Raw genomic sequence first — 56046 nt, 5'->3', positions numbered from 1 at the left:
CGAACCGGTCTCGACCGTGAGCGTCATGGCTTCCTGCTCGAGGTCGACCCGGACCCGCGATCCGCGCACCGTCAGACGGTAGGACAGACGGTCCCAGTGCTTCGGCAGCCGCGGGTTGAAGCTCATCCGCCCGCCGTGGTCGCGCATGCCACCGAAGCCGTTGACGAGCGCACCCCAGATGCCACCGGTCGACGCGATGTGCACGCCGTCCGAGGTGTTGCCGTGCAGGTCCGCCAGGTCGACGTAGAGCGCGGTCTGGAAGTACTGGTCGGCGAGGTCGTGGTACCCGACCTCGGCCGCCATGATCGACTGCACGACCGCGGAGAGCGTCGAGTCGCCGGTGGTGAGTGCGTCGTAGTAGTCGAAGTCGCGACGCTTCTCGGCCGCCGTGAACTCGTGTCCCTGCAGGAACAACGCGAGCACGACGTCGGCCTGCTTCAGCACCTGGAACCGGTAGATGACCAGCGGGTGGTAGTGGAGCAGCAGCGGGCGCTTGGACTCGGGGGTGTTCTCGAGGTCCCAGAGTTCCTTGTCGAGGAACTGGGCGTCCTGCGGGTGGATGCCGCGGTGCGGGTCGAACGGGATCTCCATCGACTCCGCGGCGTGCTCCCACTCGACGAGCTCGTCCGGCTGCAGACCGGTCCGGCGCACCATGCGGTCGTACTCTTCGGCGTCGTCGGCGGCGAGCTCGCGGCAGGCGTTGACGGCGAACCACAGGTTCGCCCGCGCCATGACGTTCGTGTAGAGGTTGTCGTCGACGACGGTCGTGTACTCGTCCGGTCCGGTGACGCCGTCGATGTGGAACTTCTTGTCACCGTTCGACCGCCAGAACCCGAGGTCGGCCCAGAGCCGCGCGGTCTCGACGAGCACGTCGATGGCGCCGCGCTTCAGGAACTCGCGGTCGCCCGAGGCCCGCACGTACTGCATGAGCGCATGTGAGATGTCGGCGTCGATGTGGTACTGCGCGGTGCCGGCGGCGTAGTACGCGCTGGACTCTTCACCGTTGATCGTCCGCCACGGGAACAGTGCACCGCGCTGGTTCAGCTCGCGGGCCCGCGCCCGTGCCGCGTCGAGCATGTTGTAGCGGAAGCGCAGGGCGTTCCGCGCGACGATCGGCGCCGTGTACGACAGGAACGGCAGGACGTAGATCTCCATGTCCCAGAAGTAGTGGCCGCCGTAGCCGGAGCCGGTGACGCCCTTCGCGGCGATGCCGTGGCCGTCGGTGCGGGCGGTGGCCTGCGCCAGCTGGAAGAGGTTCCAGCGGACGGCCTGCTGGATCGCGGGCTGACCGGCGATCTCGACGTCGCTGCGGGCCCAGTAGTCGTCGAGCCAGTCGCGCTGCTTCGCGAAGGTCTCGTCGACGTTCTCGGCGTGCGCGCGGTCGAGCGTGCGGTCGCACCGGTCCGCGAGCTCGCGCACGGGCACCCCGCGGGAGGTGTGGTAGACCACGTGCTTCACGAGCCGGATGGGCTGCCCCGCGCGGGCCTGCACCCGGTAGACGTGCTTCGCCAGGTCGTCCTCGATCGAGGAGGACTCGTCCCAGCTGTTCTCGGTCTCGATGTGGTGCTCGACGCCGACGCAGATCGTCATGCCGGAGCTGGACGCCTGGTACCCGAGGACCGAACGGCCGCCGGTGCTGCGCTTGAGCTTCGGCACGAGCACCCGCTCGGTGAACGACTCGGCCTTGCGCGGGTCGAAGGCGTTCGCCGCGGCCCGCATGCCGGCGTGGTACTCGTCCTGCACGTCCTGGCGGTTGAGGATCTGGCTGGACAGCAGGATCGAGGCGTCCGCGTCGAGCACGGTGACCTCGTAGTCGATGACGGCGAGGTGCCGATCGGTGAACGACACGAGTCGACGTGCCCGGATGAGCACCCGCTTGCCGGACGGCGTCGACCACTCGGTCTCGCGGAACAGGTAGCCGCCGCGGAACTCCAGCCGACGCGTGTGCCGGAGGATGTCGGCCTCGGCCAGCACGAGCGGCTCGTCGTCGACGTACAGGCGGATGACCTTGGCGTCGGGCGCGTTGATGATCGTCTGCCCGGTCTTCGCGAAGCCGAAGGCGTCTTCCGCGTGCCGGATCGGCCAGGTCTCGTGGAACCCGTTGATGTACGTGCCGTACTGCACGCCGCCACGGCCTTCGTCGAGGTTGCCGCGCAGGCCGAGGTACCCGTTGCCGACGGCGAAGTTCGTCTCGGCGACGCCCTGCTCGTCGGGGGTGTACTCGGTCTCGACGAGGGCCCACTCGTCGATCGGGTAGCGGACGCGGTCGAGGGGGTCCGAGGTGATGGGGTTCATGCTGCTCCGTGGGAAGGGAGGGAGATGGGTACGTCGGTGCGGCCGGCAGCCAGGGAGCGTCCGGCAGGGTGGCCTACGTCGTGCTGGTGGCCGGTGCGGGCAGCTGGTCGATGAGTTCGTCGAGGTCGGCCACGACGACGTCGGCACCGTGCTCGCGCAGGGCGTCCGCCCCGGCACCGCGGTCGACACCGACGACGAGACCGAACGAACCGTTGCGGCCGGCTTCGACCCCGCTGGTGGCGTCCTCGACCACGACGCACTCGGCGGCGGTGAGCCCGAACCGGGTCGCTGCGTCGAGGTAGGTGTCGGGCGCCGGCTTGCCGGTCAGGCCGTCCTGGCGCGCGACGAGCCCGTCGACGACGACGGGGAACCGGTCGAGGATGCCCGCCGTCCGGAGCACCGACGTGGCGTTCGCCGAGCTGGAGACGACCGCGACGGACATGCCTGCGGCGATCGCGGCGGTCAGGAACCGGAGCGACCCCGGGTAGGGCTCGACGCCGTGCTCGTCGAGCTCGGCGGTGAACTCCGCGTTCTTCCGGTTGCCGAGCCCGCAGACGGTGTCGGTGTCGGGCGCGTCGTCCGGGGTGCCCTGCGGCAGGTCGATGCCGCGCGACTCGAGCAGCGAGCGCACGCCGTCGTAGCGGGGCTTGCCGTCGATGGAGGTGAAGTAGTCCTGCTCGGTGTACGGCGCGACCCCGTGTGCTTCGAGGTACGGCGTGAACAGTCGGCTCCACGCACGCATGTGGACGTCGGCGGTCGGGGTGAGCACGCCGTCGAGGTCGAACAGGAGCGCTCGCTGGTCACTGAGTCGCGCGGGCGTGCGCTGGTCCTGCGTCGTCATCTGCGGTCCTCCGGGGACTGGTGGTGGACGAATGGCTCGCGACGAGTCTAGGACCGCTCCAGTCCGGACGTCCGGACGCGCCGCACCCTGTGGAGAGAGTTCACCGGGCGCTCCGCTGTGCAGGGAGGACCCCCGTCACGGTGCACCTGTGAGGCCTCTGAGACATGCCCCGACACGCTGACCCGGACGAAAGGCACCACCATGACCAGCGACACCACGGCCGCACCCCACGACGGCACGCAGTCGAAGCTCCGCCAGGCGATCACCGGCCCGCTGCTGTTCCTCTTCATCCTCGGCGACGTCCTCGGCGCCGGCATCTACGCCCTGATGGGGACGCTGGCCAAGGACGTCGGCGGTGCACTCTGGGCGCCGCTGGTGCTCGCGCTCCTGCTGGCCCTGCTCACCGCGGGCTCCTACGCCGAACTCGTGACGAAGTACCCGAAGGCCGGCGGTGCCGCGGTCTTCGCCGAACGGGCCTACAAGGCGCCGATCGTCTCGTTCCTGGTCGGGTTCAGCATGCTCGCCGCCGGCGTCACGAGCGCCGCCGGCCTGTCGCTCGCCTTCGCCGGCGACTACCTCGGCACGTTCGTCGACCTGCCGCCCGTGCCCACCGCGATCGTCTTCCTCGCCCTGATCGCCTGCCTGAACGCCCGCGGCATCTCCGACTCGCTCAAGAGCAACGTCGTGATGACGATCATCGAGGTCTCCGGCCTCGTCATCGTGATCGTCGTCGTGGCCGTGATGCTCGGCGGTGGCGGCGGTGACGTCTCCCGGATCGGCGCGTTCCCGTCCGAGGCGAACCCGGCCCTGGCGACCCTGAGCGCCGCGATCGTCGCCTACTACTCGTTCGTCGGTTTCGAGACGTCCGCCAACATCGCGGAGGAGGTCCGCGACCCCCGCCGCGTCTACCCGAAGGCCCTGTTCGGCGCCCTCGCCACGGCCGGCGTCGTCTACGTCCTCGTCGCCGTCGCCAGTGCGATCGCCCTGCCCGCGTCGGAGCTGTCCGAGTCCAGCGGCCCGCTCCTCGCGGTCGTCTCCGCCACCGGCGTCCCGATTCCCGACTGGGTCTTCAGCCTCATCGCCCTGGTCGCCGTCGCGAACGGCGCGCTGCTCACGATGATCATGTCGAGCCGCGTGACCTACGGCATGGCCGAGCAGCGGCTCCTGCCCGCCCTGCTCGCGAAGGTCCTGCCGAACCGGAAGACCCCGTGGACCGCCATCGTCGCCACCACGGTCGTCGCGATGCTCCTGACCCTGGTGGGTGACGTCGGCGTGCTGGCCGAGACCGTCGTGCTCCTGCTGCTCTTCGTGTTCATCAGCACGAACGTCGCCGTCCTGGTGCTCCGCCGCGACCACGTCGAGCACGACCATTTCCGGGTCTGGACGTTCGTCCCGGTGCTCGGGGTGCTGTCGTGCATCCTGCTGCTGACGCAGCAGAGCGGTCAGGTCTGGCTCTACGCCGCGATCCTGCTCGCCGTCGGCGTGGTCCTGTACTTCGTCGCCCGGTTCACCGGGCACCGTTCCGGACGCGACCACGAGGCGGGCGTGATCCACTGACGTCACGCACCACGGGCCTCCACGCAGACCGTCTGGAGGCCCGTGGTGCGTCCGCCGGTCCGCCCGCGTGATCAGCGCAGGTCGCGCACCCAGGCCTCGATCGCGTCCGAGATCTGCTGGCGGGCATCAGCACGGCTGATGGTCGCCGTGCGGTCGCCCGGCTGGTCGCCGTAGGCACCGAAGTCAGCGTGGTTCGAGCCCTGGATCTCGGTCATGGTGGCGGTCGACGGCAGCTTGTCCCGCGCGGCGTCGACCTTGGCCGGGGTCGACAGGCCGTCACGCGAACCGGAGACGCTCAGCACGTCGATGTAGGAGCGGCTGATGTCGTTCGCGCAGTAGCTGCCGAGCAGCAGCAGGCCGTCGGCGTCCTGGGCGAGCTGGCACGCGCGGACCCCACCCAGGGAGTGCCCGCCGACCCCCCAGCGGGTGACCGAGGGGGCGTGGGCCTCGAACGTGGCGAGCGGCCGGGTGTCGAAGAACGCGAGGTTCAGCGTCGGCTTCGTGATGACCACCGTCGTGCCGTTGGCGACCACCTGCCGGAACGTGGCCATGTAGGCGTACGGATCGACCTTCGCGCCGGGGATGAAGACGATCCCGACCCCGTCGGCCTGGCCGGTCGGGGTCATCACCACCGAGTCACCGGCGTCCCGGACCGCGATTCGGTCGTCGCGCCAGACCTGCAGGGCGGCGCTGCGGGTGCCCTGCATGACGATGTGCGCCCAGACGAGGAACACCACCGCGATCAGCACGACGACGGCGACGATCCAGGTGGTCCAGCGCAGCGCTCGGTTCATGTGGCCACCGTACGGCGCATCCGGACGGCGGCGTTCGTTTCGTGAGCAGGAATGGTCGGGTGCGACGTGCACACCCGACCATTCCTGCTCACGATGTCGCCCGCAACGGGCGACCGAGACGCGCTACTTGATGGCGGCGCGGATCTCGGCGGCTGCTGCGCCGACGTCCGAGGCGCTGTAGATCGCGCTGCCGGCGACGGCGATGCGGGCGCCGGCCTCCTGCACCGAGGCGACCGAGGACGCGTTCACGCCGCCCGCGATCGAGAACGGGACGCCCGAGTCCTTACCGGCGTCGAGCAGGGTCGAGAACGTGAAGCCCTCTTCCGCCTGCTCGTCGAGCCCGGCGTGGACCTCGACGAACTCGGCGCCGAGCGCGACGACCTCACGGGCACGGGCGGCCTTGTCGGAGACGCCGATCAGGTCGACGACGATGCCCTTGCCGTGCTTCTTGGCGGCTTTGACGGCGCCGACGATCGTCGAGTCGCCGGCGACACCGAGGACGGTGACCAGGTCGGCACCGGCCGAGAAGGCGATGTCGGCCTCGAGCTCACCGGCGTCCATGGTCTTGAGGTCGGCGAACACGATCTTGTCGGGGTGTGCTTCCTTGATCGCGGTGACGGCGGACAGGCCGGCGCTCTTGATCAGGGGCGTGCCGAGCTCGAGGACGTCGACGTGCGGCGCGGCCGCGGCGGCGAGCTCGAGGGCGGCTTCGGTGGTCAGGGTGTCCATGGCGAACTGGAGCTGCATGGGTGTGCCTTTCATTCGAGGTTGGCGTGACGGGGCCAGAGGTCGTCGGCGGACTGCCCGCCTCGGGTCCACAGGGCGTGGAACACGGCGTCGCCCACCAGGGCGACCGCCTGTTCGAAGAGGCCACCGGCGTACTGGGCCGAGGCGGTGCCGGAGCGGTCGGTCTTCGTCGCGGCGGGCAGCACGATCGTGACGTCCGCCAGCTCGGAGAGCGGGGAGTCGTCGGTGGTCGAGAGCGCCACGACGGATGCGCCGACCTCGTGCGCGGTGCGCGCGGCCTGCACGATGCCGGTGGTCGTACCGGAGCCGCTCGCGACGAGGAGCAGGTCACCCGGACGGATGGCCGGGGTGGTGACCTCGCCGACGACGTGGGCGTCGAGCCCCAGGTGCATGAGGCGCATCGCGGTCATGCGGAGGGCGAGGCCGGAGCGACCGGCGCCGTGGACGAACACCCGGTCGGCGCCCTCGATCAGGTCGAGTGCGCGCTGGGCCGGGGCGTCGTCGAGGCGGGCTGCCAGGTCGCCGACCTCGCGGACGACCAGGTCGAGCGCTGCGGAGACGGTGGTTGCTGCCATGCCCTCGATCCTTCCGTCGCGCGTCCCGGTCCGCCGCTACCCGCCCCGGCAGGGGTCCCATCCCATCGGGTGGGCCCGTTCGCTCGGGTGGGACGGGTACGGTCGCGTCCATGGACGCATCGGTCGACACCCTGGAGGCCCGGGGCGGCTCCGCCATCCGGCTCGCGGCCGCCGAGCACGCCCGCACGGTCGCCGAGCAGGCGGACCGGCACGCGCTGACCCTCGAGTCCGTCCTCGCCGTGCTCCGGTCCTCGCGGGTCACCGACGCGGCTGCCCGGGCGGAGGCCGTCGAGATCGCCTCGGCCGCCCTCGTCGACCTGCGCACCGTGACCGATCAGCAGCGGAGCACCCTGCTCGAACCCGTCACCGGCGCGTTCTCGCGGTTGCGCGCCGACCTGCGACCGCTCGTGCGCTTCGGGGACCTCGACGTGCAGTTCGTCGAGCCGCCGGCCACCGGCCGCGCGCTCCCGGGTGACGTCGCCCACGCGGCCCGGGCGATCGTGCGGACCGCGGTGCTCGCCCTGGTCGACGACGGTGCGGCGAAGCGGGTGCGAATCCAGTGGGACTGCGACGGCCGGAACCTGCTCATGCAGCTCCGGGACGACGGCTCCGGCACGCTCGACGTGCAGGACGACGCCATGCGGCCGATCGCGGAGCGGGTCGTCACGCTCGACGGGCGGGTGCAGGTCGCGAGCACCCCGGGGTGGGGATCGGTGCTCGACATCTCGCTCCCGCTCGACCCGCGGCCGACCGAGGTGGACGCGGTCGACGACGGCGACCTGACCCCGCGGGAGCGCGACGTCCTGCGGCTCGTGGCGACCGGTGTCGGCAACCGGGAGATCGCCGAGGGACTCGGCATCAGCGTCAACACGGTGAAGTACCACGTGGCGAACCTGCTCCGGAAGCACGGCGCCCGCACCCGGGCCGAGCTCGCGGCGTTCAGCTCCCGGGCGTGAACCGACGGGACCGCGACGAAGCGTCCCGACGAGACCGCGACAACGGGTACCGACGGTCGAGCGCGGGCTCGACGACGGTCGCCATCAGGAACTGCGAGAGCAGCCGCCCACCCGCCCAGTAGATGGGGATGACGAAGATCGCGGCCCCCGGCCAGATACGCGAACCGATCAGTGCCAGGGTGCCGAGCGTCACGACGATGCCGACACCGGAGTACAGGTACTGCCAGCCGCGCGAAGCAGCGTCGCGCTGCGCCTGCTCCCGCTCGGCGCGCTCGTCGAGACCGCGCACCCCGGGGTCGAGCGACGCCGGCTCCTCGGTGGCGAACAGGTCGCGCACGGGGACCTCGAGGGCCGTGGCCACCGCGGACAGCGACTCGAGGCTCGCGTCGTTGCCGCTCTCCATCCGTTGCACCGTCCGCACGGCGATGCCGCTCGTCTCGGCCAGTCGTTCCTGGGTCCAGCCCCGCAGTCGTCGGAGTTCACCGATCCGCATCTCGTTCATGTCCTGAACAGTAGGGAACCGCGGAACGGCGCACCACGACAGGGACCCGCCACCGACACGACAGCTTCCCGCCGGTCCCCCGACAGCGGCGCTCGCCTACGCTCCGGGGGCGAAGCGGTAGCCCATTCCGGACTCCGTCACCAGGTACCGCGGGTGCGCGGGGTCGGGCTCGAGCTTCCGCCGCAGCTGGGCCATGTAGAGGCGCAGGTACCCGGAGTCGTTGCCGTGCGTCGGCCCCCAGACCTCGGTCAACAGCATCTCGCGGGTCATCAGCCGGTCGGGGTTCGTGACCAGGACCTCGAGCAGGCGCCACTCGGTGGGCGTCAGGCGGATCGCCGGACCCTCGGCCGGAGTGACCTGCTTCGCGACGAGGTCCACGAGCAGCGGTCCGATCGCGATCGTCGGGGTCTCCTCCGACGCCACCACCCGCCGCCGTCCGAGTGCCCGCAGCCGGGCGAGGAGCTCGTCCATCTGGAACGGCTTCGTCACGTAGTCGTCGGCACCGGCGTCGAGCGCGTCGACCTTGTCGGACGAGTCGGTCCTACCGGAGAGCACGAGGACCGGCACCTGCGACCAAGCCCGGACGCCCTCGAGCACCCCGATGCCGTCGAGCCGGGGCATGCCGAGGTCGAGCAGCACCAGGTCGGGGCGCTCGGTGATGACGGCGTCGATCGCCTCGCGCCCGTCCCGAGCCGTGACGACGTCGTACCCGCGCGCCGAGAGCGTCACCGACAGCGCGCGGACGAGCTGCGCGTCGTCGTCAGCGATCAGGACCTTCATCGGATCTCCACTCCCACGTGCCCGGCGATCGGCAGCCGCACCACGACGGTGAGCCCACCGCCCGGGGTGTCGTCGACCTCGATCGTGCCGCCCATGCCCTCGGTGAACCCGCGCGCCAGGGCCAGCCCGAGCCCGAGGCCGGTCTCGTTGTCGGTGTCACCGAGCCGCTGGAACGGCTGGAACACCTCGTCGCGGCGGTCCTCGGGGATGCCGGGGCCGTGGTCGGCGACGCGGAGCTCGACACCGCCGGCGAACGCGCTCGCGGCGACCCGGACGTGGGTGCCGTCCGGGGCGTACCGGGCGGCGTTGGCGAGCAGGTTCACGACGACGCGCTGCAGCAGGACCGGGTCGGCGAGCACCGGCGGCAGGTCCGCGGGCAGGTCGAGGTCGACGTCGTCCGGGCCGAGCTCCAGCTCGTCGAGGGCGGGCGCGACCACCGTCTCGAGCGCGATCGCCGCCGGGGTGACCGCGAGGACACCGGCCTGGACACGACTGACGTCCAACAGGTCTGCCAACAGCACCGCCAGCTGACCGAGGCTCTCGTCGGCGGTCGCGAGCAGCGCCTCCCGGTCGGCCCGTGACAGGTCGATGTCGGGCGCACGCAGCGTCTGCACGGCGGCGGAGGCCGCGGCGATGGGTCGGCGCACGTCGTGGCCGACGGCCGCGAGCAGTGCGCTGCGGACCCGGTCGGCGGCGGCGATGCGCTCGGCGCCGACGGCGGTGCGTGTCAGCTCGCGGTGCTCGACGGCGGCGTCGAGCTGCTGCTCGACGACCCGCAGCAGTCGGCGCTGGGTCGGGTCGTCGGGCGCACCGGCGAACTCGAGCACGGCACCGGACGCCAGCGTCGTCGACGCGTCCGGCGTCGCACCGAACTCGCCGGAGGTCGCCGGCACCTCGTCACCCTGGCGGATCCGGACGCCGGCGAAGCCGAACGCCTCTCGTGTGCGGTCGAGCAGTGCCTGCAGGGCGTCGTCGCCGCGGAGCACGCTGCCGGCGATGCCCATCAGGAGCCCGGACTCGGCCGAGGCCCGACGGGCAGCGCGCGACCGCCGCGCGGACCGGTCGACCACGAAGCTGACCAGCACCGCACTGATCACGTACATGACCAGGGCGAACAGGTGCCACGGCTGCTGGACGGTGACCATGTAGAGGGGTTGCACGAAGAAGTAGTCGAGGCTCAGTCCGGACAGCACGGCCGTGAACACCGCCGGCCACATCCCGCCCACGAGCGCCACGACGAGGACGAGCAGCTGGTACGCCAGCACGTCCACCGTGATGGCGTCCGGATCGCTGCCGATCGACAGCACCCACGTGAGCAGCGGCCCGACCAGGACCGACAGCACGAAGGCGGCGACCACCCGGCCACGCGACAGGCTGCCGCCGAGCTTCGGCAGGGTGATCCCGCCGCCGGCGCGCTCGTGCGTGACGACGTGCACGTCGATGTCGCCGGACTCGCGGATCACGGTGTTGCCGATCCCCGGACCGGTCATGGCGGCCGCGAGCCGGCTGCGGCGACTGACCCCGATCACGATCTGGGTGGCGTCGATCGACCGCGCGAACCGCACCAGTGTGCTCGGCACGTCGTCGCCGACGACCTGGTGGTACGTGCCACCGAGCTGCTCGAGCAGGGTCCGCTGCTTGCCGAGCGCACCGGGGTGCCGGACGCGCAGGCCGTCGTTCGTCGTCACGTGGACGGCGGCGAGCTCGCCGCCGGCACTGCGGGCGGCGATGCGGGCGCCGCGGCGCAGCAGGGTCTCGCCCTCGGGCCCGCCGGTCAGGGCGACGAGCACGCGCTCCCGGGTCTCCCACCGGTGCTCGATGCCGTGCTCGGCGCGGTAGGCCTTGAGCGCGTCGTCGACCTCGTCGGCGAGCCAGAGCAGGGCGATCTCGCGCAGTGCGGTGAGGTTGCCGAGGCGGAAGTAGTTCGACAGCGCGGCGTCGATCCGGGCCGCTGGGTAGACGAGCCCGTCGGAGAGCCGCTCGCGCAGCGCTGCCGGGGCCAGGTCGACGACCTCGATCTGGTCGGCCGCGCGCACCACGGCGTCGGGGACGGTCTCGCGCTGCACGGTGCCGGTGATCTCGCGGACCACGTCACCGAGGGACTGCATGTGCTGCACGTTGACGGTCGAGATGACGTCGATGCCGGCGTCCCGCAGCGCTTCGACGTCCTGCCAGCGCTTCTCGTTCGGGCTCCCCGGGGCGTTCGTGTGCGCGAGTTCGTCGACCAGCGCGACCTCGGGCGCCCGGGCGATGACGGCGTCGAGGTCGAGGTCGTCGAGGTCGACACCCCGGTGCGAGACGGTGCGCCGTGGCACGACCTCGAGCCCGTCCACCAGTGCCGCGGTGGCGGCGCGCTCGTGCGTCTCGACGACGGCGACGACCACGTCGCGACCCTCGTCGAGCAGCCGACGCCCCTCTTCGAGCATCGTGTAGGTCTTGCCGACACCGGGCGCCGCACCGAGCAGGACCCGCAGCTTCCCGCGCTTCACGTGCTCATCCTCTCGCGTGCGGGGGTCGGCGCGGGGGCTGCGCACAACCAAAGTGACCTCGCGCCGCGCGATTCCGCGGTTCCGCGCGACTTCGGTTGTGCGCAGCGCACTCGCGCCGGGTCACCCACGCTCAGGACGCCTTCGCCAGCGCCAGGTTCAGCGCGAGCACGTTCACCACGGGCTCACCGAGGAACCCGAGCTGCCGCGACTCGGTGTGCGACGCCACCAGCTGCCGCACGGTGTCCGCTGACAGGCCTCGCGCTGAGGCCACCCGCGCGACCTGCTGCGACGCGTACGCCGGGCTGATGTCCGGGTCGAGCCCCGAACCGGACGCGGTCACGGCGTCGGCGGGCACCTGCGCGGCGGAGACCCCGTCGGCCTTCGCCAGCGCCGCACGACGCTCATCGACGGCCTTGAGCAGGTCGGCGTTGTTCGGCCCGAGGTTCGAGCCGGAGGACGCCCCCGCGTCGTAGCCGTCCCCGGCGGCGGACGGCCGCGACTGGAACCAGCGGTCGGCCTGCTTGCCGGTGAACGACTGCCCGATCAACGAGGAACCGACGACCGTGCCGGACGAGTCCGTGACCATCGAACCGTTGGCCTGGTCGTGGAACGCTGCCTGGCCGACGCCCCAGACGGCGAGCGGGTAGCCGACGCCCAGGACGACGGTGGCGACGAGGGTGAGGCGGATGGCCACACCGGCGGAACGGAAGGTGGAACGTGCAGATGCCATGACTAGAACCCCGGGATGAGACCGACGACGAGGTCGATCAGTTTGATGCCGATGAAGGGGACGACCACGCCGCCCAGCCCGTAGACGAGCAGGTTGCGGCCGAGGATCGACGACGCTGCGGCCGCGCGGTACTTGACGCCACGCAGGGACAGCGGGATGAGCGCCACGATGACGAGCGCGTTGAAGACGACAGCCGACAGGATCGCGGACGACGGGCTGTGCAGCCCCATGACGTTGAGCGCCGCGAGCCCGGGGAACGCCGCCTGGAACATCGCCGGGATGATCGCGAAGTACTTCGCGACGTCGTTGGCGATGGAGAAGGTGGTCAGCGCACCGCGGGTGATGAGCAGCTGCTTGCCGATGCGGACGACGTCGATGAGCTTGGTCGGGTCGGAGTCGAGGTCGACCATGTTGCCCGCCTCCTTCGCCGCCGTCGTGCCGGTGTTCATCGCGACGCCGACGTCCGCCTGGGCCAGGGCCGGGGCGTCGTTGGTGCCGTCACCGGTCATGGCGACGAGGTTGCCGCCCTCCTGCTCGCGCTTGATGTACGCGAGCTTGTCCTCCGGGGTGGCCTCGGCGAGGAAGTCGTCGACGCCGGCCTCGTGGGCGATGGCGGCCGCGGTGCGCGGGTTGTCCCCGGTGATCATCACCGTGCGGATGCCCATCGACCGGAGCTCGGCGAACCGCGACGCCATGCCGTCCTTCACGACGTCCTTCAGGTGCACGACGCCGAGCAGTGTGACCGCGCCGGCGGAGGAGCGACGGCCGACGACGAGCGGGGTGCCACCCTGGTCGGAGATCTCCGCGACGGTCGCGTCGATGGCCGACACGACGCCGGCTTCGGTGGTGTCCGCCCAGGCGAGCACTGCCGCAGCGGCACCCTTCCGGATCTGCGACCCGTCCGGCAGGTCGAGACCGGACATGCGCGTCTGCGCCGTGAACGGCACCTCGACAGCGCCGTCCGGCAGGCCGACGGCGGCGCCGTCCTCGCGCGCCAGGTCGACGATCGAGCGCCCCTCAGGGGTCGAGTCCGCAGCACTCGACAGGGCTGCCGCTTCCATCAGCGAAGCCTCGCTCACGCCCGGCACCGGCACCACCCGGGATGCCCGACGGTTGCCGTAGGTGATCGTGCCGGTCTTGTCGAGCAGCAGCGTCGTGATGTCACCGGCGGCCTCGACCGCGCGGCCCGACATCGCCAGCACGTTGTGCTGCACGAGCCGGTCCATGCCGGCGATGCCGATCGCGGAGAGCAGGGCTCCGATGGTGGTCGGGATGAGGCAGACGAGCAGGGCGATGAGCACCGGCACGCTGACCGTCGCACCGACGAGCCCCGCGATGGGCTGCATCGTCAGGCAGACGATCACGAAGACGATCGACAACGAGGCGAGCAGGATGTTCAGCGCGATCTCGTTCGGCGTCTTCTGCCGTGCCGCACCCTCGACCAGGCGGATCATCCGGTCGATGAAGGTCTCGCCCGGCGTCGAGGTGATGCGCACCACGATCCGGTCCGACAGCACCCGGGTGCCGCCGGTGACGGCACTGCGGTCACCACCGGACTCGCGGATGACCGGTGCGGACTCACCCGTGACGGCCGACTCGTCGACCGACGCGATGCCGTCGATGACGTCACCGTCGCCGGGGATGACCTCGCCGGCGACGACCACGACCACGTCGCCCTTGGCCAGGTCGACGGACGCGACCTCCTCGGTCTCGTTGCCGGTTGCTGCCGCGTCGGTCGTCGCGTACCCGAGCACCCGGCGGGCGCTCGTGGTCGATCGGGTCTTCCGCAGGGTGTCGGCCTGCGCCTTGCCACGGCCCTCGGCCACCGACTCCGCCAGGTTGGCGAAGACGACGGTGAGCCAGAGCCACACGGCGATCGCGATGGTGAACGCGGACGGCTCGACGACGGCAGCCGCCGTCGTCAGCGCTGCGCCGACCTCGACGATGAACATGACGGGGTTCCGCCACATGAGTCGCGGGTCGAGTTTCCGCAGGGCGCCCGGGAGGCCCGCCACCAGTTGGCGGGGTCCGAATGCGGACGAGCGGGTGGCCGGTTCCACGGCGGTGCGCGGTTCCGACTCCGTGGTCACGGGGGTGGTCATGACAGTCCTTCTGCGAGCGGACCCAGTGCGAGCACCGGGAAGTAGGTGAGTGCGGTGACGATGACGGCGACGCCGCCGAGCAGCCCGATGAACAGCGGGCGGTGGGTGGGCAGCGTGCCGGCGGTCTCCGGCACCCGGTCCTGCGCGGCGAGGGACCCAGCGAGCGCCAGGACGAACACCATCGGCACGAAGCGGCCGAGCAGCATCACGACGCCGAGCGAGGAGTTCATCCACGTGGTGTTCGCGGTGAGCCCGCCGAAGGCCGAGCCGTTGTTGTTCGCACCCGAGGTGAAGGCGTAGAGCAGCTCGGTCAGCCCGTGGTTGCCGGGGTTGAAGATCGACGTCCCGAGCACCTGCTCGCGGACCCCGGGGATCACGAGCGAGAGCCCGGTGGCCAGGAGCACGAGCGTCGGCGTGACGAGGATGTACAGCGCCGCGAAGGTCATCTCCTTGGCGCCGATCTTCTTGCCGAGGTACTCCGGGGTGCGACCGACGAGCAGGCCGCCGATGAACACCGTGATGACGGCGAGCACGAGCATGCCGTACAGGCCGGATCCGACGCCGCCGGGGGTGACCTCGCCGAGCATCATGTTGACGAGCGCCATCATCCCGCCGATCGGGGTGTAGCTGTCGTGCATCGCGTTGACGGCACCGGTGGACGTCGAGGTGGTCGCGGTCGAGAAGAGCGTCGAACCGAGGATGCCGAAGCGGCTCTCCTTGCCCTCCATCGCGGCCCCGGCAGCGTGTGTGGCGACACCGCCGCCGCCGAGCTCGGCGATCGACATGACCGACAGCGACACGAGGAAGATCGCGCCCATCACGGCGAGGATCGCGTACCCCTGGCGGTCGTCGCCGACCAGCCGCCCGAACGTGCGCGGGAGCGAGAACGGGATGACGAGCATCAGGAAGATCTCGACGAGGTTCGTCCACGCCTGCGGGTTCTCGAACGGGTGCGCCGAGTTGGCGTTGAAGTAGCCGCCACCGTTCGTGCCGAGCTCCTTGATCGCCTCCTGCGAGGCGACGAACCCGTCCGGGATGTGCTGCGTGCCGCCGATGAGCGTGGTGACGTCGGTGCCGCTCCCCCACGACTGGACGACCCCGCCGGCGACGAGGACGATCGCGAAGACGAACGCCCCGGGCAGCAGCAGTCGGCCGAGACCGCGGACGATGTCCACCCACACGTTGCCGAGCGTGCCCGACTTGCGACGGGCGAACCCGCGCACCAGGGCCACGGCGACCGAGAGACCGACGGCCGCGGACAGGAAGTTCTGCACCGCCAGGCCGGCCATCTGCACCGTGTAGCCGAGGGTGGCCTCGGGCGAGTAGGACTGCCAGTTCGTGTTCGCGACGAACGACGCCGCGGTGTTGAACGCGAGCGAGGGTCCGACGGCGGGCAGCCCGAGGTCGCCGGGCAGGACGACCTGGATGCGCTGCAGCAGGTAGACGAGCAGGAGCCCGGCGACGCTGAAGAGCAGCACGCCGCGCAGGTACACGGGCCACGACTGCTCGGCGTCCGGGTCGACCCCGATCAGCCGGTAGACCCCGCGCTCGACCCGGTTGTGGCGGACGGGCGTGAAGACCTTCGCCATCCAGTCACCGAGCGGGCGGTACGCGACGACGAGCAGCAGGACGAGCGTGGCGACCTGGGCGATGCCCGCCCAGACGTCCGCGGCGCCCACTAGAAACGCTCCGGACGCACGAGCGCCCAGACGAGGTACACGACAGCGGCGATGCCGAGGACGGCGGCCACGATGGTGATGCCGATCACAGCCGTTCCACCCCCTTGGCGATCAGTGCCACCACGCCGAACACGGCGAGGACACCGGCGACGACGAACACGTCGAACACGAGGGACTCCAGAAGATCTGCGGTGTCCGCGCCGGGTGACGCGGACCGGCACCACTTGTGGTGCCGAACCGATGCTGGATCCTGCGCCGCGCCTCCAGGCCGCTCCTAACGGATCCCTGACGCCGCCCTGGCGGACGCATGCACGCTCCTAACGCGCGTGACCGAGGTGGCTCAGTCGGCCGCGGTCGCGAGTCGGGTCGACAGGGCACGAACGGCTCGGCGCAGCGCGTCCGGCCCCTCGACCCGGATCGGCACGGCCAGCCCGGCGATGACTCCGGCGAGGCCGTCCCACGACCACGATCCGAGGGTGACGCGGGCCCGGTCGTCCTCGAGCTGCTCGACCACGGCGTCCTCGGGCAGGTACGGCGCGATCCGCCGCGCATCGTCCGCGGTCATCGACACCGACCCGGTGCACGGCCACACGTCGTCGACCGCCGACCCCTTGAACCGCGCGGACACGAACGCGGCCGCATCGCCACCGGGGATCGGTCGCGGCGTGAAGGGGACGCGGGTGCGCATCCGGGGCGCGATCCGGTCGATGCGGTGCGTGCGCCAGTCGTCGCGGGCGGCATCCCAGTCGAGCAGGTACCAGCGACCGTTCCGGGCGACGACGGCGTGCGGTTCCACCCGGTGCGGGGTCTCGTCGTCGCCGTACCCGAAGCGGAAGACCTCGTGCAGGTGGACGGCCTCGCTCACCGCCACCAGGACCTCCGGGTCGGTGGTGGTCCGGCTCGTCGCGGTCACGGCCTGCACCGCGTCGACCCGGGACCGCAGTCGCGCGGGCATCACCTGCCGGACGGTCGCCAGGGCGCGGGCCGCCGGCTCGGCGACGTCCGCCCCCGATGCCGGTGCCACGGCGAGCGCCAGGGCGATCGCCACCGCCTGGTCGTCGTCGAAGAGCAGCGGGGGCAGGTCGGAGCCGGCCTCGAGCCGGTAGCCGCCGGCCGGTCCGCGGAGCGCCTCGACCCGGTACCCGAGCCCACGGAGCCGATCGACGTCGCGGCGGACCGTACGGGGACTGACCTCGAGCCGCCCGGCCAGCTCGTCCCCCGGCCAATCGCGGTGCACCTGGAGCAGGGAGAGCAGCGCGAGCATCCGTGCGGAGGGTCCGGCCATGGCGTCCATCTTCGCCCGAGAAGCGGACATGATCTGACCGCATTGCCCGAGATCCTCGTCCCATGAGCATCGAGACGACAACCCACCTCAACTTCGACGGCGACGCCCGCGCGGCGCTCGACTTCTACGCATCGGTCTTCGGCGGCGAGGTCACCGCCGCCACCTACGGCCAGATGGGCGCCCTGGACGACCCGGCCTGGGCGGACCGCATCGTCTTCGGGCAGGTCTCCACGGCCGCCGGGTTCCGCGTCATGGCCTTCGACGTCTGGCCCGGGCAGCCCTACGACCAGGGCTCGAACGCCTTCTACGTGTTCGCGCACGGCGACGACACCGCCGAGATCGAGCGGTACTGGGCCGCCCTGTCCGACGGGGCCGAGGTCCGGCAGCCCCTGGAACCCTCGGCCTGGGCACCGTTGGCCGGGCAGCTGCGCGACCGCTTCGGCGTGGTCTGGCAGCTCGACGTCGCGGCCCCGACCGAGTGACGCGGCGGTGCGGCCCGGATGGTCCCGCCCCGCACCGACGCTCGGACGTTTGTGAACCACTTCCCCACGGAATCCGGCCGCCGATAGCGTGCTGGCATGCCCGAGTTCCGCCCGATGCCCGGTTACGAGCTCGGCCACGGATGGGTGGCCGCCCGCCGACGCCGCTCCCGGTTCGGCAGCGTGTGGCGCTGGATCGGGCCGCCGGTCGCACTCGTCGCCGTCGTCGCTGCCGCGCTGCTGTTCCACTGGTACGCGGGCGTGGCCGACCAGGTCGAGTGGGAGTGCGCGGTGTCCACCTGCGGCACGAGCGACCCGCGGTCCTTCGCGCCGGAGGGGTGCTGGGCGCTCCTCGTGCTCGCCGGTCTCGGCACCGTCCGGGTCCCCGGGCGGTGGTGGTGGACGGGCGCGCTCCTGCTCGGGTTCGCGCTCGTCGCCGCGTGGTCGATCGACTGGTGGCGGATGCCCGGCATCGACCTCGGGCTGTTCGTGACGCCGATCGGAGCCGGGAGCCTGGGCGTCGTCCTCCTGCTCGCCCGGATCGGGATGGCCGTCGACCGTGTGCGCGGGCGAGCCCACACCGCCCGTCGGCGGGCCGAACAGGACAGTCCGCGGGACGTGGGCGAGCGCTGACCCGGTCGGAGGATCAGCCCGAGCGGCTCCAGGTGCTGACCGTCACGGTCGCGGTCACGCTCGTCGGCGCGAACACCTGCTCCGCCGAGACGTGGTGGTGGCTCGGCCCCATGTGCACGACGTCGTGGACGTCCTCCGCCGACAGCTCCATGGACCACATCAGGTCCTCGGAGGACCGCAGCGCGAACGACGGCGTCAGGGAGTCGTGCAGTCGGCGCTCCTTCTCCGGGTCCACGCTGATCGTCGCCTCGGCGAGCTCCGCCAGGTGGCCGGTCCGCGGGGTCACCACCACGAGCACGCCGTCGGCGTGCAGGACGCGGGCGTACTCGGTCTGGTTGCGCGGTGCGAAGACGTCGAGCAGGACGGCGGCAGCGCCGTCGACGACCGGGAGGCGCTCGGTCACGTCCCCGACGACGGCCCCCGCGCGCTCGTGGGCGCGTGCCGCACGCCGGATCGCGACGGCCGACAAGTCCAACGCGACCCCGAGCCTCCCGTCCGCCGCGCGCAGCGCATGCGCCAGGTAGGTCCCTGGACCCGAACCGACGTCGAGCACGATGCCGGGCGCGGTGGCGTCCGCGACGATCGCGGCGAGCGCCCGCTCGACCGGCGCGTAGTGCCCGCGCCCCAGGAACCGCAGCCGCGCGTCCACCATCTCCGGAGTGTCCGCGGTGAGTGCGCGGCGCTTCGCGGGCAGGAGCGTCAGGTGGCCCTGCTTCGCCTCGTCGAACCGGTGACCGTTCGGGCAGCCGACCTGGCCGTCGTCGACGCGGCCGAGGGGCTCGGCGCACACGGGGCAGGCGAGCATCGGCAGCAGGTCGTCACGCACCGGCCCAGCGTACGGGCCTCGGTAGCCTGACCGGATGTCGCTGCAGCAGCTCTTCGGCCTCGACGGCCGCATCGCACTCGTGACGGGAGGCAGCTCCGGCATCGGCCGAGCGATCGCCACCGCACTCGCCGACGCGGGTGCCCATGTCCTCGTCGCCGCCCGGACGGCCGCGACCATCGACGCCACCGTCGCCGGCATCCGCCAGGCGGGCCGCTCGGCCGACGGCATCGTCGCGGACCTGTCCTCCCGCGCTGGCGCACACGCACTCGCGGACTCCGTCGGAGACGTCGACGTGCTGGTGAACTCCGCCGGGATCAACCTGCGGCCGCCGATGCCGGAACTCGACGAGGCCACCTGGGATGCCACGATGGCCGTCAACCTCGACGCGCCGTTCGTGCTCGGGCAGCGGCTCGCACCCGGCATGGCGGCCCGTGGGTACGGGCGGATCGTGTCGATCAGTTCGCAGCAGGCCCACCGCCCCTTCGCCGCCAGCGGCGCGTACGGGGTCTCCAAGGCCGGTCTGGAGGCGCTGGCCCGGTCCCAGGCAGAGGCCTGGTCCGCGCAGGGGGTCACCTCCAACGTCCTCGTCCCCGGTTTCGTGCGCACCCCGCTCAACGAGCGACTCGGGTCCGACCCGGCGACGGTCGCGGCCCTCGCCGCACGGACGCTGGTCGGGCGGAACGGGCTCGCGTCGGACTTCGCCGCGGCGGCGGTGTTCCTCGCCGGACCCGGGTCGGCCTACGTCACCGGGCAGTCCATCGCGGTGGACGGCGGGTTCTCCGTCCACTGACCTCGAGCGACGCCGACGGCACGGTGCTGCGCGGCAGTACGGTCAGGACATGGCAGTCATCGAGCAGGCAACGCTCCGCCCCTCCAAGGCCGAGGCGCTCGCCGCCTGGCTCCCCGACCAGGCGTGGAGCGGCGTCGTCGCGGGATCGCCGCTCCAGGTCGTCGGGCAGTTCCGGTTCGACGACCCCGCTGGCGAGGTCGGCGTCGAGGTGCTCCTCGTCCGCACCGACGACGGCCGGGTCCTGCAGGCACCACTGACCTACCGGGATGCACCACTGCCCGGTGCCGACGCGTTCCTGGTCACCGAGATGGACCACTCCGTCCTCGGGCGACGGTGGGTGTACGACGCCGTGGGCGATCCCGTCCACGCTGATGTCCTGCGCCGGGCGATCGTGACCGGCGGGCACGAAGCCTCGCTCGAGTTGGCCAACGGTGCCGGACAGCGGCCGAAGGACGCCTGGGCCAGCGGGAGCGGCTCCGCACCCGACTCCCCCAGTGTCACCTCGGTGCGAGCGACCACTGCGGACGCCCTGACGTCGATCGCGACCGACCACGGCACGATCGTCATCGCTCGGGTCGTCGGTACGGCCCTGCCCGAGGGCGAGACGCTGACCGGGACGTGGACGGACGGCTCCGAGGTGCTCGCCGTCCTGCTGCCCGAACGCGCCTGAGGTACTGGCAGGGCCTGCCTGTGCCGGGGACCGGCTGGCAGGATCGACGGCGTGAAGACACTGGAGTTGCCACAGACAGACCTCACCGCCTCCGACGTCGTCGTCGGACTGATGCGGATCAACGACATGAGCGACGAGGACATCCGTTCGCTCTACAGCGCCTCGCGCGATGCGGGCGTGAACATGTTCGACCACGCCGCGGTGTACGGCGAGTGGCACGGCTGCGAGGAGCGGTTCGGCGCCGCCGTCACGCTGACGCCCGCGGAACGCGCCGAGATCGTGCTGCAGACCAAGGTCGGCATCCGGCCGACGCCGAAGGGCGCGTACTTCGACTTCTCGTACGAGCACATCCTCGAGTCCGTGCACGAGTCGCTCGAGGCGCTGCAGACCGAGTACGTCGACGTCCTGCTGCTGCACCGCCCCGACGCCCTGGTCGAGCCGGAAGAGGTCGCGAAGGCCTTCGACGAGCTGCACGCCGCCGGCAAGGTGCACCACTTCGGCGTCTCGAACCACACCCCCGGCCAGGTCGACCTGCTCAAGAAGCACGTCCGCCAGCCGCTCGCGTTCAACCAGGTGCAGCTCAGCATCACGCACGCCAACGTGATCTCGCAGGGTCTGACCGCGAACATGGGTGGCCTCGAGCAGTCGGTCGACCGCGACAACGACATCCTCAACTACTCGCGCATCAACGACATCACGCTGCAGGCCTGGTCGCCGTTCCAGAAGGGCTTCTTCGACGGCGTCTTCCTGGGCGACCGTGAGCAGTACGCCGAGCTGAACGACGTGCTCGAGGAGGTCGCCGCCGCACACGGTGTCACCCCGACCGGCATCGCGGTCGCGTGGATCACCCGCCACCCCGCGCACTTCCAGGTCGTCCTCGGCACGACGAACCCGCAGCGCGTGCGGGACTCGGCCGCCGGCTCGGACGTCGAGCTGTCGCGCGAGGAGTGGTACCGGATCTTCACCGCGGCCGGACACACCGTTCCCTGAACCGGGACCGCCCCGCCGGGTCGGGCAGGGTGAGGTCGTGCTCCACGATCTCGCCCTGCCCGTCCGCCTGACCACACGCTCCGGCGCACTGACGCTGCGGAACGCGGTGGACGGGGACCTCGACGCGCTCATGGCACTGTTGTCCGACGACCCGATCAGCGCTGCACGTGGTGACGTCGCCGCGCCGGAGGACCGACCGCGGTACGCCGAGGCACTCCGGTCGATCGTGGACGACCCGGCGAACGCGCTGCTCGTCGCCGAGGACGCCGACGGGCGGCTCGTCGGGACGCTGCAACTCACCCGGATCCCCGGGATGGCTCGTCGTGGTGCCACCCGACTGCTCGTCGAGGCGGTGCGGGTCAGCAGTGCTCGGCGCTCCGCCGGCATCGGGAGTGCCCTGATGCGCTGGGTGACCGACGTCGCCGCGCCGGCGCTCGGGACCCCGCTCGTGCAGCTCACCTCGGACGCTGCACGGACCGATGCGCACCGGTTCTACGAGCGCCTCGGCTTCACCGGCTCGCACGTCGGGTTCAAGTACCGGGTCTCCGACCCTTCCGCCAGCCCGCCTGATATGTCACACTGAGACCAGTCGCCCCATCGAGGTGGGTGCGGAAGTGATCCCCGGGAGATCCTGCGGTATAGCGGGGCCCGGGGATTCGCGCGTTCACCGACGGTGTTCGTGCACGCTCAGCACATGGTCCAGCTGCTCGAGGTAGGCCGTTTCCCCTCGCCGAGCCAGCGCGACGACGCCGCAGACCGCATCCGCCGCCCAGAGAAGTGGCTCGCGGCCACCTGGCAGGTGCTCGAACACCAGCCCGTGAACCAACTTGCGTGACCGCAGGGCGTCGAGGTGCGCGCGATCGTTCCGGTCCGAGGGCCCGCGAGATTCGAGGACGACTCGGTCGACACCGCCCGCGCGGAGTTCGAGGATCAAGTGCTCAAGAGCAAGACGGCGACGGCGCTCGCTCCGGACGGATCGGTCAGTCACGCTCACGACCCCGATGGCTTCGAACGGATGGTCGCACAGCATCCCGACGATCCCGGTGCGGTGCCGGGCGTCGCTCTCGGACCAGTGCAGCTTCCGCGCCGATCGTGGCTTGATGGCGCAGAGCGAGTCCCGGAACCTCTCAGCATCGCGGTCGGCGACTGTCACCGCCCCGAGGATGTACGCGCCGGGGTCACGTTCGTCTCCGGGCTCGGACTCGTCCACGTAGGCCGTCGGTACCATTCCGGAATACTACCGGTCAGACAGTGACGCACGGCCGAACCGACCGAAGCCGCGCTAGTCGTCGGAGGCGGAACCAGCAGACCTCGGCGTCGGAACGTTCACGTCGACCGGGGACACCCCGGCGGGATCGGCGGAGGCGCCACCCACGACGTCGAACGAGATCCCCAGCATCGCCGGGTCCTCGTCGAGTTCGAGCCCGTCCTGGCGGACCTGGTCCTCCGGGATCGCACGGCCACCGGACGGGTCCCACGAGTTCGCGATCGACATGCGCACGAGCATGCCCGAGCCGCTTGGCAGTCGCCCAAGAAACCTCTGAGGACCCCCGGACCGCTCAGCCGGCGAGGTCGTCCGGGTGCAGCCGATCGCCGGCGTGCGGACGCCGGAACACCGGGCCGCCGCCGGCTTCGTCCTCGTCGTGATGGCTGACGGGCGAGACGCTCGGGTCGGCGGAGTCGTCGCCGACGTCGGCGCCGCGGTCCTCCTCCATCTCGAGTTCGGACTCGTCACTGCCGTCCACGGGGATGGACCGGCCCTGCTGTTCGGGATCGAACGGTGCGCTCATCGACATGCGGCGAGCATGCTCCCGCTCGGTGAACGCCGGATCAACGCTGTCCGTCGGCCGCGATGAGCTCGAGCTGCGTCAGCGTCAGGTCGGTGCCGGCGGTGAACGTGAACGACGACCCACCGCCGAGGATCCGGAACACCCGGGTCTGCCCGGCCCACGAGAACTCGGCGCCGTCGACCGCGGTGACAGCGTCGTCGAGGCCGACCCGCCACGAGTAGGACCCCGGCGATGCCACCGTCACCGTGTACAGCGAGGCGGCGGGGCACGACACGGCGAAGGACACGGACTCCCCCGCTGCGATCGCTGTGACGGTGCGGCCGGTGTCGTCGGTGAGCGCCGAGGCCCCGACGGGCAGGACGTCCACCGGGGCGTCCCGGTAGCCGTGCACGTCGGAGGCCGAGACGGGGCGGGTGTCCGACGCCCAGCCCTGCGGTTCGTCGGACAGGGTGAACTCGATCCGCGACGCGGCCACGACCACGCTGTGCGGGATGGTGACCGAGGTCCAGGGCGAGCCGTCGACCGTCACCGACGCGACGTACGCGCCTGCGGAGCCGGCGGCGATCTCGATGACGGTGGGCGATCCTCTCCCCACCGGCACGGCCTGCCCGCCGCTGGCGCGCCGGTCAGGAACCGGCGGCGTGGGCCCAGGCTGTCGCAGCACCGTCCTGCGGACCGACGGCGGCACGAGCACGTAGGTGCCGGTCGACGGCGCCAGCGGGTACAGGCCGATGGTCGCGAAGACGTACCAGGCGCTCATCTCGCCGTTGTCCTCGTCGCCGGGGTAGCCCTGGCCGAGGTCGGACCCGACGAACAGCCGCTCGAGCGACTCGCGGACGATGCGGTGCGCGTCATCGTGGCGCCCGGTGAACATCGGGAAGAAGGGGATGTGGTGCGCGGGCTGGTTCGACAGCCCGAGCATGCCCATCCGGACGTCGCGGGCCTCGGTCATCTCGTGGATCGGGAAGCCGTACGAGCCGGACCGCGCCAGCGCACCGGTCTCGGGGGTGGCGAAGAACGCGTCGAGAGCGGCGTCGAACCGCTCCGGCCCGCCGTGCAGGTCGACGATGCCGGCGCCGTCGTGCGGCGCCGTGAACGCGGTACCCCACGCGTTCGTCTCCGTGTAGTCGTCGCCCCAGTCGCGCGGGTCGAACTCGGTGCCGACCCGCCACGAGCCGTCCGGGTCGCGGCCGATGAAGAACCCGCGCTCGGAGTCGAACACGTGCCGGTACTGCAGGGACCGGCGGGCGAACCACTCGGCCTCGGCCTCGTAGCGGGACAGGTCGGCGGGCGTCCGCGCCCGCGACGCGAGCAGGCCCGCCATGACGGCCAGGCCCCAGTCGTTGATGGCCGCGTCCAGGGTCCACGACATCCCCTCGTGGGTCGCCGTGTCGACGTGGCCGCGGAAGGCGCCCGGGAGGCTCCCCTTGCGTCCGACGCGCTCGTCACGCGGCGGGACGGTCGCGTTCCGCACCGCGCTCCGGTACGCCTCGGCCAGGTCGAAGCCGCGCACGCCCTTCACCGCGAGGTCGGCGAAGACGGTGTCGCTCGTGGTGCCGGTCATGCAGTCCTCGGCGCCGGGGGCACTCCAGCGGGGCGTCCACCCGCCGTCGTGGTGGTGCTCGACGAAGCCCTGCGCGAGTTCGCCCGCGGTCTCGGGGGTCAGGAGTCCGAGGAGCGGCCAGGCCGTGCGGTAGGTGTCCCAGAAGCCGTTCGTGGTGGTGAACGGCCCCTCGACGACCTCCGGCCCGGGCTCGTCGCGGATCGGGTCCGCCAGCACGTCGCCGTACGGGGAGCGGTGCCGCGGGGTGCCGGTCAGGGCGGTCTCCCCGGCGCGGTTCGGGTAGAGGAACAGCCGGTACAGGCCGGAGTACAGGCTCGTCAGCTGGTCGGGGGTCGCGCCGTCGAAGGACAGCGTCGCGAGCTTCTCGGTCCACAGCGCCTCGGCACGGGAGCACATGGCGTCGAACGAGCCGGCGTCGTCGAGGTTCGCGCGGGCGTCCTCGATCGAGACGGTCGAGATGCCGAGCAGGACGTCGACCGGGCCGTCCGTACCGCTGGCTTCTCCCACGGACAGCCAGCCGCGCAGCTCGTGTTCGCCGATCGTCGTGTGGTCGGCGGTGACCCCCGCGACCCGCAGGTGCACGTGGTGCGGCGGGGTACCGGGGCGGTCGTCGAGGACGGCCTCGACCACGGCGGTGCCGTCGGTGATCGTCACGGAGACGTCGGACACCCGGCCGTGGTGGTCGAGCACCACGCTGCGGGTGCCGGTGAACCGGAACCCGAGGGCGAACTCCCCCGCGGTCAGCTCGGCCGTCACACCGTGCTCGAGGGCGACCCGGTAGCGGTGCGGGCCGTCCTGCTCGTCCTCGTGGTCGAACCCGAGCGCGCGAGCGGACCGGTCGACGTCGGGGGTGTCGAGTGGCGACGGCATCACCTGGAACACCCCGCGGTCGCCCATCCACGGCGACGGGATGTGACTCGTCGCGAAGGCCTGGATCGCCGGACGGAGTCGCCCCTGGTCGTCGAGCCGGTCGTGCTCCTGGTACGCGTACGGCCAGCGGTTGCTCGAGGCGTCCGTCATCGGCAGGCCGAACACGCCTCCGTGCGGGACGCCGACGAGCGGGGCGTTGTTGCCGCGGGAGAACCGGGAGGACGCGTGGGTGCCACGGGTCGTCCGGACGTGGCCGAGCGGGGTCGTCGGGTTCGGACGCGGGGGACCGATCCGGACGGTGTCGAGCCAGCCGCGCAGTGCGGGACGTTCGCCGTCGGTGGCCGCAGCCGACGTGTCGGAGCCGAGCCGGGCCTCCAGGCGGTCGACGACCAGCCCCGCGAACGGCGTGAGGTCGACCGCGCGACGGTTCCACTGGTCCACCCACTGCTTGCGGGCCACGTCCTGCGCGTCCGGGGTGACCGCGTCGCCGTACTGGTCGCGGACCGCGGCATCGTTGCGTAGTCGCGAGCCGTCGGTGAAGACGACGTCGACGGCGAAGGCCGTGGCGTCCCAGAAGTGCGGCAGGTCTGCTTCGGTCGGTTCCGACGCTCCGTCGGGCAGGGTCCGCTCGGGGAACCAGACCCAGGACAGCTCGTCGCCGGAAGCGATGGTGCGTCCGGTGCAGCCGGGGATGATCGCCTCGGCGACGGACGCTCCCGCTGGTCGTTCGACGAGCCAGGCCGCTGCAGAACCGAAGCCGACGCCGTTCCGAGCGGCCACGGCCGTCGTCGGACCACCGCTCCGTTGCAGTTCTCGCACGGAACGAGCCTATTTGCTCCAGGGACTGGACGAAAACCCCGGCGTGTCAGTGCTCGTCGTCAGTGCTGGTCGTCAGTCCTTGTTATGTCCCGGCGCGCTGCCGGACTTGCCGGGGGCGGTGTCCGACGTGGTGTCGACCGCGCCGGTGTCGGCCGCGCCCGTGTCAGCCGCGCCCGTACCGTCCTGCGGCTCCTGCACCGGGTTCGATGCCGGGGTGCTCGGCTCCGGGCCGACGGGCGGGTCCTGGGTGGGCTGCTCCGGCTCGGTCGGTTCGCTCGGCTGCTCGCTCGGTTCCTCGGCGGGCTGCGACGGCTGCTGCTGCTCCTGAGAGGGCTGCTGCTCGGCCGGTTCGCTCGGCTGCTGTTCCTCGCCCGGGTCCTCGGACGGCTGCTGCTCGGTCGGGGCGGTCGACGTGGTGTCCGTCGGGGCCGGGGTGCCGTCGTCGTCGCCGTGCAGGGCGAACACCGCAACACCGATGCCGATCAGCACCAGGACGATCACGATGATCGCGGCGATGAGCGGTCCGCGCTTCTTCTTCTCCGGCTGGTCGTCCGGCCGGTCGCCCCGGACCGGGCGGGGCGTGACCGGCGGCGGGGTCGGCCCGCTCGGGCCCGATGCGCCGCGGCCGTTCGCCTGGGCGCCGAGCACGGTCGTCGAGACGTCGTCGGCGGCGTTCGGACGCTGGGTGTCGAGGACGCGGGTGGCGTCGTCCCCCGGACCCGCGCCGCCGTTCGGCAGTTCGCTCGCCGGCATCGCCTGCGTCCGGTCGTCGGCGTTCGCCGCTGCGGCGGCACCGGCGCCGACTGCGGCACCAGCCGCACCGGCGGCCGCGGACGTCACCGCACCGGGTGTGCCGGGCAGCAGCTGCGTGGCGTTCGTCGGCTCGTCGCGGCCCAGCGCTCGCAGGCGCTCGGCGGCCTCGGCTGCCGTCGGTCGCTCCGCCGGGTCCTGCGCGGTCATCACGTGCAGCAGGGTGCGCCAGGCCGTGGGCAGCTGCCGGTCGATCTCGGGCGAACGGGTCAGCCGGGCCGTGGCCGACTCGACCGCGCTGCCCGGGAACGGCTGGCGGCCGGTCATGCACTCGAGCAGCACGAGCCCGAGCGAGTAGACGTCGGCCTTGCCGGTGATCTCCTTCGCCAGGACCTGCTCCGGGGCCAGGTACGCGGCCGTCCCCATCACGGTCCCCGTCCCCGTCACGCGAGAGGCGTCGCGGAGCAGGGCGATCCCGAAGTCGGCGAGCTTGACGTGCCGACCGTCGCTCTCGAGCAGGACGTTCGCGGGCTTCACGTCACGGTGGACGATCCCCTGCGCGTGCACCGCAGCCAGGCCGTCGGCGACCTGCGCACCGAGGCGGGCGGCGGTCGCGGGGTCGAGCGGGCCCTCGCGCAGACGGGTCGCCAGGTCACTGCCCGGCACGAGTTCCATGACGAGGTACGAATCACCGTCGACGTCGTCGAGCGCGGCGTCGTAGAGCGTGACGAGCTCGGGGGCGCGCAGCGTCGCGAGGGTCTGGATCTCCGCCTCGGCGCGGGCGCGCTCACCGCGGTCGACGGGGCCGATGCGGAACACCTTGACCGCTACCTCGCGACCGAGTTGCTCGTCGACCGCCCGGTACACGGACGCCATGCCACCGTGTCCGAGCGTGCCCGTGACGCGGTACCTGCCGCCGAAGACCCGTTCTTCCATGCCCGGCAACCTACCGGTCGCGGCTGACGGCGCTCTGCCGTTGGGGCGCGGCGCGGCGGCGCGGGGCGCGGCGGGGCGGGGCGACTTCGTGAGCAGAAGACGTCGGGTGCGGGCGAGCGACCCGACGTCTTCTGCTCACGAAGTGATGCGGTCGACGTCCGGCGCAGGCTCGGCACCGTGGTGGAGCGCCGTCAGGTACAACCGGTGCGCCGTGATCACCAGGGCGAGCCACGCGAGTCCGAGCGCCCACGCCGCCAGCACGTCGGTCAGCCAGTGGTGCCCGAGGAACACCCGCGACGCCCCGACCGACAGCACGAACAGGGTGCCCACGACGATCGTCCACACCCGGGTGACGACGCGCGACTGCCGCAGGAGCAGGAGGTACACGATCGTGCCCACGATCACCGTGGAGTTGAGCGTGTGCCCCGACGGGAACGACGGCGACGTCTCGTACGGCGGCACCGCGTCGGACAGCGGCGGACGGGCGCGACCGATCAGGTCCTTGCCCGCGATCGTCATGAGCAGCGAACCACCGCTCGCGGCGACGAGGAGCACCAGTGGCGTCCACGCACGGCGCTGGATCGTGAAGCCGACCAGGAACCCGAGCGCGACGATCGGCATCCCGATCGTGCCCGCGATGTCGGTCCACCAGGTGACGAGCGTGTCCGCCGTGGGTGATCGGAGTGTGAGCGCCCAGTCCAGGACGGGTCGGTCGAGCACCGCGACGTCGTCGGCTTCCCGCACGGCGTCGTAGACCTCGGAGGCGATCCACGTGGCGAGGACGGCGACACCGAGACCCACAGCGAGGGTCAGCAGCAGGACGGGCATGGCGCCGAAGCGCTTGCCGAGCGCGGTCCACACGCTGGCGACACTGCGGCCGGCACGGGAGCGCCAACGGGTCAGGTCGACTTCGCCGACGGTGCGGTCGGCCGCGTCCCCGTGTTCGGTGTGCATCCGTCCACCCTGCCCGAAGCCGCCGGGAGCCGTCCCGGCCGACTGGCTACGAGCGCCGAGCGACCATGCGACCGATCGCGCTGGCCACATCATCGGCATCATCCGAGGTGGCGAGGAAGACCTGTCCGTTCAGTCGAGCGATGCGCACGGCGCGCTGGCCGTCCGCTGCCAGGAGCAGCCCACCGCGGCGGCTCCTGCCCTTGACGCCCCACCCACCGAAGTCCTCCATCGGTCGCACGTCCACGCTCGCTACGGAGGCGATGTCGCCGACCTTGACCCGGACGCCCCAGAACGGCGTCGCGACGAGCCAGAGGGCGTTACGGGTCGCGATGACGCCGACTGCCGGGGTGCTGAGCATCAGCACGATCGACGCGGTCCCGATGCCCAGCATCCACCAGCCGCTCACTTCCGGGAACTCGGCCAGGGAGAACACGCAGATCAGCACAGGGCCACTGCAGAGGATGAGCCGCAGCCCGATGTCGAACCGTTGCCAGGAGAGGACACGCATCGATCCGTCCGATCGTTTCTGGGCACTCGGCGGGAGAGCACCGGACAACTGCTACTGCCGGAACACTGACATACGTGTTTCAGTGGCACAACTCGGCGGCAGGTGAGCCCCGGCCGCCTCAGTCCTTCGCCTCCGAGTACGCCCCCACCACCCCGACCGACAGCGGGAACGTCACCGGGAAGTCCTGGAACAACAGCCGTCCGGCATCGACGGCGGCCTCCCGGATCTGCTGCGCCACCCACTCGGCGTGCTCCGCCGGGGCGTGCACCACGATCTCGTCGTGCACGAAGAACACCAGGTGCGGCCCGTCCGTCACGGCGCCGGGGAACCGCGCGAGCAACCGCGACCGCAGGGAACCCATCCACGCGAGTGCCCACTCCGCCGCGGTCCCCTGCACCACGAAGTTCCGGGTGAACCGCCCCCAGCTCCGGGCACGGGACTCGACCGCACGCTGCATCGCCGGGGTCCCCTCGACCGTGTACGCCTGGTTCCGGGCCTCGAACCACGAGTCCTCGGGCACCGGTGACGTCCGCCCGAGCAGCGTCGTGACGGGTTCGCCGCGCTCCCCCGCACGCGCGGCCCGTTCCACCATGTCGAGCGCCTGCGGGAACGCCCGGACCAGGCGCGGCACGAGCCGGCCGCCCTCGCCCTGGGTCGCCCCGTACATCGCACCGAGCATCGCCACCTTGGCCTGCTGCCGGGTCTCGACCGCCCCCGAGGCCACCACGCCGTCGTACAGGTCGCGCCCGTCGCCGGCCGCGGCCATCGCCCGGTCGCCGGACATCGCGGCGAGCACCCGGGGCTCCAGCTGTGCGGCGTCCGCCACGACGAGCTTCCACCCGGGATCGGCGATGACGGCCCCGCGGATGCCCTTCGGCAGCTGCATCGCTCCCCCGCCGTCGGCCGCCCAGCGACCGGTGACGACACCGCCGACGACGTACTTCGGGTGGAACCGGCCGTCGCGGATCCAGTCGTCGAGCCAGGTCCAGCCGTTGGCGGTGAGCAGTCGCGCCAGGCGCTTGTACTCGAGCAGCGGCTCGATGACGGGGTGCTCGATCTCCTGCAGCTCCCACTTCCGCGTGCTCGTGACCATCAGCCCGGCCCGGCGCAGCGACTTCAGGACGTCGGCGGGCGAGTCCGGGTTGAGACCGGGGTCGTCGAGGCACTCGCGCACGACGGCGGCGATCTCCTCGAGGCGTCGCGGCCGCACCCCGTAGGGCACGCGCGGCCCGAGGGCGTCCTCGAGCAGCCGCTCGTGCACGTCGGCACGCCACGGCAGCCCCGCGTGCAGCATCTCGGCCGCCACGAGCGCACCGGCCGACTCCGCGGTGAGCAGCAGGCGGAGCGCGCCGGGAGCGCTCGACCCCGCCACCGCGGCGAGCTGCGCCCGGAACTCCGCCACCGGGTCGACCTCGTCGTCGGGCGCCGCGGCGGTGAACAGGGCGTCGTCGAAGAGCTGGGCCTGCGTCGGCCGGACCACGCGGGCTTCCGCGACCGGGGCGTCCAGGGCATCTGCCGGGGCGGCGGCAAGCGCGGATCCCCGTGCCGCGAGCGCGGCCCGCAGGACACGACGACCGAGGCGCAGGTCGACGCAGCGACCGACCCGACCGCCCGCAGCGAGCACGGCCGGGTACCAGCGGGCGGTGTCGTCCCACACCCAGCGCACGCCCGGTGCGTCGTGGGCCGCGACGAAGGCCGGGAGGCCCGGCTCGTCCAGGCGGATCGGTTCACCCCCGGCGGTCCCCGCGTCGGTCAGGGGCGTCGCGAGGACGCCGCCGTCGACGCGGCGGAGGACGAGGTGCACGACACGATCATGCCGTGCCCCACCGACCCCGGCAGACCAGGGCCGGTACGGGTGTCACTCGCCGGGTCGGACCGCCGCGGTGTCGGCGACGTCGATGCGGACGTCGCCGTCCTCGGCACGGGAGACCTCGACCCGCGGGTCGGCGTCGTGCTCGTCGGATCCGGACATGCGGCGGAACGTGTCCTGTCGGCGTTCCTCGAACGTCATGTCGACGCCGTCGTCGAGGTGGTCGTGGTCGGGCTTCGTCATGCCGTGCACGGTACGCGGCAGCGGCTGCGGGTGATCACGCGACCGGCGCCGTGCCGGTCCGCTCCGTCCAGTGCCCACCCCTTGCCCACCGGTCGAGCACGGCCGCGCGCAACCGACCGGACGGCGCCGCGGACCGCGCGGTCGCCAGCGGCACCCCGAAGACGAACTTCGCGACGCTGGCGTCCCCCTCGGTCGCGTCGTGCTCCCCCGGCGGGACGAGACGGAAGCGCCGGGCGAAGCGCACGAGGTTGGCATCGGGGCCGAGCGCGGCGGGCAGCCCCGGGTCGAGCATCCAGGAGCGGCACTGCCACCGGTCGGCAGCGAGCTGCGGTGCGAAGCCGCGCAGGACCTCGGGTGCGCGGGCGAACGAGCGGTCGCAGGCCACCGGGTCGAGCGGCCCGGTCTCCGGCACGTGCACGCCCCAGGCCGGCGTGCCGTCCGCCAGGTGGTCGCCGAGTTCGAACTGGAGGCGCCCCACGGCCACCACGCGCCCGGTCACCACGGCGACGAGCCACTCCACCCCGGTGCCGTGCAGTCCGTAGCGCGCGAGCTTGCGGTCGACGTCGGCGACGGAGGCCTCGGCGAGCGCGCGCGGGAGGCCCCGATCCGCGAGCGCGTCGGCGGTGTCCGGCACCGCGGCGCGGAGCGCCGCCACCAGCAGCGCGTCCCGCTCCGCGGGCCGGGCGTCGGCGACGGTGGCGGCCAGTGCGGCCGCCACCGTCGCGGAGTCGTCCGGTGACCCCACGGCGGCGGCGAGGACCGTGACGGACGCGGGGCGGGCCTCCAGGCCGGGGGTCGCGGTGGTCACTTCAGACCGGACGACGCGAGCCCGTCCATCACCCGACGCTGCAGCACGACGAACATGATGAGCACCGGCGCCATCGCCATCAGGCTGGCGGCCATCAGCACCGGGTAGTCGATCGTGCGGTCACTCGACAGCGTCGCGAGGCCGGCGGCGAGCGGCATGTCCTCGGCGCGGGTGGAGACCACGAGCGGCCAGAGCAGCTCGTTCCACGACCACAGCACGGTCGTGATCGCGAGCACGCTGATCGAGGGACGGGCCAGGGGCAGCATGATCCGCCAGAACGTCTGGAACGGGTTCGCGCCGTCCATCCGCGCTGCCTCTTCCAGCTCGGGCGGCATGTTCAGGAACGCGGTCCGCATCAGGAACGTGCCGAAGGCGCTGAACAGCCCGGGTGCGACGATCCCCATCAGGGTGTCGAGCCAGCCGAGCCCCTGCACGATCTGGTACTGCGAGATCAGGTAGACCTGCGAGGGCACGAGCAGGATCGACAGCACGATCGCGAGCAGGGCCGCCCGGCCGCGGAACCGCATCCGGGCGAAGGCGTACCCGGCGAGCGTGCAGAGGACGATCTGCGCGATCGTGCGGATGATCGTGACGTACACCGACGTGCCCAGCTGGCTGAGGAACGGCAGGCGTTCGAAGACCTGCGCGTAGTTCTGCCACTGCAGCTCCCCCGGCCAGAAGACCGGCGTGACGGACTGCACCTGCGCGTTCGTGGAGAGCGACATGATGATCTGCCACAGGAACGGGAAGGCCATCGCGAACCCGCCGATGCCGAGCACGACGTGGATCCACCAGTGGCTGCCGCCGCGACGGCCGGGCCGACGCGCGGTCCGAGGCGGTGTGACGGTGGCGGTCATCCCTGCACCCACTTCCGTTGGACGCGGAACTGCACGAGCGTGACGATGCCGATGAGCAGGAAGATCACCATCGCGATCGCGGCCGCGAAGCCCTTGTCGTTGTCGATGAACCCGGCGCTGTAGAAGTAGAAGACGAGCGACATCGTCTTCGGGATCACCGGGTTGGTGCTGCCGAGGATCGCGTACAGCAGGTCGAACAGCTGGAAGCTCGAGATCGTCGTGACGATCACCACGAAGAAGATGCTCGGGCTGAGCAACGGCACGGTCACCGAGCGGAACTGCCGCCACCGGCTCGCGCCGTCGAGCTCCGCGGCCTCGTAGAGCTCCGGCGGGATGTCCTTGAGCCCGGCGCCGAGGATGATCATCGAGAACCCGAGGGACGACCAGAGGCCGACCAGGCTCACCGCGATCAGCGCGAAGCCGGGGGTCGAGATCCAGTACGGGCCGTCGATGCCGAAGTTGCCGAGGAACCAGTTCACGATGCCGTAGTCGCCGTTGTACATGATGCGCCAGACCAGGGCGATCGCCGCGGGCATGGCGACGTACGGCAGGAAGAAGAGCACCCGGTAGAACTGCGCGAACCGCAGCCCCGGGGTGTTCAACAGGCTGGCGAGCCACACCGCGATCGGGATCCCGGCGAGGACGATCACGGTGTAGATCACCGTGTTGAGCAGCGACTGGTACAGCTGCGGGTCACCGACGAGCCGGACGTAGTTGGCGACGCCGGTGAACGTGGCGCCCCCGAAGACACCCCAGCTGGTGAACGAGTACCAGAACGTCTGGATGATCGGCCAGATGTAGAAGGTGCCGACGCCGACGAGCAACGGGAGCACGAAGAGCCACGGCCACCAGCCGTCGGTCCGTCGTGGCGCCCGGCCGCCGTCGGCTCGCGGCGCGGGGGCACCCCGCCCGGACGAACGTGTCGTCCGGGCGGGGGCGGCTGCGGCCGGGGGCCGCTCGGTGTTGATCGTCACGCGCGGGTCCTACTTTTCCTTGGCGAGGGCGGCGTCCATCTTCTGTGCGAGGTCCTCTGCCACCTGGTCGACGGGCTTCGACCCGTCGAAGGCACTCGGCAGCAGGGTGGTCTCGAGGGTGTTCCAGGCCGCGGTGTTCTTCGACACCGGCAGCGGCTTCGCGTAGTCCACCGCGTCGAGGAACACCTGCAGGTCGGCGTCGGGCATCGTCTTCGTGAAGGCGCTCTGCGTGCCCTCGTACGCCGGGATGACCGCGCCCATGTCGCCCTGCTGCTGCTGGGCCGTCTTGCCCGCGAGGTAGACCTGCAGCGCCTGGGCGGCGGCCTTGTCCTTGCTCGCCTCGGACACGACGTTCGAGACCCCGTGGATGACGGTCGCCTGCTCCTTGCCCTTGGGCAGCGGGTAGGCGACGACGTCCTTCTCGAGCTCGGTGCCGGTCAGCGCGGAGCGGAACCAGCTGCCGCCCTGGTACATCGCGAGCTTGCCCGAGGTGAACCACTGGTCGGCCGTGGTGTCGGTGAGCTGCTTGATCGAGGGCGATGCCCCCGAGTCGATCAGGTCGGTCCAGAACTGCAGGCCGTCCTCGGAGGCCTTCGTGGCGTACTCGGACTCGGTGCCGTCCGCGTTCACGACCGATCCCCCGGCCTGCAGGATCGTGTTGTAGTACGTCGTCTGGCCGTCCATGCCGCCGGCTGCCCCGTAGGCGCCCTTCGCCTTCAGCTTCTCGGACAGCTCGGCGCCGGTCTGCTGGAAGTCGTCCCACGTCCAGTCCTCGGACGGCAGGTCCATGCCGGCCTGCTCGAACAGCGACTTGTTCACCCAGACGCCGATGGTGTCGAAGTCCTTCGGCACGCCGTACTGGGTGTCGTCGTACGTGTACAGGTCGTTGAGCGCGCTCGAGTACTTCGACGCGTCGATGTCACCCGACTCGACCTCGCCGGTGATCGGCGCGAGCTTGCCGTTGGCCGCGTACAGCTGGAAGTTCGGGCCGTTCATCCAGAACAGGTCGGGCAGGGTGTTGCTCGAGCCCTGGGTCTGCAGCTTCGTCCAGTAGTTGGCGAACGGCGTGACGTCGACGCTCACCTTGATGTCCGGGTACTCCTCGTTGAAGCCCTTCAGGTTGGCCTTGATGGCCTTGACCTGGTTCTCGTCCCAGACGGCGTAGGTCAGGGACGCCTTGGTGTCCTTCGGCGCGGCCTCGTAGTCGCCGCCGGAGCCGGACGCGCCGGACGACGAGGAGCAGCCGGCCAGGAGCGCTGCCGCGCCGAGTGCGGCGACGGCGCCGAGGAGGACGCGGCGCACGCCGGTTCCTCGGGTGGGGATGTGTGCGGTCATCGGGGTGTCCTTTCGCACGGCCGTCAGGAACCGACGGTCTGGGCGAGATGCGGGGTGGAGGGGGTGGAGTGCGGGGCGTTCGACGTGAAGTGCGCGATGGTCTCGGCCGGCAGGGGCGGGACGTCGATGGGGACGGACCCGTTGCGGAGCGAGCGCGTGGCCAGCGCGCCGGCGGCGACCGCGGCACGGGCCGCGATCGGGGAGAGCTCCGACGGTTCGCCGAACGCGACGGACCGCAGGAACTCGGTCATGGTGAGCAGGTCGGCATCGGCGTGCCCGTCCTCGACGCCGTCGATCGGGTACTCGCGGTCCCCCGTGGTGTCCCAGCCGCGGCGGTGCGTCCAGACCTTCACGACGCCCCCACCGGTGTCGCCGATGTTCTCGAGGCGTCCCTCGGTACCGATGACGGTGTAGTTCCGCCAGTAGTCCGGGGTGAAGTGGCACTGCTCGTAGCTGGCCTGCACCCCGTTGTCGAGCGTCATCATCACCATCGAGACGTCCTCGACGTCGACGACGGGGTTCAGCCCGGTCTGGGCGAGCGGCGGCCAGTTGTCGTGGGAGAACCAGTCCCCCATGAGCTCGCCGCTGCGGTCGCGCCGGTCGGTGACGTCGCCGTAGACCGACAGCGAGCCCATCCCGACGACCCGGGCGGTGTCACCCCCGCCGAGCGCGTGGATGACGTCGAGGTCGTGGCTCGCCTTCTGCAGGAGCAGGGAGTTCACCTTGCTGCGGTCGGCGTGCCAGTCCTTGAAGTAGTAGTCACCACCGTTGCCGACGAAGTGCCGGCACCAGACGGCCTTGACCTGACCGATCTCGCCGCGGTCGACGATCTCGCGCATCAGGCGGACGACGGCGGCGTGCCGGAAGTTGTGCCCGACGTACAGCGGCGTCCCGGTCTCCGCCGCGGTGTTCAGGACGGCGTCGGCGTCCTCGACCGTGATGGCCAGCGGCTTCTCGAGGTAGACGGCGATGCCCGCGCGGAGCAGGTCGATCGCGATCTCGGCGTGGGTCCAGTCCGGCGTGGTGACGATGGCCGCGTCGACGTGACCGGTGAGGTCACGGTGGTGTTCGACCACCAGGGCGTCCGGGTACTCGTCGTGCCCGCGGTCCCGGCCGGCCGCGGTGACGTCGGCGACGGCCACGACCCGGGCCTGCAGCGACGGGTCGTCGGCGGTTGCCTCGGCCACGTGGCGGGCGATGGCGGACCGCTGGCCCATCCCGATCACCGCGACGCGGAGTCCTGCGTTGTCAGCGCCCATGCTCATCGCTCCCTTGCGTGAATGTGACGCCCATGATGCCGAATCGATCATGAATGCACAATAGGCGCTCACGGATCGCTCACGCATCCGTGCCGGGGAGGGTTTTACACGATCGAAACGTCCGGACCGTTCCGGGGTGGCCGCAGGGGGTGCTCAGTCGGCGACGACGAGCTCCACGCCGGCGCTGGCCAGGTCAGCGGCGAACGAGGCCGGCACCGGCTGGTCGGTGACCAGGACGTCGATGCGGTCGAGCGGGCAGATCCGGGCGAAGGTCGACCGTTCGATCTTGGTCGAGTCGGCGACCACGACGACGCGTCGTCCGACCGAGGCGAAGTGGCGGCTGACCTCGGCCTCGCCCTCGTGCATGGTGGTCGCGCCGTACTGGCCGGTGAGACCGTCGACGCCGAGCACCACGAGGTCGAGGGCGAACTCGTCGAGGGTGTCCCGGACGAGCGGCCCGACGAGCTCGTAGGACTGCCGCCGCGCCACTCCACCGGTGACCACGATCTTCACGTTGGCGCGGACGGACAGCTCGTACCCGACGTTCAGCGCGTTCGTCACGATCGTGATGCCGAACTCGCCGTCGGCGCGGATGAACCGCTCGCTCTTGCCGAGTTCACGCGCGACCTCGGTCGTGGTCGTCCCGCCGTTGAGGCCGACGGTCTCCCCCGGCTGCACCAGTCGGGCGGCCGCGCGGGCGATCGCCGTCTTCGCCTCGGCCTGCCGGGCGATCTTGTACTGCAGCGGGAGCTCGTACCCGGCCCCGAGTGCTGCCGCTCCCCCGTGCGTGCGCGTGACGAGCCGCTGGTCGGCGAGGGTCGCGAGGTCACGGCGAGCCGTCGCGGCGGAGATCCCGAGCAGCTCCCCGATCTCGGCGATCGACACGTTGCCGCGTTCGCTCACCAGTTCGAGCAGGGCGTTCAGCCGCTGTTGGGGGGTCATGACGGTCATCCTACGGCGTCACCACCGTCGCCCGGTGATCGGAAATGACGTTTTCCCCTTCCCTTGCGCACAATCGCTCGCTACGCTTCCTGATCATCGATCACCCGGATCGATCCGGACCCGGAAGGCTCCCATGACCGACACCTTCGTGAGCGCTGAACTGGCCTCGCAGCCGGAGACCTGGCGTGCAGCCGCCGCGCTCCTGCCGACCTTCGCCGACGCGCTCCCCCAGCCGGGCGAACGCGTGGCAGTGATCGGCTGCGGCACGAGCTGGTTCATCGCCATGAGCTACGCCGTCGCCCGTGAGCAGGCGGGCCTCGGTGTGACCGATGCCTTCGCCGGATCCGAGTACCCCGCGTCCCGCGAGTACGACCGCGTGCTCATGATCAGCCGCTCGGGCACGACGACCGAGATCGTCGACCTGCTGCAGGCCCTGCCGTCGCAGCGGACCGTCCTGATCACGGCCGTCGCCGACAGCCCTGCCGCGGCCGTCGCCGACCAGGTGGTCGCCCTGCCCTTCGCCGACGAGCGCTCGGTCGTCCAGACCCGCTTCGCCACCACGACGCTCGCACTGCTGCGGGCGTCCATCGGTGACGACGTCGACGCGCTCGCAGCCCAGGCCGAGACCGCGCTGACGGTGCCGATCGACGACCTGCTCGACGCCGAGCAGGTCTCGTTCGTCGGTCGTGGGGCCGCCGTCGGCCTGACGTTCGAAGCCGCCCTCAAGACGCGTGAGGCCGCGCAGTTCTGGGCTGAGTCCTACCCGGCGATGGACTACCGGCACGGTCCCATCGCGATCGCCCAGCCCGGACGGCTCGTCTGGTCGCTCGGCACCGCACCCGACGGCCTGGCCGCCGAGGTCGCCGCCACCGGCGCCCGATTCGTCCAGCACGACCTCGACCCGATCGCCGGACTCGTCGTGGTGCACCGGTTCGCCGTCGCCCTGGCCGAGGGACGCGGGCTCGACCCGGACAACCCCCGGTCGCTCACCCGGTCGGTCATCCTCACCTGATGGGTGGCGCAGGCGCGGTGCTCGGGGTCGACGTCGGCGGCACGGGCATCAAGACCCGGCTGACGACCGCCGACGGACTCGTCCTCGACGAGACCCGGGTGCCGACGCCGCGCGACGACCCGGGCGCCGCGCGCCTCGCCGCCGTCGTCGCCGGGCTGGCCGCACAGGCCACGCGACGGGCGCCGCTCGAAGCCATCGGGCTGGTGACCCCCGGCGTCGTCGACGAGACCCGCGGCACCGTGGACCTGTCCGTCAACCTCGGGTGGCGCGACGTCCCGGTGCGTGACCTCGTCCGCGCCGAGCTCCTGCAGCAGGGGATCGACGTCCCGATCGCCTTCGGCCACGACGTCCGCGCCGGGGCCCTGGCCGAGGTCCGGGCCGGTGACCCGGCGCTCTCGCGGGGGTCGGTCTCGTTCGTGCCGGTCGGCACCGGGCTCGCGAGCGCCCTGGTGGTCGACGGCACCGTCGTGTCCGGCGGTGGCTGGGCGGGGGAGATCGGGCAGGTCCGCATCCAGACCGGTCCGCACGCGGGCCACCGCGTCGAGGAGATCGCGTCCGCCGGGGGAGTCGCACGTCGTTCCGGGGCACCCTCCGCGCACGCCGCCATGCTCCTGGTCCGCCAGGGCGACCCGGCAGCCCGTGCGGTCTGGGACGACTGCGTCGCGGTCCTGGCCGATGCGGTCGCCTGGACCACCGCGGTCGCCGGGAACCACACGGTCATCGTCGGCGGGGGACTCGCCGAGTCGGGCCCGCTGCTGATCGACCCGCTGCGCGACGCCGTCACGGAGCGTCTGCAGGGCGTCCGTGTCCCCGTCATCGTGCCCGCCCGGCACGGCGACGCAGCCGGCGCCATCGGTGCGGGGATCCTCGCACGCGCGCTGCTCGAGACCGAGACCGGAGTCCTGCTGTGACGACCCTCGTCCGAGCTCATCGCATCGTCACGGCCCAGGCGGACCTGCACGACGGCTGGCTCGTCATCGGTGACGACGACACCGTGCTGGCGACCGGCACCGGGGCCCCGATGCGCACGGACACCGCCGTCACCGTCGACGGCGCGATCGTGCCCGGGTTCGTCGACCTCCACGCCCACGGGGCACTCGGGCACGACTTCGCCGGGTGCTCCGCCGAGGACGCCCGTGCCGCCGCTGGGCACCACAGGTCGCGGGGCACGACCACCCTGGTCGGGTCCATCGCCACGGGCGAGCGCGCGGACACCGTGGCGGCCCTCACCCGGCTCCGGCCGCTCGTCGCGGACGGCACGCTCGCCGGACTGCACCTGGAGGGGCCGTGGCTCGCGCCGGCTCGTCGCGGGGCGCACCGCGTCGACCTGCTGCACGCCCCGCACCCCGCCGAGGTCGACGCCTACTGCGACGCCGCCGGTGGCGCCCTGCGGATCGTCACCCTCGCGCCGGAGCTCCCGGGTGCACTCGACGCCGTCGCCCGCTTCGCCGAAGCCGGGGTCGTCGTCGCCATCGGCCACACCGACGCCACCGCCGAGCAGACCCGCCGCGCGGTCGACGCCGGAGCCTCGCTCGTCACCCACCTGTTCAACGGGATGCCCCCGCTGCACCACCGCGCACCCGGGCCGGTCGGGGTCGCGCTCTCCGACGACCGTGTGCTGCTCGAGTGCATCGTCGACGGCCACCACTTGGACCCGGTCGCCGTCGACATCGTCCAGCGCAGCGCTCCGGGCCGGATGGTCCTGGTCTCCGACGCCATGGCGGCGACGGGCTGCCCCGACGGGGCGTACACGGTGGCCGGATCGGCGGTGACCGTCCGCGACGGGCTCGCCGTGCTCGCCGACGGTTCGTCGCTGGCGGGCAGCACGATCACGGTCGCCGACGCCGTCCGCCGCCTGCTCGGCGCCGGGACCGACCTGCCCGAGGTCGTCGCGGCGTCCGCGGGGCGTGCGGCACGCCTGCTCGGGGCACCTGCACCGCTCAGCGTGGGCGCCCCCGCCGACCTGGTCGTGCTCGACCCGGAGCGCGGCAGCGTCCGAACCCTGCCGACGGCGGTGGTCGCGTGATCCTCGTCGTCACCCCGAACCCGGCCGTCGACGTGACCTACCGGGTCGCCGAACAGCGCATCGGCGAGACCCAGCGCGTGCTCGAGGTCCAGCGGCGTCCCGGCGGCAAGGGCCTGAACGTCGGGCGGGTCCTCGCCGCCACCGGTGTCCCGACCCACGCCGTGCTGCCCCTCGGCGGCGACGGCGGGCACTGGATCGCCCATGCCCTCGACGACCTCGGGCTCGTCCACACCGACGTCGCTGTCCGTGGCGAGACCCGCACGACCGTCACGGTGGTGGACGACCTCGCGCACCCGACGATGTTCGGCGAGCCCGGACCCGTGCTCAGCCCCGACGAGTGGGACACGGTCACCGCCGCGGTCGAGACACTGCTCGACGGCGATGTCGGCGATACGCGCGGTACCGCTGATGCCCCGCCCGCGGCTGCCCTGGTCGTGTCGGGCTCCCTGCCCCGCGACACCGACCCGGCGGTCGTCGCCCGCTGGGTCATCGCCGCACGCCACCGCGGTGTGCTCTCCGTGGTCGACTGCTCGGGCACCGCGCTGCTGGCTGCCGCCTCGGCCGGGGCGACGGTCTGCAAGCCCAACCGCGAGGAACTGCTCGAGGCCACGGGCACCGACGACGAGCGCTCGGGGGCACTCCGGCTCCTCGGACTCGGCGCGACGGTCGTCGTGGTGTCCCGCGGATCCGACGGCATCGCCGCCCACACCGCCGAGTACGTGCTCGAGGTGCCGGCCGTCCCCGGGGTCTCCGGCAACCCGACCGGCGCCGGGGACGCAGCCACCGCCGGGCTCGTCGGTGTCCTGGTCGATGTCCTCGTCGGTGCTGGTCTCCCCGGGCCTGACGGCAGCGTCCCGGCCCCCGACGACGCCACCCTGCTCCGAGCCCTGCGGTCCGCCGCCGCACACGGGGCCGCCGCCGTCCTCCAGCCGGTGGCCGGCGCGGTCGACCCGGCAGACGTCCAACGATTCCTGTCCACCCCGCCTGCTCCCGCCCACGACCGAACGAGGACCCCCGCATGATCACCGACCTCGCCCTCACCGGCCTGCTCGACACCGCCCGCACGGCACGCCGCGGGGTCGGCGCGTTCAACGTGGTGCTGCTCGAGCACGCCGAGGCGATCGTCTCCGGCGCCGAGCTGGCCGGTCTGCCGGTGATCCTGCAGATCAGCGAGAACTGCGTCCGGTACCACGGCGGCCTCGCGCCGATCACGACCGCAACCCAGGCGGTCGCACGGGCCGCCGACGTCGAGGTCCTCGTGCACCTCGACCACATCGAGGACCCGGAGCTGGTGGCGGCCGGCGTCGAGCTGGGCGTCGATTCGGTCATGTACGACGGTTCGCACCTGGACTTCGCCGCCAACGTGGCCGCGACCCGCGAGCTCGCCGCTCGGTGTCACGCCGCGGGCGTCGCGATCGAGGCCGAGCTCGGCGAGGTCGGCGGCAAGGACGGCGTGCACGCGCCCGGCGTCCGGACCGATCCGACCGACGCCGCCGCGTTCGTGGCCGACACCGGGGTCGATGCCCTGGCGGTCGCGGTGGGGACCTCGCACGCGATGCAGACCCGCGAGGCGTCGGTGGACCGTGACCTGGTCGAGCGCCTCCGTGCCGCGGTGCCGGTGCCGCTCGTGCTGCACGGGTCCTCCGGCCTGTCCGACGACGAACTCCGTGGCGCCGTGCACGCGGGGATGACGAAGATCAACATCTCGACGCACCTGAACGGCCTGTTCACCCGTGCGCTCCGCACCGTGCTCGACGAGCGGCCGGACGTCGTCGACCCGCGCAAGTACGTGTCGGCGGGCCGGGACGCCATCGCCACCGAGACGGCACGGCTGCTGACGCTCCTGCACGCCTGACGCGCGAGCGGGCGCGGGCGCGCTGGCGCTCAGCAGAGCGGGACGTTCACCGCGAGCCCGCCCATCGCGGTCTCCTTGTACTTCGACGACATGTCCGCCCCGGTCTGCCGCATCGTCTCGACGACCTGGTCGAGCGACACGTGGTGCACCCCGTCGCCCCGCAGGGCCATCCGGGCGGCGTTGATCGCCTTGTTCGCCGCGATCGCGTTCCGCTCGATGCACGGGATCTGCACCAGGCCGCCGATCGGGTCGCAGGTCAGCCCGAGGTTGTGCTCCATCGCGATCTCGGCGGCGTTCTCGACCTGCTCCGGGGTGCCCCCGAGGACCTCGGCGAGCCCCGCAGCGGCCATCGACGCCGCGGATCCGACCTCGCCCTGGCAGCCGACCTCGGCGCCGGAGATCGACGCCCGTTCCTTGTAGATCGACCCGATCGCCCCGGCGGTGAGCAGGAACCGCACGACGGCGTCGTCGCGTTCGGCGGCGGGGGCCTCGGCGACCGTGGGCACGTAGGTGAGCGCGTAGTACAGGACCGCGGGGATGATGCCGGCTGCGCCGTTCGTCGGGGCGGTGACGACACGGCCGCCGGTGGCGTTCTCCTCGTTGACCGCCATGGCGACGAGGTTCACCCACTCCATCGCGAAGAGCGGGTCGTGGTCGGGGTCCTCGCGGGTGAGCTGTTCGTGCCAGGTGGCGGCGCGACGGCGGACGTCGAGTCCCCCGGGCAGGCACCCGCCCCGGCGGACGGATCGGTCGACGCACGACTCCATCACGCCGTGGATCCCCAGCAGGCCGGACCGGATCTCGACGTCCGTCCGGGTGACGGCCTCGTTCGCCAGGGCGACGCCGCTGATCGGCAGGCCGGAACCGGCACACGCGGCGAGCAGCTCCGCGCCGCTCGAGAACGGGTACGGCACGGCGTCGTCGACCGGGATCGCGGCACCGGCGACGGCAGCGGATGCGTCGGCCGCGGGCTCGGCTGCCTCGTCCCGTGCGATGAACCCACCACCGATCGAGTAGTAGGTCTCGTCCGCCAGATCGGCACCGGCGGCGTCACGGGCGCGCAGCCGCATGGCGTTCGGGTGCCGGGGCAGCATCGTCAGGGGGTGCAGGACGATGTCGGCGAGGCGGAACGGCACGGTCGCACCGCCGTCGAGCCGCAGGACACCGTCGCGTTCCAGGGTGTCGAGCGCGAGGACCATGGCATCGGGGTCGACGGTCTCCGGGTGCGACCCCATGAGCCCGGCGACGACGGCACCGAGCGTGCCGTGGCCCTGCCCGGTCGACGCGAGGGACCCGTACAGGTCGACCACCACGGACGCGACGGGCAGGCCACGGACGAGCGTGGCGAACTCGGCACCGGCCCGCATCGGGCCGACGGTGTGCGAGCTCGAGGGGCCGACACCGACGCTGAACAGATCGAAGACGGAGACCGGCACGCCGCCACACTAACCCGTCCGGACGGACCGGTGCTCAGCGCCGCCGACCGCCCTCGGGCGGCATCACGAACCACAGCACGACGTACGCGATCCACAGCGGCCCGGGGAAGAAGCTCAGGATGACCCAGACGACCCGGACCAGGGTGCGGGACAGGTTGAAGCGGTCGGCGAGACCGGCGCAGACGCCGGCCAGCAGACGACCGTTGCGGGGACGGGAGAGTGTGCTCATACCGACGACGCTACGCAACGCCGCCCGTCGAGCGCATCCGGGACGCACCCCGAGCGTGGTGGGGGAAACCCCCGGACCGGCCCTGAGCAGCCCCGGGGTCAGGGGATGAGGACGATCTTGCCGCGGGTGTGGCCCTGCTCGAGCTCCTCGAAGGCGTCCTGCACACGATCGAGCGGGTAGGTCGCGGCGATCGGCACCTCGATGGCGCCGTTCGCGACCTCGAGAGCGAGCGCCCCGAGGATCTCCGGGTCGGCGGTGTCCGCGCTGCCCGAGGCCTTCGCTCCGACCTCGGCGGCCTCGTCGAACGCGATGATCGTCTCGATGCGGTCGACCGGCACCCCGAGGGCGATGCCGAGCCGGACGTACTCGGCGCCGTGGGTGTCGATCACGGCGTCGATGCCGTTCGTCGCGAGTTCGGTGATGCGCTCCTGCAGCCCGTCGCCGTACGCGACCGGCCGTGCACGCTTGGAACGGAGCCACTCGTGGTTCGCCTCGGAGGCGACGGCGATGACGTCGATGCCCTCGTTCGCGAGCAGCTGGGTGACGAAGCCGCCGACCCCGCCGGCGGCGCCGGACACGACGACGGTCTCGCCCGGACGCGGGTCGACCGCACGCACGGCTGCGGCCGCGGTGGTCGCGATGACGTCGAGGCCACCCGCCACGGTCCAGTCGAGCAGGCGTGGCTTCTGGACGACCTGGACGGCCGGCACGGAGACGTACTCGGCCTGGCTCGCGCGGTCCCACGACCAGCCGATGACCTCTTCGCCCTCGTCGACGCCGTCGACCTCGGCCCCGACGGCCACCACGATGCCGGCGAAGTCGGTGCCCTGCCCGGACGGCAGGTCACCGCCGAACGCCCCCTGGCGGATGGCCGACTCACCGGGGTTGATGCCTGCGGCGCGGACGCGGACGAGCACCCGCCCGGGCGTCACCTCGGGAACGGGCACCTCGGCGACGTGCAGGACCGATCGGTCACCCCACTCGTCGAAGCGGACAGCGCGCATGGTCTCCGGGATCTCAGTCATCGGGACCGACGCTACCCCGGAGCGCGGTACCCGGTCTGCGTGGACCGCTCCATCCCTGCGAGGACGCGAAAGCGAGAGGGTGCGAGACTGGGGGCATGCCCATCCTGAACAAGGACATGCAGGTCTGCATGTCGCTGGCCGCGCGACCGAGCAACATCGGCACCCGGTTCCACAACTACCTGTACGACGAGCTCGGCCTCAACTTCCTGTACAAGGCGTTCACCACGACCGATCTGCCCGGCGCCGTCGCCGGCATCCGTGCGCTCGGGATCCGCGGTTGCTCGGTGTCGATGCCCTTCAAGGAGGCGATCATCCCGCTGGTCGACCACATCGAGGACTCCGCCGCCGCGATCCAGTCGGTCAACACGGTCGTGAACGACGACGGCGTGCTCACGGCGTCGAACACCGACTACGAGGCGATCGCCGCCCTGCTCGGGTCGCACCAGGTCGACCCGGCTTCGCGGGTGCTGCTCCGCGGCTCGGGTGGCATGGCCAAGGCCGTCACGGCGGCGTTCCGCGGCGCCGGCTTCGACCGGTTGACGGTCGTCGCCCGCAACGAGCAGACCGGCCCGGCCCTGGCATCGCAGTACGGCTACGAGTGGGTCGCCGACGAGCGCGAGGCGGGGGAGACCGACCTGGTCGTCAACGTCACCCCGCTCGGCATGCGCGGCGACCAGCAGGACGCACTCGCCTTCGCGCCGGAACGGATCGAGGCGGCGCACACCGTCTTCGACGTGGTCGCGTTCCCGTCGGAGACCCCGCTCGTGCGGGCGGGCCGCGACGCCGGCAAGCACGTCATCACCGGCGCCGAGGTCATCGCCCTGCAGGCGGCCCGTCAGTTCGAGCGGTACACGGGCGTCGCCCTGACCGACGACCAGGTGGCGCGGGCCAGCGAGTTCTCGCGCGCCGAGTAGTCGACGCCCCCACAGGGCGGACGGGAGGCCCGTAGCGGCGCCGCCACGGGCCTCCCGTCCGTCTCGTGGGACGTCTCAGGCGTTCGCCGCGCGCCCGACGGCCACCCACTCGAGGCGGCGGAGCGTCTCTCGGTTGCGGATCCAGATGAGCGGCTGCATGAGGAAGTCGGGCACGTACGAACCCGGCCCGGCCACCGCGTTCTCGGTGATCGTGACCTTGCTGCCGTGCCGGTGCGGTTCGACGGTCAGCTCGACGCGGGCCTCGCCGATGGGCCAGCCCTTCGGCTGGATGACCATGCGGTGCGGCGGCTCCCACACCAGCGACGTCGTGACGTCGTTGATGACGATCGGCCACGCGCCGAACGAGTGGTGCAGGTGGGTACCGACCTGCGGCCAACCGGACTCCTCCTTGCGCATGCGCGAGGCGCCGACCACCCAGGTCGTGTAGAGCCATCCGTCGCCGAGCACGTCGAAGACGGCTTCGGGGCGGCAGTGCAGGATGCGGACGTTCTTCGCCATGGTGATCAGCCTTCCGGGGTGAGGTCGACGTCCTCGAGCAGGCCGAAGGTGTGCCGGAGGGCGCTCTTCGCCGCGTGCCAGCCGGCCATGCCGTGCACGCCGGGGCCGGGCGCGGAGGACTCGGAGCACAGGTACATGCCGCCGCCCATCCGCCACGGGTCGCTGGACAGGACGGGGCGCTTGACGAGCTGCCAGAAGCTCGCAGCACCGGCGGCGATGTCGCCACCGACGTAGTTCGGGTTGTACTCGCCCATCTGCACGGCGGTACGGGAGCTCGACGACAGGATCGTGTCACGGAACCCCGGCGCGAACCGCTCGATCTGACGGGTGACGGCCTCGGTCGGGTCGACGTCCGACCCCGCCGGGACGTGCGCGTAGGCCCAGAAGACGTGCTTGCCCTTCGGGGCGCGGGTCGGGTCCACCACGGTCGGCTCCGCACCGAGCACGTACGGGCGCTCGGCGTGCTGCCCGTTCGCGACGGCACGTTCAGCGGCCGCGATCTCCTGGCGGGTCCCGCCGATGTGCACGGTCCCGGCCTTCCGCAGCGACTCGTTGGTCCACGGCACCGGGTCGGACAGCGCGAAGTCGACCTTCGCCGCCGCGTTGCCGAACCGGAAGCGTCGCAGTGCACCGCGCCTCGGGGTCGGGATCTGCTTGCCCGCGATCCGGAGCATGCCCGGCACGCTGGTGTCGAACAGCACCGCCTTCGCCGGGGTGAGGTCACCGAGCGACCGGACCTCCTGCCCGGTGACGATGCGGCCGCCGTGCGCGACGAGGTCCGCGGCGAGCGCGTCGACGATCGCCTGGCTGCCACCGATCGGCACCGGCCAGCCGCGGGCGTGCGCGTACGAGCCGAGCGACAGGGCAGCCGCCGCGGTGGACAGGGACGGCAGGTGCTGGATCGAGTGCGCGGCGACGCCGGACACCATCGCCGGTGCGGCCTCGCCGCGGAAACGCAGGTTCCACGCCGCGGTGCCCTGCTCGAGCGCCCGCAGACCGAAGCGCAGGACCGTCAGGGGGTGCCGCGGCACGTGCAGCAGCGCGTCGGTCGCGAAGTCGGCGACCTGGTCCGCGTTCTCCGCCAGCGGGGCCATCAGCTGCTTGAAGGCCGGCCCGTCCACCCCGAGCTCGGCGGCGGTGCGGTCGAGGTCCTGGTAGGCGATGCCGGCGCGCCCACCGTCGAGCGGGTGGCCGTACTGCACCTCGGGCAGGCGGAGCTCGATGCGCTCCTCCATCCGGAACAGCCGGAAGAACTCGGACTGCAGGGCCATCGGGTGCACGGCGGAGCAGACGTCGTGCAGGAAGCCGGGCAGGGTGAGCTCGGCCGTTCGGGCGCCCCCGCCGATCGTGTCGTTCCGTTCGACGACCTCGACCGACAGTCCGGCGCGTGCGAGCGTCACCGCTGCCGCGAGCCCGTTCGGTCCCGCTCCGACGACCACCGCATCAACCATGCACCGAGCCTAGGGACTCGTGACTGCGTGTGGTGTCGGTCAGATCACCGAGGCGCCTGTCGACACCGCCACTCGCTTCCGAGCCAGGACGTCGTCGATACGGTGCGCACCGGCGATGAACGTCGCTGCGTCGGGGTCGATCGCTCCGGCGATCGCGACGATGTCGTCGCGGATGGCCGCCAACGGCGCGTTGTGGATGGGTTCGTGGTGGGCGAGCCGGTTCCGGAATCTCCGCACGGCATCGAGTCGTCGGTGCAGCTGCTTGCGTCGGACCGTCCCCAGGCCGGGGAACGCGTGCACGAGCCGCGGCTGCCAGAGCGTCGTCTCGTAGCTCCAGATCGGGTTTCGGGGGATCCCCGCATCGGTGAGGCCGACCCAGAAGCCGAAGCTCGTCGCGGCGACCACCTGATCCGGTTCGGGATCGGTGAAGCCCCGTCGTCGCAGGGTTCGAGTTGCGTCGTCGACCGCCCGGCGTTCGCGGTCCAGCAGGTGGACAGCGGCGTTGTTCCACCAGTCGTCACGACGGCCCCGGCGGAGCTCGTCGTGAAGAGCATTCCGGACGAACACTTCGAGGCAACCGACGGGACCCCAGAACGCTGACGCGATCTCTGAGTTCCAGGCGTAGAGCCGCGCGGCGAGGTCGGTACGGCCGTCGTAGCGGGCCGCGTACCGGTCGAAGCGCGCTGCGCTGAGCAGCCTCGGGAGCGCCTGCAGCGTGGCTGGATCGATCATCGCGCCCCTCGTCGCACCCCTTCGAGACAGCAATCGCCCCAGGAGTCCGGCGAGCCGAATGGTCCTGGGGCGTTACTCGATGAGCCTATCGAAGACGGGCCGGTATATCAAGTACCGGTCAGGTGCGCGAGGTGTCGGGGTCGGCCGGGTCCGACTCGTCCTGGTCACCATCGGCGTCGTCGGGCTCGTCGGCGTCGACCGGGGTCGATCCGACGGGGTGCTCGGCGAGCAACTCGGCGAAGTCCTCGTCGAGCATCTGCTGCAGCCGGTCGTCACGGCCGATCTCGTAGTCGTCGGCCGGACGCTGGGCCCACCCGAGCCGTCCGACGACGGTGGTGCCGATGTCGTCCCAGGCGCGGGCCCGCGCGGCGAGCACGATGCCGTCGACGAAGTGCTGGTCGTCGCGCCGCTTGTCGAGCATGGTGGCGAGCTGCTCGTACGTGGCCTCGCGCATCCGGAGCTTCAGGTCGTCGCCCCGCCGGTAGTCGTGCTGGTGGCGGGAACGGCCCTTCTGCTTGCTCGAGGTGGAGCGGATCTCCCGCATGCGTGCGGCGTCGCCCCGCTCTTCCTCGGCCATGCGGTGGAGTTCCTCGCGCGTGGCCTCGGCGATGAGCGCGTGGTCGAAGTACCCCTGGTCACGCAGGGCGTTCGTGATGATGCGGTTGGCCACCGCGATGGTGACGGCGGCCTTCGCGATGAGGAAGCCCTCGTCGACCGCCCGCTTCAGTTCGACCTGGCTGATGGGTCGATCGCGCACGTCGTGGTTGCGTCGTCCGAACAAGGCCATGCTCCGACGATACCGGCGACCGGTGTCGGTCGGCCTGCACGAGGGAGTCGTTCGTCAGAGCAGCAGGCCGTACACCGCCACGTCGACACGCTCGGGCCCGAGGGGCAGCGCCCCGCGCAGGGTGCCCTCGTGCGTGAAGCCGAGCCGCTCGGCGAGCCCCCGGCTCCGCGCGTTGTCGACCGCCGTCCGGATCTCCATCCGTGCGGACCCGCGCGCTCGGGCGACCCCGATCAGCACCGTGGCGGCCCGCCGGACGACACCACGGCCCTCCTGTCCGGCGTCCACCCAGTAGCCGAGCGATGCCTGGCCCAGGTACGGGTCGAACGTCAGCGAAGCCACCCCGACGATCCGGTCGTCCTGGCGGATGACGCAGGGGAGCGCGCGGTCCATCGCGAACTGGCCGAGCAGCCGTTCGGTGTGCAGGGCGATGGCCTCGCGGGTCTGGGGGTCCCATGCCCAGGGCTCGGCGGCCCGCAGACGATCGGTGTTGGCGTGCACGAGTGCGAGCACCTGGTCGACCGTCGTCAGGTCGCGCAGCGTCAGCGTGTAGCCGTCACCGAGATCGCGTCCGAACGTCGTCACCGTCCAGACACTAGGCACCCCTGCCTGTCACTCGTACCGGAGCGCCTCGATCGGGTTCTGCCGTGCGGCTCGTCGTGCCGGCAGGGTGCCCGCCAGGAATGCGATGAACATCACGACGAGGATGATCGTGGCGACCGACCCCGGCGCGAACTGCATGATCTGCAGCCCCGGCAGGTCCTTGAGGAGCGTGCCGGCCAGGACGTTCGAGATCCCGGTGCCGAGCAGGATCGCGACCCCGGCGCCGATGGCACTGCCGAGGAACCCGATGAACACCGCCTCGAGCGAGAACAGCGTGTAGACCTTGCCGCCGCCCATGCCCATCGCCTTCATCAGGCCGATCTCGCGGGTGCGCTCCTGCACGCTCATGAGCAGCGTGTTGATGATGCCGAAGCCGGCGGCGACGAGCGCGATCACGGCGAAGGCGTTCAGGACCCCCACGATGCCGCTGATGACGGTCTGGAACTGGCCGAGCTGGTCCTGGATGGTCTGGCCGAGGAACCCGTCGTCGGCCAGGGACTTCTTGACCGTGGTCACCGATGCCCCGGCGTCGAGCGTCGCCGTGGCGCTGGCGTAGGACGTCGCGATCGAGTCGGGCTTGCCGATCTCCTGCGCGGCCTGCATGGCGTCGGTCAGTGCGACGTTCGCCCCGGCACCGCTGCCGAACAGCGACTCGTTCTGCACCCCGACGACGGTGGCGGTGAGCGTGTGCTCCTTGCCCTGGTAGTCGTCGACGGCGATCGTGAGCTCCTTGCCGACGGCGGCCGAGGCGCTGCCGAGACCCATGTTCTTCAGGTAGTCGGTCGGCAGCATCACCTGGTTGGCGTCGGTGTCGTCGTCGAGCTGCTTGCCGCTCGCCAGGTCGGCGTCGAGCTCGCCGGCGTTGGCCGTGAGCGACACGACGTACTTGCCCTGGTCGCCGTACTCGGCGTACTTCGGTGCGAGGGCGATCGCCGGACGGAGGCTCTTGATGCCGTCCGTCTTCTCGATCGCGTCGACGTCGGACTGCGACAGGTACGAGAACGACGCGGGGCCGCGGTCGACGCTCTGACCGGACGCCTCGGGGTCGTACTTCGCCGGGCCGCTGTCGGTCGAGGTGCTGTCGACCGCCTTCGTGATGGTCAGCGAACCGGTGTCGCCGATCGAGGAGACCTGGCTGTCGATGTAGTTGCTGACGCCCGTGCCGATGGCCGAGGTGAGCGTGATCGTGAAGGCGCCGATGAAGATCGCGATGACGGTCAGGGTCGTGCGCAGCTTCGAGCGGAAGGTGTTCGAGACCGCGGTGCGCAGGAGGTCGAGGAAGTTCATGCGGAGTGCCTTCCGTGCGTGGCAGACGCGTCGACCGCGTCGTCGGGTCCGCCGACGATCAGGCCGTCGCGGACGTTCACGCTGCGGTCGCAGCGCGCGGCGAGCTCTTCGTCGTGCGTGACCACGACGAGCGTGATCCCCCGCTCGCGCTGCAGCCCGAACAGCATGTCCTCGACCACCTGTCCGGTGTTCGTGTCGAGGTTGCCGGTCGGCTCGTCGGCGAAGATCACGCTCGGCTCACCGACCAGCGCCCGGGCGATGACCACGCGCTGCTTCTGGCCGCCGGACAGGTCGTTGGCGTCGTTCTTGGCCTTGTCGGCCAACCCGAGGGCGTCGAGCGCCGCCATGCCCCGGCGCTTGCGCTCGGCTCCGGAGACACCGGCGATCTTGAGCGGGAGCACGACGTTGTCGAGCACCGAGGTCTTCGGCGTCAGGAAGAACTGCTGGAACACGAACCCGAAGGTGCTGTTCCGGGTGCGGTTGACCTGCCGCGCTCCGAGCGTCGCCGCGTCGGTGCCGTCGAGCAGCACCTGTCCGGCCGACGGCTTGTCGAGCAGTGCGAGCAGGTGCATCAGCGTCGACTTGCCGGAGCCGGACTTGCCGACGATCGCCAGGCTCTCGCCCTGGTGCACCGCCAGCGACACCCCCTTGAGCGCGTCGAACCGCGTCGCGCCGCGGCCGTAGGTCCTGGCGAGGTCACGGGCCTCGAGCACGGGAGTGGTCATGGGTTCACCGTAGTGTCCGATGCACGACTGCAAGTTTGCGTTTGCTGTAGATCATGTGACGTTCCGGTTACAGTCGGGCCATGCCCGACTCCGCGACGCCGTCAGAACTCGGTCTCCGTGACCGCAAGCGCATCGAGACCCGCAACCGCATCGCCGAGGCGGCTCGGTCCCTGGCCCTCGAGCAGGGCGTCGACGGCACCACGATCGAGCAGATCGCCGCGCGGGCCGACGTCTCCCCGCGGACGTTCTTCAACTACTTCGAGAGCAAGGAGGACGCGGTCCTCGGGCACACCGAGCTCGACCTCGAACCCGCCACCCTCGAGGCGCACCTGGCGGCCGTCGCGGGGGAGCCGGCGGCGCAGGCCGTCGTGGACCTGGCGTTCCTGGTGTTCGGGTCGTCGTTCGGCGACGAGCACGAGCGGCTCGAGCGCAAGGCCGTCATCGTGCGGTTCCCACAGCTGATGCGTCGGCAGGTCACGCGGATGACCACGGTCGCCGAGGCGATGACCGGCGCGGTGCGCACGATCCTCGAACGCGACCCGGCCTGGGGGCCGGAGGCGGCGACCCCGCAGGCGGCGGAGATGCTGCTCGGCATGTGCATGACGGGGCTCCGCAGTGCCGCTCGGCACGAGGGTTCCGACCCGGAACAGGTGCGGGCGGCGGTGGTCGCGTCGATCCGCGACACGGCTGCGCGCATCGCCGCGGCCTGAGACGCGACCACGAACGCAGGGGAGGCACGGTGCCAGCTGGCACCGCGCCTCCCGTCCGTTCGTGGGGACGTCGAGAACGGTCAGGGCTTCGTGATGAAGCCCTCCTTCACCATCCAGTCGAAGGCGACGTCCGCCGGCTCACGCCCCTCGACGTCGACCTGACGGTTGAGCTCCTGCAACACCGCGTCCGTGAGCTTCGGCGAGATCTGGTCGTAGATCCCCTCGAGCTGCGGGTACTCCTTGAGCGTCTTCGAGTCGATGACGGGCGCGACGTTGTACGCCGGGAAGAACCCCTTGTCGTCCTCGAGCACCGTCAGCCCGAGCGACTTGATGCGGCCGTCGGTGGTGAAGACCTCACCGAAGTTGCACTTGCCTCGGTCGGTGGCCGTGTAGACCGTGCCGGTGTCGAGGATGCTGACGTTGCTGCTCGGAACACCGTTCGACCCCGAACCACCGAGCTCCAAGCCGTACTTCTTGAGCATCGGCTTGAAGCCGTCGGCACGGGAGTTGAACTCCGACTCCACGCAGAACGTGCGCTGGTCGACCGGCAGCTTCGTGATGTCGGAGAGCGTCTTGACGTCCCCGAGCTCCTTGACGGCCTCGTTGCGGACGGCGAACGCGTAGGTGTTGTTCATCGGCGCGGGTTCGAGCCACGTCAGCCCGTTGCCGGCGTCCTCCTTCTTCACCGCCGTCCACTGCTCGGTCTTGTCCGGGATCCCCTTCGTGTGACCCATGAAGGTCAGCCAGGCGGTGCCGGTGTACTCGTACGTGAAGTCGGCCGCGTGCGAGGTCATCAGCTCACGGACCGCGACGCTGCCGGGCACGTTCGTCTCGTCGGTGACGTCGAACCCGGCGGCCTTGGCGGCGAGCACGGCGATCTTGCCGAGCACGAGCTGCTCGGTGAAGTTCTTCGACGTCACGGTGATGTGGGCGCCGGCCGGCAGGTCGTCGATGCGCTGGATGGAGCCGGCGCCGGCCTCGGGCACGAACGACGTGGCGGGCTGCAGGCCGCACCCGGTCAGGACGAGGGCAGTGGCACCGGCGACGAACGCGGCGGCTCCGACCCGGGTGCGGGTGCGGCGGGTGCTGCGGGTGCGGCGGGTCATCGGAGTCCCTTCGGTCGTGCGACCGTCTCGACCACGCGGCCGAGCCAGTCGATGGAGAGGGCGAGCAGGGCGACGAGCAGGGCCCCGGCGACGAGCACCTTCGGCAGGAACAGGGTCACGCCCGTGGTGATGAGCAGACCGAGTCCGCCCGCACCGACGAAGGTCGCCAGGCTCGCCGTACCCACGAGCAGCACGAGGGCGGTCCGGATGCCGGAGAGCATCACGGGCACCGCGAGCGGCAGTTCGACGCGCATCAGCACGCTGAAGGCGCTCATGCCCATGCCGCGACCGGCCTCGACCAGGCGGTCGTCGACGCTCTGCACGCCGATCATGGTGTTCCGGAGCACCGGCAGGATCGCGTAGAGCACGAGCGCGATGACGGCGGACGAGCTGTTCAGGCCGAGCCAGGCGGCGAGCAGCACGATGAGGCCGACGGCCGGGGCCGCCTGCCCGAAGTTCGCGACGGCGAGCACGTACGGGCTCGCCCGGCGCAGCGGCCCGCGGGTGAGCACGACGCCCAGCGGGATGCCGATCACGAGCACCAGGACCGTCGACTGCAGGGTCAGCACGAGGTGCTGGCCGGTCAGGGCCAGGATGTCCGCCGGGTTGAGCGTCGTGCGCTCCGTCGGGGTCAGGTCCGCCGTCGCGAGCCACACCGCGAAGCCGGCCAGCACGACCAGGATCGCGATCGGCTGGAACAGCAGGCCCTTCCACGAGGTGCTCGCACCGGTGGCGGGGCCGGCAGTGGCGACTGCGCTCACAGGTCTTCTCCGGTGGGCATGGCCGACACCGGTGACGACGGCATGGTCTCGATCGGGTTCGTGTTCGTGCCGACCGGCGTGTAGGCCTGGTCGCCTGCGGCGGTCGCGCGGGAGCGGGTGATCGCCTCCATCACGGTCTCGACGGTGATGACCCCGCGGAACGCGTCACGACGACCGGTGACGAGCGCGGCGCCGGCGCTCGAGACGAGCATGGTGTCGAGCGCGTCGTTGAGGGTCGCGGCCTCGCCCACGACGGGCAGGCCGGGCTCGACGCCGTCGGGGATCCGGTCGAGGCGCTCGAGCTGGCGGCGCGACGGCCACCCGATCGGCCGCTGGCGGTGGTCGACGACGACCGCGTGCTGGTGCCCGCCGGCCTCGTTCATCCGCTGCAGCACGGCCTTGACCTCTTCGCCGGGCGAGCAGGTCACGGCCGACTCGACCTCGACGTCGCGCACGCGGTTCAGCGTGAGCTGCTTCAGGCCGGCGCCGGAGCCGATGAAGTTCTCGACGAACTCGTTCGCCGGCTCGGCCAGGATCCGCTCCGGGGTGTCGTACTGCACGATGTGCGCACCCTCGGTGAAGATGACGATCCAGTCGCCGAGCTTCACGGCCTCGTCGAAGTCGTGCGTGACGATGACGATCGTCTTGTGCAGCTCCTCCTGGATGCGCAGGAGCTCGTCCTGCAGGCGCTGGCGGGTGATCGGGTCGACGGCGCCGAACGGCTCGTCCATG

57 protein-coding genes (2 of these 57 only partly in view) are annotated in these 56046 nt (G+C 71.6%); 15 read left to right on the top strand and 42 right to left on the bottom strand.

What is annotated here, in order from left to right; all coding sequences use genetic code 11:
• On the bottom strand, nt 1–2295 hold the 5' portion of the coding sequence (locus QRN49_RS07895; RefSeq protein ID WP_071406211.1) for a glycoside hydrolase family 65 protein. It extends 216 nt beyond the left edge of the window; the window shows 2295 of its 2511 coding nt (coding positions 1–2295); it begins with the start codon at nt 2293–2295; the stop codon falls past the left edge of the window.
• A gap of 73 nt (nt 2296–2368) precedes the next feature.
• Nucleotides 2369–3136, bottom strand: coding sequence for an HAD family hydrolase (locus tag QRN49_RS07890; protein WP_284755058.1), 768 nt, complete (start codon nt 3134–3136; stop codon nt 2369–2371).
• Between the two features lie 201 nt (nt 3137–3337).
• Between QRN49_RS07890 and QRN49_RS07885 the strand changes: the two genes are divergently transcribed.
• Complete coding sequence (locus QRN49_RS07885; RefSeq protein ID WP_284755056.1) at nt 3338–4693, top strand: APC family permease; 1356 nt, start codon at nt 3338–3340, stop codon at nt 4691–4693.
• Between the two features lie 71 nt (nt 4694–4764).
• Here QRN49_RS07885 and QRN49_RS07880 read toward each other — a convergent pair whose 3' ends face one another.
• The 3 genes from QRN49_RS07880 to hxlB form a co-directional block, all read right to left on the bottom strand.
• A complete protein-coding gene (locus QRN49_RS07880; RefSeq protein ID WP_111023339.1) occupies nt 4765–5487 on the bottom strand; it encodes an alpha/beta hydrolase in 723 nt (240 codons plus the stop codon).
• A 123-nt stretch (nt 5488–5610) separates the two neighbouring features.
• Complete coding sequence (hxlA, locus tag QRN49_RS07875) at nt 5611–6234, bottom strand: 3-hexulose-6-phosphate synthase (protein WP_071406215.1); 624 nt, start codon at nt 6232–6234, stop codon at nt 5611–5613.
• 11 nt (nt 6235–6245) lie between these two features.
• A complete protein-coding gene (gene hxlB, locus QRN49_RS07870; RefSeq protein ID WP_071406216.1) occupies nt 6246–6809 on the bottom strand; it encodes a 6-phospho-3-hexuloisomerase in 564 nt (187 codons plus the stop codon).
• 110 nt (nt 6810–6919) lie between these two features.
• On the opposite strand from hxlB, the gene QRN49_RS07865 reads away from it, so the two are divergent.
• Entirely contained in the window at nt 6920–7765 is an 846-nt protein-coding gene (locus QRN49_RS07865; RefSeq protein WP_017887946.1) for a helix-turn-helix transcriptional regulator, read from the top strand.
• Here the strand turns inward: QRN49_RS07865 and QRN49_RS07860 are convergent.
• From QRN49_RS07860 to QRN49_RS07825, 8 genes are all read right to left on the bottom strand, one after another.
• Nucleotides 7749–8267 (bottom strand): helix-turn-helix domain-containing protein, encoded by a 519-nt coding sequence (locus QRN49_RS07860; protein WP_027466794.1) that lies wholly within the window; start codon nt 8265–8267, stop codon nt 7749–7751. The two genes, QRN49_RS07865 and QRN49_RS07860, sit on opposite strands and share 17 nt — an antisense overlap.
• Nucleotides 8268–8363: 96 nt before the next feature.
• Nucleotides 8364–9047 (bottom strand): response regulator, encoded by a 684-nt coding sequence (locus QRN49_RS07855; protein WP_027466795.1) that lies wholly within the window; start codon nt 9045–9047, stop codon nt 8364–8366.
• On the bottom strand, nt 9044–11536 hold the full coding sequence (locus QRN49_RS07850; RefSeq protein ID WP_284755048.1) for an ATP-binding protein: 2493 nt from the start codon (nt 11534–11536) through the stop codon (nt 9044–9046). The genes QRN49_RS07855 and QRN49_RS07850 overlap by 4 nt, the downstream gene beginning before the upstream one ends.
• A 130-nt stretch (nt 11537–11666) precedes the next feature.
• Complete coding sequence (gene kdpC, locus QRN49_RS07845; RefSeq protein WP_284755046.1) at nt 11667–12266, bottom strand: K(+)-transporting ATPase subunit C; 600 nt, start codon at nt 12264–12266, stop codon at nt 11667–11669.
• Between the two features lie 2 nt (nt 12267–12268).
• Nucleotides 12269–14368 carry a potassium-transporting ATPase subunit KdpB gene (kdpB, locus tag QRN49_RS07840; RefSeq protein ID WP_284755044.1) on the bottom strand — a complete coding sequence of 700 codons (2100 nt, stop codon included), beginning with the start codon at nt 14366–14368 and terminating at the stop codon, nt 12269–12271.
• On the bottom strand, nt 14365–16047 hold the full coding sequence (gene kdpA / locus QRN49_RS07835; protein ID WP_284755042.1) for a potassium-transporting ATPase subunit KdpA: 1683 nt from the start codon (nt 16045–16047) through the stop codon (nt 14365–14367). The genes kdpB and kdpA overlap by 4 nt, the downstream gene beginning before the upstream one ends.
• On the bottom strand, nt 16047–16136 hold the full coding sequence (locus QRN49_RS07830; RefSeq protein WP_284755040.1) for a potassium-transporting ATPase subunit F: 90 nt from the start codon (nt 16134–16136) through the stop codon (nt 16047–16049). Before QRN49_RS07830 ends, kdpA begins: the two co-directional genes overlap by 1 nt.
• A gap of 251 nt (nt 16137–16387) precedes the next feature.
• Entirely contained in the window at nt 16388–17332 is a 945-nt protein-coding gene (locus QRN49_RS07825; protein ID WP_502868996.1) for a helix-turn-helix transcriptional regulator, read from the bottom strand.
• 62 nt (nt 17333–17394) lie between these two features.
• Here QRN49_RS07825 and QRN49_RS07820 point away from each other — a divergent pair, with 62 nt between their 5' ends.
• Both QRN49_RS07820 and QRN49_RS07815 read left to right on the top strand, forming a co-directional pair.
• A complete protein-coding gene (locus QRN49_RS07820) occupies nt 17395–17814 on the top strand; it encodes a VOC family protein (RefSeq protein ID WP_284755036.1) in 420 nt (139 codons plus the stop codon).
• A 96-nt stretch (nt 17815–17910) separates the two neighbouring features.
• Nucleotides 17911–18444: a hypothetical protein gene (locus tag QRN49_RS07815; RefSeq protein WP_017887936.1), complete on the top strand. Its 534-nt coding sequence runs from the start codon at nt 17911–17913 to the stop codon at nt 18442–18444.
• A gap of 13 nt (nt 18445–18457) precedes the next feature.
• On the opposite strand, the gene QRN49_RS07810 is transcribed toward QRN49_RS07815, so the two are convergent.
• Nucleotides 18458–19270: a putative RNA methyltransferase gene (locus QRN49_RS07810; RefSeq protein WP_284755034.1), complete on the bottom strand. Its 813-nt coding sequence runs from the start codon at nt 19268–19270 to the stop codon at nt 18458–18460.
• 34 nt (nt 19271–19304) lie between these two features.
• Here QRN49_RS07810 and QRN49_RS07805 point away from each other — a divergent pair, with 34 nt between their 5' ends.
• From QRN49_RS07805 to QRN49_RS07790, 4 genes are read left to right on the top strand one after another with little or no spacing between them, the layout of a single operon-like run.
• Nucleotides 19305–20060: an SDR family NAD(P)-dependent oxidoreductase gene (locus QRN49_RS07805; protein ID WP_209129631.1), complete on the top strand. Its 756-nt coding sequence runs from the start codon at nt 19305–19307 to the stop codon at nt 20058–20060.
• A 49-nt stretch (nt 20061–20109) separates the two neighbouring features.
• On the top strand, nt 20110–20730 hold the full coding sequence (locus QRN49_RS07800) for a CG0192-related protein (RefSeq protein WP_284755028.1): 621 nt from the start codon (nt 20110–20112) through the stop codon (nt 20728–20730).
• Between the two features lie 51 nt (nt 20731–20781).
• The gene (locus tag QRN49_RS07795; RefSeq protein WP_111023351.1) at nt 20782–21720 is read left to right on the top strand and encodes an aldo/keto reductase; all 939 of its coding nucleotides are present in this window, start codon (nt 20782–20784) and stop codon (nt 21718–21720) included.
• 37 nt (nt 21721–21757) lie between these two features.
• Nucleotides 21758–22303, top strand: coding sequence for a GNAT family N-acetyltransferase (locus tag QRN49_RS07790; protein ID WP_284755026.1), 546 nt, complete (start codon nt 21758–21760; stop codon nt 22301–22303).
• A gap of 81 nt (nt 22304–22384) precedes the next feature.
• Here the strand turns inward: QRN49_RS07790 and QRN49_RS07785 are convergent, their stop codons facing one another.
• The 15 genes from QRN49_RS07785 to QRN49_RS07715 all read right to left on the bottom strand — a co-directional run bounded on the left by QRN49_RS07785 (nt 22385) and on the right by QRN49_RS07715 (nt 38139).
• On the bottom strand, nt 22385–22930 hold the full coding sequence (locus QRN49_RS07785; RefSeq protein WP_163342959.1) for a hypothetical protein: 546 nt from the start codon (nt 22928–22930) through the stop codon (nt 22385–22387).
• A 72-nt stretch (nt 22931–23002) separates the two neighbouring features.
• Entirely contained in the window at nt 23003–23215 is a 213-nt protein-coding gene (locus QRN49_RS07780) for a hypothetical protein (protein ID WP_139179591.1), read from the bottom strand.
• A 64-nt stretch (nt 23216–23279) separates the two neighbouring features.
• Nucleotides 23280–23516: a hypothetical protein gene (locus QRN49_RS07775; protein WP_111032194.1), complete on the bottom strand. Its 237-nt coding sequence runs from the start codon at nt 23514–23516 to the stop codon at nt 23280–23282.
• Nucleotides 23517–23550: 34 nt separating this feature from the next.
• Nucleotides 23551–26763: a GH92 family glycosyl hydrolase gene (locus QRN49_RS07770; protein ID WP_284755022.1), complete on the bottom strand. Its 3213-nt coding sequence runs from the start codon at nt 26761–26763 to the stop codon at nt 23551–23553.
• 72 nt (nt 26764–26835) lie between these two features.
• Nucleotides 26836–28449 (bottom strand): serine/threonine-protein kinase, encoded by a 1614-nt coding sequence (locus tag QRN49_RS07765; RefSeq protein ID WP_284755020.1) that lies wholly within the window; start codon nt 28447–28449, stop codon nt 26836–26838.
• Between the two features lie 135 nt (nt 28450–28584).
• The gene (locus QRN49_RS07760; protein ID WP_284755018.1) at nt 28585–29403 is read right to left on the bottom strand and encodes a phosphatase PAP2 family protein; all 819 of its coding nucleotides are present in this window, start codon (nt 29401–29403) and stop codon (nt 28585–28587) included.
• A 46-nt stretch (nt 29404–29449) separates the two neighbouring features.
• Nucleotides 29450–29911, bottom strand: coding sequence for a hypothetical protein (locus QRN49_RS07755; RefSeq protein ID WP_284755015.1), 462 nt, complete (start codon nt 29909–29911; stop codon nt 29450–29452).
• A 118-nt stretch (nt 29912–30029) separates the two neighbouring features.
• Entirely contained in the window at nt 30030–31715 is a 1686-nt protein-coding gene (locus QRN49_RS07750; protein WP_284755013.1) for a bifunctional 3'-5' exonuclease/DNA polymerase, read from the bottom strand.
• A 54-nt stretch (nt 31716–31769) separates the two neighbouring features.
• On the bottom strand, nt 31770–31964 hold the full coding sequence (locus QRN49_RS07745) for a hypothetical protein (protein WP_017887924.1): 195 nt from the start codon (nt 31962–31964) through the stop codon (nt 31770–31772).
• Between the two features lie 34 nt (nt 31965–31998).
• Nucleotides 31999–32772, bottom strand: coding sequence for a hypothetical protein (locus tag QRN49_RS07740; protein WP_284755009.1), 774 nt, complete (start codon nt 32770–32772; stop codon nt 31999–32001).
• Nucleotides 32769–33629 (bottom strand): carbohydrate ABC transporter permease, encoded by an 861-nt coding sequence (locus QRN49_RS07735; protein WP_181433258.1) that lies wholly within the window; start codon nt 33627–33629, stop codon nt 32769–32771. Before QRN49_RS07735 ends, QRN49_RS07740 begins: the two co-directional genes overlap by 4 nt.
• Entirely contained in the window at nt 33626–34603 is a 978-nt protein-coding gene (locus QRN49_RS07730; RefSeq protein WP_111028912.1) for a carbohydrate ABC transporter permease, read from the bottom strand. The genes QRN49_RS07735 and QRN49_RS07730 overlap by 4 nt, the downstream gene beginning before the upstream one ends.
• 9 nt (nt 34604–34612) lie before the next feature.
• On the bottom strand, nt 34613–35938 hold the full coding sequence (locus QRN49_RS07725) for an ABC transporter substrate-binding protein (protein WP_284755005.1): 1326 nt from the start codon (nt 35936–35938) through the stop codon (nt 34613–34615).
• 23 nt (nt 35939–35961) lie between these two features.
• The gene (locus tag QRN49_RS07720) at nt 35962–37203 is read right to left on the bottom strand and encodes a Gfo/Idh/MocA family protein (protein WP_284755003.1); all 1242 of its coding nucleotides are present in this window, start codon (nt 37201–37203) and stop codon (nt 35962–35964) included.
• Between the two features lie 147 nt (nt 37204–37350).
• Nucleotides 37351–38139 (bottom strand): DeoR/GlpR family DNA-binding transcription regulator, encoded by a 789-nt coding sequence (locus QRN49_RS07715; protein WP_027466817.1) that lies wholly within the window; start codon nt 38137–38139, stop codon nt 37351–37353.
• 133 nt (nt 38140–38272) lie between these two features.
• On the opposite strand from QRN49_RS07715, the gene QRN49_RS07710 reads away from it, so the two are divergent.
• The 5 genes from QRN49_RS07710 to QRN49_RS07690 are packed head-to-tail and all read left to right on the top strand — an operon-like array spanning nt 38273 to nt 43032.
• Nucleotides 38273–39151 (top strand): SIS domain-containing protein, encoded by an 879-nt coding sequence (locus tag QRN49_RS07710; protein WP_152377033.1) that lies wholly within the window; start codon nt 38273–38275, stop codon nt 39149–39151.
• A complete protein-coding gene (locus QRN49_RS07705; RefSeq protein ID WP_284755000.1) occupies nt 39151–40062 on the top strand; it encodes an ROK family protein in 912 nt (303 codons plus the stop codon). Before QRN49_RS07710 ends, QRN49_RS07705 begins: the two co-directional genes overlap by 1 nt.
• Complete coding sequence (gene nagA, locus QRN49_RS07700) at nt 40059–41177, top strand: N-acetylglucosamine-6-phosphate deacetylase (protein ID WP_284754998.1); 1119 nt, start codon at nt 40059–40061, stop codon at nt 41175–41177. Before QRN49_RS07705 ends, nagA begins: the two co-directional genes overlap by 4 nt.
• Complete coding sequence (locus tag QRN49_RS07695; RefSeq protein ID WP_284754996.1) at nt 41174–42199, top strand: 1-phosphofructokinase family hexose kinase; 1026 nt, start codon at nt 41174–41176, stop codon at nt 42197–42199. Before nagA ends, QRN49_RS07695 begins: the two co-directional genes overlap by 4 nt.
• Nucleotides 42196–43032 carry a class II fructose-bisphosphate aldolase gene (locus tag QRN49_RS07690; RefSeq protein WP_111045820.1) on the top strand — a complete coding sequence of 279 codons (837 nt, stop codon included), beginning with the start codon at nt 42196–42198 and terminating at the stop codon, nt 43030–43032. The genes QRN49_RS07695 and QRN49_RS07690 overlap by 4 nt, the downstream gene beginning before the upstream one ends.
• Before the next feature lie 29 nt (nt 43033–43061).
• Here QRN49_RS07690 and QRN49_RS07685 read toward each other — a convergent pair whose 3' ends face one another.
• The 3 genes from QRN49_RS07685 to QRN49_RS07675 form a co-directional block, all read right to left on the bottom strand.
• The gene (locus QRN49_RS07685) at nt 43062–44468 is read right to left on the bottom strand and encodes an L-serine ammonia-lyase (protein WP_284754993.1); all 1407 of its coding nucleotides are present in this window, start codon (nt 44466–44468) and stop codon (nt 43062–43064) included.
• Nucleotides 44469–44502: 34 nt separating this feature from the next.
• Nucleotides 44503–44697, bottom strand: a complete 195-nt coding sequence (locus QRN49_RS07680; RefSeq protein ID WP_027466823.1) for a PspC domain-containing protein — start codon at nt 44695–44697, stop codon at nt 44503–44505.
• A gap of 98 nt (nt 44698–44795) precedes the next feature.
• A complete protein-coding gene (locus tag QRN49_RS07675) occupies nt 44796–45722 on the bottom strand; it encodes an NADP-dependent oxidoreductase (RefSeq protein ID WP_071406237.1) in 927 nt (308 codons plus the stop codon).
• Nucleotides 45723–45817: 95 nt separating this feature from the next.
• Here QRN49_RS07675 and QRN49_RS07670 point away from each other — a divergent pair, with 95 nt between their 5' ends.
• Nucleotides 45818–46636, top strand: a complete 819-nt coding sequence (locus tag QRN49_RS07670; protein WP_194653201.1) for a shikimate 5-dehydrogenase — start codon at nt 45818–45820, stop codon at nt 46634–46636.
• Between the two features lie 75 nt (nt 46637–46711).
• Here the strand turns inward: QRN49_RS07670 and QRN49_RS07665 are convergent, their stop codons facing one another.
• The 7 genes from QRN49_RS07665 to QRN49_RS07635 form a co-directional block, all read right to left on the bottom strand.
• A complete protein-coding gene (locus tag QRN49_RS07665) occupies nt 46712–47155 on the bottom strand; it encodes an SRPBCC family protein (RefSeq protein WP_027466826.1) in 444 nt (147 codons plus the stop codon).
• Between the two features lie 5 nt (nt 47156–47160).
• Nucleotides 47161–48606 carry a phytoene desaturase family protein gene (locus QRN49_RS07660; RefSeq protein ID WP_284754988.1) on the bottom strand — a complete coding sequence of 482 codons (1446 nt, stop codon included), beginning with the start codon at nt 48604–48606 and terminating at the stop codon, nt 47161–47163.
• Nucleotides 48607–48645: 39 nt separating this feature from the next.
• Nucleotides 48646–49338, bottom strand: a complete 693-nt coding sequence (locus QRN49_RS07655; protein ID WP_284754987.1) for a hypothetical protein — start codon at nt 49336–49338, stop codon at nt 48646–48648.
• Between the two features lie 118 nt (nt 49339–49456).
• Nucleotides 49457–50125, bottom strand: a complete 669-nt coding sequence (locus QRN49_RS07650) for a hypothetical protein (RefSeq protein ID WP_111032176.1) — start codon at nt 50123–50125, stop codon at nt 49457–49459.
• A gap of 54 nt (nt 50126–50179) precedes the next feature.
• Nucleotides 50180–50707: a GNAT family N-acetyltransferase gene (locus QRN49_RS07645; RefSeq protein WP_164941156.1), complete on the bottom strand. Its 528-nt coding sequence runs from the start codon at nt 50705–50707 to the stop codon at nt 50180–50182.
• 27 nt (nt 50708–50734) lie between these two features.
• Nucleotides 50735–52012 carry an ABC transporter permease gene (locus tag QRN49_RS07640; RefSeq protein ID WP_284754983.1) on the bottom strand — a complete coding sequence of 426 codons (1278 nt, stop codon included), beginning with the start codon at nt 52010–52012 and terminating at the stop codon, nt 50735–50737.
• Nucleotides 52009–52737: an ABC transporter ATP-binding protein gene (locus QRN49_RS07635; protein ID WP_031260145.1), complete on the bottom strand. Its 729-nt coding sequence runs from the start codon at nt 52735–52737 to the stop codon at nt 52009–52011. Before QRN49_RS07635 ends, QRN49_RS07640 begins: the two co-directional genes overlap by 4 nt.
• Nucleotides 52738–52817: 80 nt before the next feature.
• Here QRN49_RS07635 and QRN49_RS07630 point away from each other — a divergent pair, with 80 nt between their 5' ends.
• Entirely contained in the window at nt 52818–53447 is a 630-nt protein-coding gene (locus QRN49_RS07630) for a TetR/AcrR family transcriptional regulator (RefSeq protein WP_071406244.1), read from the top strand.
• Between the two features lie 80 nt (nt 53448–53527).
• On the opposite strand, the gene QRN49_RS07625 is transcribed toward QRN49_RS07630, so the two are convergent.
• The 3 genes in view from QRN49_RS07625 to QRN49_RS07615 are tightly spaced (each overlapping or abutting the next) and all read right to left on the bottom strand, a layout consistent with a single transcriptional unit that may run on beyond the window.
• Nucleotides 53528–54553, bottom strand: a complete 1026-nt coding sequence (locus tag QRN49_RS07625; protein ID WP_071406245.1) for a glycine betaine ABC transporter substrate-binding protein — start codon at nt 54551–54553, stop codon at nt 53528–53530.
• Nucleotides 54550–55314 (bottom strand): ABC transporter permease, encoded by a 765-nt coding sequence (locus tag QRN49_RS07620; RefSeq protein ID WP_110865308.1) that lies wholly within the window; start codon nt 55312–55314, stop codon nt 54550–54552. Before QRN49_RS07620 ends, QRN49_RS07625 begins: the two co-directional genes overlap by 4 nt.
• A protein-coding gene (locus QRN49_RS07615) for an ABC transporter ATP-binding protein (RefSeq protein WP_017887899.1) crosses the window boundary here: on the bottom strand, nt 55311–56046 show its 3' portion. It continues 536 nt past the right edge of the window; only the last 736 of its 1272 coding nucleotides appear in the window; its start codon lies beyond the right edge, outside the window — the gene reads right to left on this strand; it ends in the stop codon at nt 55311–55313. Before QRN49_RS07615 ends, QRN49_RS07620 begins: the two co-directional genes overlap by 4 nt.

The sequence above is a fragment of the Curtobacterium sp. ME-Dv--P-122a genome (genome assembly GCF_030209645.1).
In the GTDB taxonomy this organism is placed as follows: Bacteria; Actinomycetota; Actinomycetes; order Actinomycetales; family Microbacteriaceae; genus Curtobacterium; species Curtobacterium flaccumfaciens.
Note: the sequence above shows the minus strand (reverse complement) of the source record. Positions and strands in the feature narration are given on the sequence as shown.

Coding starts and splice junctions, on each gene's coding strand:
- QRN49_RS07890 (WP_284755058.1), bottom strand. CDS start 3,136: ATGACGACGCAGGACCAGCGCACGCCCGCGCGACTCAGTGACCAGCGA.
- QRN49_RS07885 (WP_284755056.1), top strand. CDS start 3,338: ATGACCAGCGACACCACGGCCGCACCCCACGACGGCACGCAGTCGAAG.
- QRN49_RS07880 (WP_111023339.1), bottom strand. CDS start 5,487: ATGAACCGAGCGCTGCGCTGGACCACCTGGATCGTCGCCGTCGTCGTG.
- hxlA (WP_071406215.1), bottom strand. CDS start 6,234: ATGCAGCTCCAGTTCGCCATGGACACCCTGACCACCGAAGCCGCCCTC.
- hxlB (WP_071406216.1), bottom strand. CDS start 6,809: ATGGCAGCAACCACCGTCTCCGCAGCGCTCGACCTGGTCGTCCGCGAG.
- QRN49_RS07865 (WP_017887946.1), top strand. CDS start 6,920: ATGGACGCATCGGTCGACACCCTGGAGGCCCGGGGCGGCTCCGCCATC.
- QRN49_RS07860 (WP_027466794.1), bottom strand. CDS start 8,267: ATGAACGAGATGCGGATCGGTGAACTCCGACGACTGCGGGGCTGGACC.
- QRN49_RS07855 (WP_027466795.1), bottom strand. CDS start 9,047: ATGAAGGTCCTGATCGCTGACGACGACGCGCAGCTCGTCCGCGCGCTG.
- kdpC (WP_284755046.1), bottom strand. CDS start 12,266: ATGGCATCTGCACGTTCCACCTTCCGTTCCGCCGGTGTGGCCATCCGC.
- kdpB (WP_284755044.1), bottom strand. CDS start 14,368: ATGACCACCCCCGTGACCACGGAGTCGGAACCGCGCACCGCCGTGGAA.
- QRN49_RS07825 (WP_502868996.1), bottom strand. CDS start 17,332: ATGGCCGGACCCTCCGCACGGATGCTCGCGCTGCTCTCCCTGCTCCAG.
- QRN49_RS07820 (WP_284755036.1), top strand. CDS start 17,395: ATGAGCATCGAGACGACAACCCACCTCAACTTCGACGGCGACGCCCGC.
- QRN49_RS07815 (WP_017887936.1), top strand. CDS start 17,911: ATGCCCGAGTTCCGCCCGATGCCCGGTTACGAGCTCGGCCACGGATGG.
- QRN49_RS07805 (WP_209129631.1), top strand. CDS start 19,305: ATGTCGCTGCAGCAGCTCTTCGGCCTCGACGGCCGCATCGCACTCGTG.
- QRN49_RS07800 (WP_284755028.1), top strand. CDS start 20,110: ATGGCAGTCATCGAGCAGGCAACGCTCCGCCCCTCCAAGGCCGAGGCG.
- QRN49_RS07780 (WP_139179591.1), bottom strand. CDS start 23,215: ATGTCGATCGCGAACTCGTGGGACCCGTCCGGTGGCCGTGCGATCCCG.
- QRN49_RS07775 (WP_111032194.1), bottom strand. CDS start 23,516: ATGTCGATGAGCGCACCGTTCGATCCCGAACAGCAGGGCCGGTCCATC.
- QRN49_RS07765 (WP_284755020.1), bottom strand. CDS start 28,449: ATGGAAGAACGGGTCTTCGGCGGCAGGTACCGCGTCACGGGCACGCTC.
- QRN49_RS07760 (WP_284755018.1), bottom strand. CDS start 29,403: ATGCACACCGAACACGGGGACGCGGCCGACCGCACCGTCGGCGAAGTC.
- QRN49_RS07755 (WP_284755015.1), bottom strand. CDS start 29,911: ATGCGTGTCCTCTCCTGGCAACGGTTCGACATCGGGCTGCGGCTCATC.
- QRN49_RS07745 (WP_017887924.1), bottom strand. CDS start 31,964: ATGACGAAGCCCGACCACGACCACCTCGACGACGGCGTCGACATGACG.
- QRN49_RS07735 (WP_181433258.1), bottom strand. CDS start 33,629: ATGACCGCCACCGTCACACCGCCTCGGACCGCGCGTCGGCCCGGCCGT.
- QRN49_RS07725 (WP_284755005.1), bottom strand. CDS start 35,938: ATGACCGCACACATCCCCACCCGAGGAACCGGCGTGCGCCGCGTCCTC.
- QRN49_RS07720 (WP_284755003.1), bottom strand. CDS start 37,203: ATGAGCATGGGCGCTGACAACGCAGGACTCCGCGTCGCGGTGATCGGG.
- QRN49_RS07715 (WP_027466817.1), bottom strand. CDS start 38,139: ATGACCCCCCAACAGCGGCTGAACGCCCTGCTCGAACTGGTGAGCGAA.
- QRN49_RS07710 (WP_152377033.1), top strand. CDS start 38,273: ATGACCGACACCTTCGTGAGCGCTGAACTGGCCTCGCAGCCGGAGACC.
- QRN49_RS07705 (WP_284755000.1), top strand. CDS start 39,151: ATGGGTGGCGCAGGCGCGGTGCTCGGGGTCGACGTCGGCGGCACGGGC.
- QRN49_RS07690 (WP_111045820.1), top strand. CDS start 42,196: ATGATCACCGACCTCGCCCTCACCGGCCTGCTCGACACCGCCCGCACG.
- QRN49_RS07680 (WP_027466823.1), bottom strand. CDS start 44,697: ATGAGCACACTCTCCCGTCCCCGCAACGGTCGTCTGCTGGCCGGCGTC.
- QRN49_RS07675 (WP_071406237.1), bottom strand. CDS start 45,722: ATGACTGAGATCCCGGAGACCATGCGCGCTGTCCGCTTCGACGAGTGG.
- QRN49_RS07670 (WP_194653201.1), top strand. CDS start 45,818: ATGCCCATCCTGAACAAGGACATGCAGGTCTGCATGTCGCTGGCCGCG.
- QRN49_RS07665 (WP_027466826.1), bottom strand. CDS start 47,155: ATGGCGAAGAACGTCCGCATCCTGCACTGCCGCCCCGAAGCCGTCTTC.
- QRN49_RS07660 (WP_284754988.1), bottom strand. CDS start 48,606: ATGGTTGATGCGGTGGTCGTCGGAGCGGGACCGAACGGGCTCGCGGCA.
- QRN49_RS07655 (WP_284754987.1), bottom strand. CDS start 49,338: ATGATCGATCCAGCCACGCTGCAGGCGCTCCCGAGGCTGCTCAGCGCA.
- QRN49_RS07650 (WP_111032176.1), bottom strand. CDS start 50,125: ATGGCCTTGTTCGGACGACGCAACCACGACGTGCGCGATCGACCCATC.
- QRN49_RS07640 (WP_284754983.1), bottom strand. CDS start 52,012: ATGAACTTCCTCGACCTCCTGCGCACCGCGGTCTCGAACACCTTCCGC.
- QRN49_RS07635 (WP_031260145.1), bottom strand. CDS start 52,737: ATGACCACTCCCGTGCTCGAGGCCCGTGACCTCGCCAGGACCTACGGC.
- QRN49_RS07630 (WP_071406244.1), top strand. CDS start 52,818: ATGCCCGACTCCGCGACGCCGTCAGAACTCGGTCTCCGTGACCGCAAG.
- QRN49_RS07625 (WP_071406245.1), bottom strand. CDS start 54,553: ATGACCCGCCGCACCCGCAGCACCCGCCGCACCCGCACCCGGGTCGGA.